The sequence below is a fragment of the Shewanella litoralis genome (assembly GCF_009828585.1).
Lineage (GTDB): Bacteria > Pseudomonadota > Gammaproteobacteria > Enterobacterales > Shewanellaceae > Shewanella > Shewanella litoralis.
Map to the genome: position 1 here is coordinate 1 of NZ_WSRZ01000012.1, position 57,671 is coordinate 57,671.

The 57,671-nt window shown below is 41.8% G+C and carries 47 protein-coding genes and 1 riboswitch; of the genes, 27 read left to right on the forward strand and 20 right to left on the reverse strand.

The window, feature by feature from the left end; genetic code table 11:
* Positions 1-164 precede the first annotated feature (164 nt).
* From GQA99_RS10860 to GQA99_RS10875, 4 genes are all read right to left on the reverse strand, one after another.
* A complete protein-coding gene (locus GQA99_RS10860; protein ID WP_059744363.1) occupies positions 165-743 on the reverse strand; it encodes a thymidine kinase in 579 nt (192 codons plus the stop codon).
* A gap of 154 nt (positions 744-897) precedes the next feature.
* Positions 898-2,454, reverse strand: a complete 1,557-nt coding sequence (locus GQA99_RS10865; RefSeq protein WP_373291439.1) for a Na+/H+ antiporter NhaC family protein — start codon at positions 2,452-2,454, stop codon at positions 898-900.
* An 81-nt stretch (positions 2,455-2,535) separates the two neighbouring features.
* Positions 2,536-2,749, reverse strand: a riboswitch (Lysine riboswitch).
* A gap of 304 nt (positions 2,750-3,053) precedes the next feature.
* A complete protein-coding gene (locus tag GQA99_RS10870) occupies positions 3,054-3,977 on the reverse strand; it encodes an electron transfer flavoprotein subunit alpha/FixB family protein (RefSeq protein ID WP_160053910.1) in 924 nt (307 codons plus the stop codon).
* A 1-nt stretch (position 3,978) separates the two neighbouring features.
* Positions 3,979-4,728, reverse strand: a complete 750-nt coding sequence (locus GQA99_RS10875) for an electron transfer flavoprotein subunit beta/FixA family protein (protein WP_160053911.1) — start codon at positions 4,726-4,728, stop codon at positions 3,979-3,981.
* 435 nt (positions 4,729-5,163) lie between these two features.
* On the opposite strand from GQA99_RS10875, the gene GQA99_RS10880 reads away from it, so the two are divergent.
* The 12 genes from GQA99_RS10880 (at position 5,164) to GQA99_RS10935 (ending at position 15,127) form a co-directional block, all read left to right on the forward strand.
* On the forward strand, positions 5,164-5,574 hold the full coding sequence (locus GQA99_RS10880; protein ID WP_160053912.1) for an H-NS histone family protein: 411 nt from the start codon (positions 5,164-5,166) through the stop codon (positions 5,572-5,574).
* Positions 5,575-5,714: 140 nt separating this feature from the next.
* A complete protein-coding gene (gene rcsF / locus GQA99_RS10885) occupies positions 5,715-6,110 on the forward strand; it encodes an Rcs stress response system protein RcsF (protein ID WP_160053913.1) in 396 nt (131 codons plus the stop codon).
* A 110-nt stretch (positions 6,111-6,220) separates the two neighbouring features.
* Positions 6,221-7,000, forward strand: a complete 780-nt coding sequence (gene tsaA / locus GQA99_RS10890; RefSeq protein ID WP_160053914.1) for a tRNA (N6-threonylcarbamoyladenosine(37)-N6)-methyltransferase TrmO — start codon at positions 6,221-6,223, stop codon at positions 6,998-7,000.
* 4 nt (positions 7,001-7,004) lie between these two features.
* Complete coding sequence (locus GQA99_RS10895) at positions 7,005-7,616, forward strand: acyltransferase (RefSeq protein ID WP_160053915.1); 612 nt, start codon at positions 7,005-7,007, stop codon at positions 7,614-7,616.
* A 118-nt stretch (positions 7,617-7,734) separates the two neighbouring features.
* Positions 7,735-9,450, forward strand: a complete 1,716-nt coding sequence (locus tag GQA99_RS10900) for a proline--tRNA ligase (RefSeq protein ID WP_160053916.1) — start codon at positions 7,735-7,737, stop codon at positions 9,448-9,450.
* A gap of 170 nt (positions 9,451-9,620) precedes the next feature.
* Positions 9,621-10,754, forward strand: coding sequence for a patatin-like phospholipase family protein (locus tag GQA99_RS10905; protein WP_160053917.1), 1,134 nt, complete (start codon positions 9,621-9,623; stop codon positions 10,752-10,754).
* Positions 10,755-10,937: 183 nt separating this feature from the next.
* Positions 10,938-11,357 (forward strand): copper resistance protein NlpE, encoded by a 420-nt coding sequence (locus GQA99_RS10910; protein ID WP_160053918.1) that lies wholly within the window; start codon positions 10,938-10,940, stop codon positions 11,355-11,357.
* 81 nt (positions 11,358-11,438) lie between these two features.
* A complete protein-coding gene (rfbA, locus tag GQA99_RS10915) occupies positions 11,439-12,326 on the forward strand; it encodes a glucose-1-phosphate thymidylyltransferase RfbA (protein ID WP_160053919.1) in 888 nt (295 codons plus the stop codon).
* A complete protein-coding gene (gene rfbC / locus GQA99_RS10920) occupies positions 12,313-12,876 on the forward strand; it encodes a dTDP-4-dehydrorhamnose 3,5-epimerase (protein WP_160053920.1) in 564 nt (187 codons plus the stop codon). The genes rfbA and rfbC overlap by 14 nt, the downstream gene beginning before the upstream one ends.
* A gap of 4 nt (positions 12,877-12,880) precedes the next feature.
* Positions 12,881-13,909 carry a dTDP-glucose 4,6-dehydratase gene (rfbB, locus tag GQA99_RS10925; RefSeq protein WP_160053921.1) on the forward strand — a complete coding sequence of 343 codons (1,029 nt, stop codon included), beginning with the start codon at positions 12,881-12,883 and terminating at the stop codon, positions 13,907-13,909.
* Positions 13,909-14,811 carry a dTDP-4-dehydrorhamnose reductase gene (gene rfbD / locus GQA99_RS10930; RefSeq protein ID WP_160053922.1) on the forward strand — a complete coding sequence of 301 codons (903 nt, stop codon included), beginning with the start codon at positions 13,909-13,911 and terminating at the stop codon, positions 14,809-14,811. The genes rfbB and rfbD overlap by 1 nt, the downstream gene beginning before the upstream one ends.
* A 154-nt stretch (positions 14,812-14,965) precedes the next feature.
* Positions 14,966-15,127, forward strand: a complete 162-nt coding sequence (locus GQA99_RS10935; RefSeq protein ID WP_041413129.1) for a hypothetical protein — start codon at positions 14,966-14,968, stop codon at positions 15,125-15,127.
* Between the two features lie 136 nt (positions 15,128-15,263).
* Here GQA99_RS10935 and GQA99_RS10940 read toward each other — a convergent pair whose 3' ends face one another.
* Entirely contained in the window at positions 15,264-16,661 is a 1,398-nt protein-coding gene (locus tag GQA99_RS10940) for a magnesium transporter (protein ID WP_160053923.1), read from the reverse strand.
* A 151-nt stretch (positions 16,662-16,812) separates the two neighbouring features.
* Between GQA99_RS10940 and GQA99_RS10945 the strand changes: the two genes are divergently transcribed.
* Positions 16,813-17,298: a glutathione peroxidase gene (locus GQA99_RS10945; RefSeq protein ID WP_160054024.1), complete on the forward strand. Its 486-nt coding sequence runs from the start codon at positions 16,813-16,815 to the stop codon at positions 17,296-17,298.
* Positions 17,299-18,859: 1,561 nt separating this feature from the next.
* Here the strand turns inward: GQA99_RS10945 and GQA99_RS10950 are convergent.
* The 5 genes from GQA99_RS10950 to GQA99_RS10970 all read right to left on the reverse strand — a co-directional run bounded on the left by GQA99_RS10950 (position 18,860) and on the right by GQA99_RS10970 (position 26,037).
* Positions 18,860-20,674, reverse strand: a complete 1,815-nt coding sequence (locus GQA99_RS10950; RefSeq protein ID WP_160053924.1) for a M1 family metallopeptidase — start codon at positions 20,672-20,674, stop codon at positions 18,860-18,862.
* Positions 20,675-21,248: 574 nt separating this feature from the next.
* The gene (locus tag GQA99_RS10955) at positions 21,249-22,220 is read right to left on the reverse strand and encodes a PstS family phosphate ABC transporter substrate-binding protein (RefSeq protein WP_160053925.1); all 972 of its coding nucleotides are present in this window, start codon (positions 22,218-22,220) and stop codon (positions 21,249-21,251) included.
* Positions 22,221-22,757: 537 nt separating this feature from the next.
* A complete protein-coding gene (gene phoR / locus GQA99_RS10960) occupies positions 22,758-24,053 on the reverse strand; it encodes a phosphate regulon sensor histidine kinase PhoR (protein WP_160053926.1) in 1,296 nt (431 codons plus the stop codon).
* 172 nt (positions 24,054-24,225) lie between these two features.
* Complete coding sequence (gene phoB / locus GQA99_RS10965) at positions 24,226-24,915, reverse strand: phosphate regulon transcriptional regulator PhoB (protein ID WP_160053927.1); 690 nt, start codon at positions 24,913-24,915, stop codon at positions 24,226-24,228.
* A gap of 177 nt (positions 24,916-25,092) precedes the next feature.
* On the reverse strand, positions 25,093-26,037 hold the full coding sequence (locus GQA99_RS10970; RefSeq protein ID WP_160053928.1) for a porin: 945 nt from the start codon (positions 26,035-26,037) through the stop codon (positions 25,093-25,095).
* A 326-nt stretch (positions 26,038-26,363) separates the two neighbouring features.
* Here GQA99_RS10970 and rdgC point away from each other — a divergent pair, with 326 nt between their 5' ends.
* Both rdgC and GQA99_RS10980 read left to right on the forward strand, forming a co-directional pair.
* Complete coding sequence (rdgC, locus tag GQA99_RS10975) at positions 26,364-27,275, forward strand: recombination-associated protein RdgC (RefSeq protein ID WP_160053929.1); 912 nt, start codon at positions 26,364-26,366, stop codon at positions 27,273-27,275.
* A 12-nt stretch (positions 27,276-27,287) separates the two neighbouring features.
* Entirely contained in the window at positions 27,288-27,845 is a 558-nt protein-coding gene (locus tag GQA99_RS10980; protein ID WP_160053930.1) for a glutathione S-transferase family protein, read from the forward strand.
* Positions 27,846-27,911: 66 nt separating this feature from the next.
* Here GQA99_RS10980 and GQA99_RS10985 read toward each other — a convergent pair whose 3' ends face one another.
* Positions 27,912-29,741: a M61 family metallopeptidase gene (locus GQA99_RS10985; protein WP_373291438.1), complete on the reverse strand. Its 1,830-nt coding sequence runs from the start codon at positions 29,739-29,741 to the stop codon at positions 27,912-27,914.
* A 199-nt stretch (positions 29,742-29,940) separates the two neighbouring features.
* On the opposite strand from GQA99_RS10985, the gene GQA99_RS10990 reads away from it, so the two are divergent.
* From GQA99_RS10990 to xni, 4 genes are all read left to right on the forward strand, one after another.
* Positions 29,941-32,097: a tetratricopeptide repeat protein gene (locus GQA99_RS10990; protein WP_160053931.1), complete on the forward strand. Its 2,157-nt coding sequence runs from the start codon at positions 29,941-29,943 to the stop codon at positions 32,095-32,097.
* 192 nt (positions 32,098-32,289) lie between these two features.
* On the forward strand, positions 32,290-33,846 hold the full coding sequence (locus GQA99_RS10995) for a sensor domain-containing diguanylate cyclase (RefSeq protein WP_160053932.1): 1,557 nt from the start codon (positions 32,290-32,292) through the stop codon (positions 33,844-33,846).
* Positions 33,847-33,906: 60 nt separating this feature from the next.
* A complete protein-coding gene (gene ppnN / locus GQA99_RS11000; RefSeq protein ID WP_160053933.1) occupies positions 33,907-35,265 on the forward strand; it encodes a nucleotide 5'-monophosphate nucleosidase PpnN in 1,359 nt (452 codons plus the stop codon).
* Complete coding sequence (gene xni / locus GQA99_RS11005; protein ID WP_160053934.1) at positions 35,265-36,029, forward strand: flap endonuclease Xni; 765 nt, start codon at positions 35,265-35,267, stop codon at positions 36,027-36,029. The genes ppnN and xni overlap by 1 nt, the downstream gene beginning before the upstream one ends.
* 107 nt (positions 36,030-36,136) lie before the next feature.
* Here the strand turns inward: xni and GQA99_RS11010 are convergent, their stop codons facing one another.
* Positions 36,137-38,941 (reverse strand): S9 family peptidase, encoded by a 2,805-nt coding sequence (locus GQA99_RS11010; RefSeq protein WP_160053935.1) that lies wholly within the window; start codon positions 38,939-38,941, stop codon positions 36,137-36,139.
* Between the two features lie 380 nt (positions 38,942-39,321).
* Between GQA99_RS11010 and GQA99_RS11015 the strand changes: the two genes are divergently transcribed.
* Positions 39,322-40,332, forward strand: a complete 1,011-nt coding sequence (locus GQA99_RS11015; RefSeq protein WP_160053936.1) for an isocitrate dehydrogenase — start codon at positions 39,322-39,324, stop codon at positions 40,330-40,332.
* Between the two features lie 100 nt (positions 40,333-40,432).
* On the opposite strand, the gene rlmM is transcribed toward GQA99_RS11015, so the two are convergent.
* From rlmM to GQA99_RS11035, 4 genes are all read right to left on the reverse strand, one after another.
* Positions 40,433-41,521 (reverse strand): 23S rRNA (cytidine(2498)-2'-O)-methyltransferase RlmM, encoded by a 1,089-nt coding sequence (gene rlmM, locus GQA99_RS11020; RefSeq protein ID WP_160053937.1) that lies wholly within the window; start codon positions 41,519-41,521, stop codon positions 40,433-40,435.
* Positions 41,522-41,619: 98 nt separating this feature from the next.
* Complete coding sequence (locus GQA99_RS11025) at positions 41,620-42,000, reverse strand: DUF423 domain-containing protein (protein WP_160053938.1); 381 nt, start codon at positions 41,998-42,000, stop codon at positions 41,620-41,622.
* A 31-nt stretch (positions 42,001-42,031) separates the two neighbouring features.
* Positions 42,032-42,742: an alpha/beta family hydrolase gene (locus GQA99_RS11030; protein ID WP_160053939.1), complete on the reverse strand. Its 711-nt coding sequence runs from the start codon at positions 42,740-42,742 to the stop codon at positions 42,032-42,034.
* Positions 42,723-43,634, reverse strand: a complete 912-nt coding sequence (locus GQA99_RS11035) for a transcriptional regulator GcvA (RefSeq protein WP_160053940.1) — start codon at positions 43,632-43,634, stop codon at positions 42,723-42,725. Before GQA99_RS11035 ends, GQA99_RS11030 begins: the two co-directional genes overlap by 20 nt.
* A gap of 179 nt (positions 43,635-43,813) precedes the next feature.
* On the opposite strand from GQA99_RS11035, the gene GQA99_RS11040 reads away from it, so the two are divergent.
* The gene (locus tag GQA99_RS11040; RefSeq protein ID WP_160053941.1) at positions 43,814-44,038 is read left to right on the forward strand and encodes a hypothetical protein; all 225 of its coding nucleotides are present in this window, start codon (positions 43,814-43,816) and stop codon (positions 44,036-44,038) included.
* A gap of 127 nt (positions 44,039-44,165) precedes the next feature.
* Here GQA99_RS11040 and thiI read toward each other — a convergent pair whose 3' ends face one another.
* From thiI to pomA, 3 genes are all read right to left on the reverse strand, one after another.
* Positions 44,166-45,620 (reverse strand): tRNA uracil 4-sulfurtransferase ThiI, encoded by a 1,455-nt coding sequence (gene thiI, locus GQA99_RS11045; RefSeq protein WP_160053942.1) that lies wholly within the window; start codon positions 45,618-45,620, stop codon positions 44,166-44,168.
* A gap of 298 nt (positions 45,621-45,918) precedes the next feature.
* Positions 45,919-46,845, reverse strand: coding sequence for a flagellar motor protein MotB (locus GQA99_RS11050; RefSeq protein WP_160053943.1), 927 nt, complete (start codon positions 46,843-46,845; stop codon positions 45,919-45,921).
* A gap of 3 nt (positions 46,846-46,848) precedes the next feature.
* A complete protein-coding gene (gene pomA / locus GQA99_RS11055; protein ID WP_160053944.1) occupies positions 46,849-47,616 on the reverse strand; it encodes a flagellar motor protein PomA in 768 nt (255 codons plus the stop codon).
* A 367-nt stretch (positions 47,617-47,983) separates the two neighbouring features.
* Here pomA and xseB point away from each other — a divergent pair, with 367 nt between their 5' ends.
* Genes xseB through dxs form a run of 3 tightly spaced genes read left to right on the forward strand, consistent with a single transcriptional unit; the run spans position 47,984 to position 51,026 of the window.
* The gene (gene xseB, locus GQA99_RS11060; protein ID WP_160053945.1) at positions 47,984-48,220 is read left to right on the forward strand and encodes an exodeoxyribonuclease VII small subunit; all 237 of its coding nucleotides are present in this window, start codon (positions 47,984-47,986) and stop codon (positions 48,218-48,220) included.
* A 37-nt stretch (positions 48,221-48,257) separates the two neighbouring features.
* On the forward strand, positions 48,258-49,139 hold the full coding sequence (ispA, locus tag GQA99_RS11065) for a (2E,6E)-farnesyl diphosphate synthase (RefSeq protein ID WP_160053946.1): 882 nt from the start codon (positions 48,258-48,260) through the stop codon (positions 49,137-49,139).
* 21 nt (positions 49,140-49,160) lie between these two features.
* On the forward strand, positions 49,161-51,026 hold the full coding sequence (dxs, locus tag GQA99_RS11070; RefSeq protein ID WP_160053947.1) for a 1-deoxy-D-xylulose-5-phosphate synthase: 1,866 nt from the start codon (positions 49,161-49,163) through the stop codon (positions 51,024-51,026).
* A 74-nt stretch (positions 51,027-51,100) separates the two neighbouring features.
* On the opposite strand, the gene grpE is transcribed toward dxs, so the two are convergent.
* Positions 51,101-51,706 (reverse strand): nucleotide exchange factor GrpE, encoded by a 606-nt coding sequence (grpE, locus tag GQA99_RS11075; RefSeq protein ID WP_160053948.1) that lies wholly within the window; start codon positions 51,704-51,706, stop codon positions 51,101-51,103.
* A 154-nt stretch (positions 51,707-51,860) separates the two neighbouring features.
* Here grpE and nadK point away from each other — a divergent pair, with 154 nt between their 5' ends.
* The 3 genes from nadK to GQA99_RS11090 all read left to right on the forward strand — a co-directional run bounded on the left by nadK (position 51,861) and on the right by GQA99_RS11090 (position 57,665).
* Positions 51,861-52,739 (forward strand): NAD(+) kinase, encoded by an 879-nt coding sequence (nadK, locus tag GQA99_RS11080; RefSeq protein ID WP_160053949.1) that lies wholly within the window; start codon positions 51,861-51,863, stop codon positions 52,737-52,739.
* A 331-nt stretch (positions 52,740-53,070) separates the two neighbouring features.
* Entirely contained in the window at positions 53,071-54,723 is a 1,653-nt protein-coding gene (locus GQA99_RS11085) for an L-lactate permease (RefSeq protein ID WP_160053950.1), read from the forward strand.
* A 137-nt stretch (positions 54,724-54,860) separates the two neighbouring features.
* On the forward strand, positions 54,861-57,665 hold the full coding sequence (locus tag GQA99_RS11090) for an FAD-binding and (Fe-S)-binding domain-containing protein (protein ID WP_160053951.1): 2,805 nt from the start codon (positions 54,861-54,863) through the stop codon (positions 57,663-57,665).
* The last annotated feature ends 6 nt before the right edge of the window (positions 57,666-57,671 follow it).

Genomic DNA, 57,671 nt, shown 5'->3' on the forward strand with positions numbered 1-57,671 from the left:
TGAAAAGAAGATTTGCCTAAATCGATCCCAATTACTTTAATAGTAGTCATGATGGTTCGCCTCTTTGATTAGCCTACCCTAAGTTTAGCTTAGCTTAGGGGTGAGGCGGACCATCTAATTAAGCCGCATCAATTAACTTGAAGCGGCTTTTTTTTAGGGTTAATTTAATCCCACAAAAACTCACGAAAATGCTTACGGCAAACTGACTCGTAGCTTTCATTACCGCCAATGGCAACCTGTTCGCCTTCACGCATTGGTTTACCGTCATGATCAAGACGCACGACCATGTTAGCTTTACGGCCACAATGACAAATCGTTTTAAGCTCAACTAATTTGTCGGCCCAGGCTAATAAATATTGGCTACCAGGAAATAATTCTCCTTGGAAGTCATTACGAAGACCGTAGCACAATACAGGAATATCCATATTATCGACCACATGGGTAATCTGCCTTACCTGTTCTTTACTCAAAAACTGGCTTTCATCAATCAATACACAATGAATTTTTTGTTCATTATGAGACGTCGAAATTAACTCTATTAAATTATCAGTACTACCAAATACCTGCGCATCTGTTTCGATACCAATACGTGACGATACTTTGCCAACACCATAACGATTGTCTATCGATGCCGTCATCACTAAAGTATGCATCCCGCGCTCGCGGTAATTATAAGAAGACTGCAGCAATGAAGTCGATTTACCGGCATTCATCGCCGAATAATAAAAATAGAGTTGCGCCAAAATTAAGCGTCCTAATCGTTGGTCAGTTTATGCGGCTTATAGTAACTGTTTTAACATGCTAACAACAAACAAAAATGCCGTATTCGTTATGAATACGGCATTTTTTAATCGCTACACTGCTACCGCGAATGAAAGCGTTATATAACACTAACGATTATTTTTTTGCCCAAAAGTGCAGTATCACGATGCTAATCACAAACAACACACTACAACACACTAAGCCCGCCACCAATGAACCTGTAAACCCTAAAACGGTATACCCGACCAAGCTAATAAATGCCGTAATGAGTGCGTAAGGTAATTGTGTCACCACATGGTCAATATGATGACAACTGGCACCGGTTGATGACAAAATAGTGGTATCCGATATCGGTGAGCAATGATCGCCAAATACCGCGCCAGACAACACTGCAGCCAACATTGGCAACATCATGGTACTGTCGCTGCCCATCGCCATGTCAGCCGCAATAGGCAACATAATCCCAAATGTGCCCCAGCTAGTCCCCGTTGAAAATGCGGTCACCCCGGCCAATAAAAATAATACTGCAGGCAGTAAAGCAAACGGAATATTATCAGTCGCTAAGCTTGCCATGTATTTACCGGTTTCAAGCTGACCAATCACGCTCGCAATCGTCCAAGCAAACAATAAAATATAAATAGCCGGCAACATTGAGCGTGCACCCACTATCATTCCTTTGACTAACATCGACCATTCGACTTTCTGCTGAATGGCAAGCGCTACAGTCGCAATGAAGCCTACAAGCGAGCCAAAGAAAAGTGATGAGCTGACATCGGTATTCTCAAATGCGCCTAATACGCTAAAGGGTAATTCACTTGCCGCGAGAGCATCTGCGCCACTTGATACCATAAAATACACAGTAGCAAAGACTAAGATGGCAATCGGTAAAAACAAACCAATTACCTTACCCGTATCGGCTTCAGGTAAATCCGTTGCCGCTCCAGGGGGTTGACCTTTAGTTTCGTCAAATAAGTGACCACGAAGCGCATTAAGTTCATGCTGGCGCATAGGGCCAACATCTAAAGTAAAAGCGGCAACGCAGAGTAATAATAGCAACGAAAACACTGCATAAAAGTTCATTGGGATCATTTGCACAAACACACTTAAATGACCCGCATCGGCAAAACCATGCGCAGTTAAAATACCGCCGATTAATGCAATAATGTATGCGCCCCAGCTCGATACAGGAGAAATAACACATATTGGCGCTGCGGTAGAATCAAGAATATAAGCAAGTTTTGCACGAGAAATATGATAACGGTCGGTAATAGGACGAGAAATAGAACCGACAACCAAACTGTTAAAGTAGTCATCAATAAATACCACGCAGCCCAAAAACATGGTCATTAATTTAGCGTCACGCTTATTGCGAATACGCAATTTAGCCCAATCAGCAAACGCACGTGCTGAACCACTCACAGTAATTAATGCGGTGATCATACCTAGTACAATTAAAAAGCCGAGAATATACACATTCCAACTATTCAATGCCGCGTCTTTCCACACTAACTGACTCACAGTGTTGGCTAAATACTCACCACTACCTATCATGGAAAAATCAGTTAGTAACAGCGCGCCTAAAAGAATACCTACCCCTAATGAAAGCAACACTTTACGGGTAAGAATAGCCAAGGTAATCGCCACAAGTGGTGGCAAAACTGACAGTGCCGAATCGGCATAACTTATTATCATAATTTAATTATTTCTTCGTTGGATACGAATCGGGAAAACTAGAAATAAAGCTAAACATACGCAGAAAGTGTATGCGTTAACGTTACTAGTAGCACTCCACAGTCATACCCATTTAATATGAATATCATTTTTATCATGTCGATAAAAACACTATGACAGTGCAGTCCCTTTCGAGAACTGCCCCAACAAATGAGTGTGATCAACTCATTTATTTCGGCATTGCATCCTTTTATGTTGAATTATTGGCATCACCCAATTCAACATGACTCATATGCAATGCACCTCTACTTTTGCTTGTTGTAAAAATACATTACAAACAGCGCCGACATACAATCATAAACTGCACATTATGCGCTAGCAATAAGGGCTAAACGGCAGCATAAATAACAATAATATTAACTTAGCATACAATCTAACAGCATTAGTTTAACGTTTTTAAATCAAATGCACACTAGCGTGCTGAATACAAAAACAGCAACTAAGCGATTAACGTACAAAACAGCCAATAAAAAAGGTTCCTACTATAAAAGTAGAAACCTTTAATCTCTCAAAGCAGCGATAAAGCGATGAGTGACGTTAAAAAAAGCAAACAGCCCTGACTAAACTAAATTGTTTAATGCAGGAACGGCCTCAAATAAGTCAGCCACAAGACCATAGTCAGCCACCTGGAATATCGGTGCTTCAGGATCTTTGTTAATCGCCACAATCACTTTTGAATCTTTCATACCGGCAAGATGTTGAATCGCGCCAGAAATACCAACAGCAATGTACAAGTCAGGTGCCACAATTTTACCCGTTTGACCTACCTGTAAATCATTAGGCACAAAACCAGCATCGACCGCGGCACGTGATGCACCTACTGCAGCGCCTAATTTATCGGCAAGCTGCTCGAGAATAGCAAAGTTCTCACCACTGCCCATACCACGACCGCCTGATACGATAATACCGGCATTACCCAGTTCTGGACGAGCCGATTCAGTTAACGCTTGTGATACAAATTCTGTGCGCGCAGCAATAGCCTGAGTTAAGTTAACAACTTCAGCACTGCCTGTAGCAGCAACGGCATCAAACGCACTCGAACGCACTGTCATGACTTTTTTAGCATCTAAACTTTGTACCGTCGCCAATGCATTACCCGCATAAATTGGACGAACAAAAGTATCGCTACTGACCACTTCAATCACTTCAGAAATTTGTGCCACATCTAACAGCGCCGCAACACGAGGTAAAGTATCTTTACCGATACTGGTTGCTGCAGCTAAAACATATTCGTAGTCAGCGGCAAGTTCAACGACGAGTTTCGATAAGTTTTCAGCCAATTGCGCGCCATATTCAGCACTGTCAGCAACTAAAACTTTACTCACACCCGCAAGGCTTTGTGCTGCAGTAACCGCTGCGCCACAATCAGCACCAGCTACAAGCACATGAATATCACCACCAATGGCCGCAGCAGCGCTAACCACTTTTGCCGTATCCGATTTTAAGCTACCGTTATCGTGTTCTGCTAATACTAAAATGGCCATGTTAGATCACCTTCGCTTCGTTTTTTAACTTTTCGACTAACTCTTCAACTGAAGACACCATAATCCCGGCTTTACGATCCACTGGCGGAGTCACTTTAATCACAGTTTGATGTGCTTTTAAGGTCACGCCCAGATCAGCTACCGCAAGGGTTTCTAATGGCTTACGTTTCGCTTTCATGATGTTAGGCAATGAAGCATAACGAGGTTCATTTAAGCGAAGGTCAACGGTGACAATAGCAGGTAAAGGCATTTTTAAGGTTTGTAAGCCGCCATCAATCTCGCGTGTAACGGTAACCATGTCGCCATCAAGCTTCACTTCTGAGGCAAATGTTGCCTGAGGCATATCCGTCAATGCAGCAAGCATTTGACCGGTTTGGTTGTTGTCGCCATCGATAGACTGTTTACCAAAAATAATCAATTGTGCTTGTTCTTTTTCTTGTACCGCTTTTAACAGCTTAGCAATTGATAATGGCACCAGTTCTTCATCAGTTTCAATATGAATCGCTCTGTCTGCGCCCAGTGCCATTGCCGTTCTTAACTGCTCCTGAACCACTTTAGCTCCCACACTGACCACGATAACTTCAGTGGCAATGCCAGCTTCTTTTAAACGAACGGCTTCTTCTACTGCAATTTCACAAAATGGGTTTAACGCCATTTTAAGGTTAGTCGTATCAACATTTGTGTTGTCAGCTTTTACCCTGACTTTCACATTGGCATCGACTACGCGTTTAACAGGCACCAATATTTTCATAGGTTTTCCTTACTACACCTTCAATGTATGTGGACAACACATTGGCGTTTGCCAATGCAAGATGGGATCACTTTACGTCCTGTTAACGTTAACGTCAACAAAAGTCAAACGCTTGTTTAGATTTTTTTATCATTAGATTGGCAATCAAACTAAACAACATGGAAACAATAGGATCTTAACAATTACGATTAAATAAAAAAATATTCAACATTAAAGCTAATTTAATTTGATCCTATTACAAATAGTTTCTATTATTACGCTTATATTCAGTATTATTAAATTTGTATCGGTAACATTGTGAGATTTAATCTCATCAATATTAATAAAAACAACCTAAATAAACCATATGCAATACTGAAATTTACCTTGTAAGTTGAACAATTTATCTTTTAAACATTTTTATTTTTAAAATAAATCATTAGGAAACTAAACAACATGAGTGACTTTTTAGATATTTTAACCCACGGTCGTCGTTTTAAAGCAGCAGTTAAAGAATTGTCTCTTGATGATTTACGCGACACCGCCGCTAAGTTAGAAAAAATTATTGCTGAACGCGAAGAAGAAGAGAAATTAGAACTTGAAGCAAATGCCGAACGTAATGCTCGCATTGCTGACATTTTAGCGCAAATTGAAAACAGTGGTTTATCAATTGAAGACTTCGGTGATGTGACTTCAGCACCAAAAGCGGCAAAAGCAAAACGCGCTCCACGTCCACCAAAGTACCAAATCACTGTTGACGGTGAATTAGTCCAATGGACAGGTCAAGGTCGTATGCCTACCGTATTCAAAACTCAAGTTGAAAGCGGGAAAGATATCAAAGAATTCTTAATTCCTGGTATGGAATAATTTTTCAATATACGATTTATTGATTAATGATAAAAAGGGCTTACTCAAGTAAGCCCTTTTTATTTGACTGCTTTATCATCACTAGAAGACAAGGTAAACTTAAGCAGTTGGTTCATACTCTTTCATTAAAGGCTACGGCTATGATTTTTTCTGTTAAAAACGCATTGGTTTTTTCGGGTATCGCACTGCTATTGAGTGCCTGTGCAAGTGATTTTGTGTTCAAAAGTAATTTAGACGGTAAGGCCATTAACGAATATTTTAAAGTCGGTGATGTAGTTTTATATGACGGCGAAGTTCAACCTAAAGGTAATTTTGAAGTATTAGGTTTAGTTGAAGGCGAAGATTGCCAAGAAACCGCCAAAGATACTCCACCGCAAATGGCAGAAGCAAGAACCAATGCCAGAAGAGCTGCGGCAGAATTAGGTGCTAATGGTTTTGTGGTAAAAAGCTGCTTTATGATAACCGAAGCCGATAACAGCTGTTTTAGCCGTGCACTTTGTGTTGGCCAGGCAATCAAAACCGCTGACGTTAAATAACCTTTAATTAGGCTATACCGCGATACACCCTCACATGATGGGGCATAATAATATGACTCGTCATGTGATTTATTTTCGTTTTCCCACTCTCAGCTTATTTCAGGTATTGCATGACTCAAGATGCCGAACACACTCAAAAAGGTAAACCTCAAGCCAAGGTTTCTTTTAGCAGCCAAATCAATGCCGTTGCCATCTGCCGCACGCCATACAAACAAAAATTTGGTATTCCGCGCCAACCTGGCTTGGTCAATGCCACCGGATACATTGAGTTTGAACCCGCATTTAATCATGTCGATGCAGTACGAGGCATTGAGCAATATTCTCATTTGTGGTTATTGTTTTGCTTTCATGAGAATTTAGCTCAAGGCTGGAAAACCACCGTTCGCCCTCCTCGTCTTGGTGGTAATGAAAAACTAGGCGTATTTGCTACTCGTTCAACATTTAGACCTAATGGCATAGGGCAATCTGTGGTTAAGCTTCACGGCATCGTTACTCGCAAAGGTAAAGTCTGTTTGGCTATCTCTGGCATGGACTTATTAGACGGCACCCCCATTATTGATATTAAGCCCTACATCCCTTTTTCTGATGCGATTTTAGATGCCAAAGGTGGCATTGCCCAAGACGCGCCATTACTGATACCTGTCTACTATACCAATATTGCAACAACACAAATTGCGCACTATGCAGTGCAAGAGCAATACCAGGGCTTACATGAGCTCATTGAAGGTGTGTTGTCTCAAGATCCTCGCCCTGCCTACAAAAAAGCCAAAGACGACCCTAAGTTATATCAAGTGGCTTTATATGATTTAGATATTTTTTGGCATATCACACCTCATGGAATTGAAGTGTTAGAACTAAAATCGACTCAAGTTAAACTGCTTAAGGATTAACCTCATGGCAGAGATTGACTATCAAACTCAGCACAAAAAGCGTTTATCTTGGATGCCTTGGCTGTATTTTTCATTAAAACCTAAACACTTGTTGTGGGCTAAACCCTGGCAAGATGAAATTCAACAGCAACTGAGTCAACTCGAAACCGTTCATATCGGCGAACATTGTTTTATCGCACCACAGGCACACCTTTTTGCCGAGCCTGGTCGTGATATCTCCATGGGTAATCGATGCATGATTGCCGCAGAGGTATTCATGCACGGGCCTATCACCTTGGGTAATGAGGTAGCGATTAATCATGGATGCAGCTTAGATGGCGGCCGCCATGGCATTACCATTGGCCATCAAACGCGTATCGCCAATAATGTCACTATCTACGCGTTTAATCATGGCATGTCTCCTGATGCACCAATATATCAACAGGCTGCAAACTCTAAAGGTGTGGTTATCGGAGAAGATGTTTGGATTGGTGCTCAGGCTGGCATTGTCGATGGCGTCACGATTGGTCACCATGCCGTCATTGGCATGGGCAGTATTGTCACAAAAGATGTCGCAGACTATGCCATCGTGGCCGGCAATCCTGCTCGAGTGATCGGTGATAGGCGAGATAAATAATCAGCTAACTGACCATAAAGCATCATAAAGCCTTATTTTGAACCGAATTAGCAGGTGACATCATTGATGCAGGTGCTAAAATGACGCTCATTCATAGCTACTATTTTGGACATCGGTAATGCGAGTTAGTAAGTACCTGCTTTCAACACAAAAAGAAACCCCTGCTAATGCAGAGGTGATTAGTCATCAGTTAATGCTTCGCGCCGGTATGATCCGTCGTAACGCATCAGGTCTTTACAGCTGGTTACCCTCTGGTTTACGTGTTTTGCGTAAAGTAGAAGCCATTGTTCGTGAAGAAATGAACAAAACAGGCGCCATTGAAATCTTAATGCCGCTAGTTCAGCCAGCTGACTTATGGGTTGAAACCGGCCGTTGGGACAAATTTGGCCCAGAATTACTGCGCTTTCAAGACCGCCATAATCGTGATTTTGTATTGGGGCCAACCCACGAAGAAGTGATCACTGACCTAGTGCGTAAAGAACTCAGTTCATATAAGCAATTACCACTGACGCTTTATCAAGTACAAACCAAATTCCGTGATGAAGTTCGTCCACGTTTTGGTGTGATGCGTGCCCGTGAGTTCTTAATGAAAGATGCTTATTCTTTCCATTTAGATCAAGAAACCATGGACAGCACGTACCATGCAATGCATACCGCATATTGCAATATCCTTACCCGTATGGGCTTAGAGTTCCGTCCTGTATTAGCTGACACAGGCTCTATCGGTGGCAGCATGTCTCATGAATTCCATGTGCTTGCAAACAGCGGCGAAGACTTAATTGCTTACTCAACGGGTAGCGATTACGCGGCTAACATTGAAAAAGCTGAATCGCCACTCCCAACAGAAGCTCGCCCTGAGCCAACTCAAGCAATGACATTAGTGGATACGCCTAATGCTAAAACTATTGCTGAGCTTGTTGAACAATTCAGTTTAGCGATTACCAAGACAGTCAAAACATTAATCGTTAAAGGTGCAACAGAAGAAGCACCGTTAGTCGCATTGGTTATTCGTGGCGATCACGAACTGAACGAAATCAAAGCGGACAAACTTGACTTAGTTGCTTCGCCATTTGAGTTCGCATCAGAAGCTGAAATTCGTGATGCTGTTGGCGCAGGCCCTGGTTCTATCGGACCTGTTGGGTTAACTATGCCAATTATTATTGACCATAGTGTCACCATCATGAGCGACTTTGCTGCTGGCGCTAATGCAGAAGATAAGCATTATTTTGGTATTAACTGGGAGCGTGATTTACCGCTTGCAACGGTTGCCGATATCCGCAATGTTGTTGAAGGTGAACCAACACCAGATGGCCTTGGCACTTATGCGATGGCTCGTGGTATTGAAGTGGGCCACATTTTCCAGCTTGGTACTAATTACTCTAAAGCCATGAATGCCACAGTGTTAGACGAAAATGGTAAGGCACAGGTTTTATTGATGGGGTGTTACGGCGTCGGCGTAAGCCGTATAGTCGCTGCTGCCATTGAGCAAAATTACGATGACCGCGGCATCATTTGGCCAGAAGCCATTGCCCCGTTCACCGTGGGTATTTTACCGATGAACATGCATAAGTCTCATCGCGTAGCTGACATTGCCGAAAAACTTTACCAAGACCTGGCTGATGCAGGTGTTGAAGTATTGATAGATGATCGTAAAGAGCGTCCTGGGGTGATGTTTGCCGACATGGAGCTCATTGGCTTGCCGCATGTTGTGGTGATTGGCGATCGTAATATCGATGCGGGTGTATTTGAATACAAAAACCGTCGCACCGGTGAAAAGCAAGATATTCCATTCGACCAAATTGTTGAGTTTTTGACAAATGCAGCTAAAGGTTAACCACTGCTAGCATCATTATTAAACTCAAAAAACGCACTTTTTAGTGCGTTTTTTTATTGGTCTTGATATGAACTCTCTCTGGAATATCGTATTGTACTTGGCTCACTGGTAAGTAATAACAAAAGAATTCATACTAGTATCATCTCTGATTACTTTATTAAGGATATCGATTGGCAGTCTCTACAGCGATAGTTTTAGGTGGCGGTGGCGCTAGAGCGGCATATCAAATCGGCGTGCTTAAAGCGTTAGTGCAATTTTATCCGCGTAATCATCATGTGCCATTCGATATTATTTGCGGTACCTCTGCAGGGGCAATTAATGCAACATCTTTAGCCACTCATGCATCTTGTTTTCATCTTGCGGTCAAAAAACTTGATTGGGTTTGGCGCCATTTTGAAACAAACCAAGTGTATCGAACCAGTATTACACAAGTGCTTCGGCATTTAGGGCGAATGGCCATTAAAGGACTACAAGACGATAAAGTTAACACCGACGCTGGTAGCTTATTAGATAACCAACCGCTGCGAGAACTGCTCAACAATCTCATCGACTTTAAACGAATCGATCGAAATATTAGTAATAAAGCGCTAACAGCGATTAGTGTCGATGCCTCTTGCTACAACAACTCGCGCTCGTACAGTTTTTATCAAGGTAACGACAACATCGAAGATTGGCAAAGAGCAAGGAGAATTGGATTACGCAGTTTATTGAATACGGAACATTTATTAGCAAGCTCTGCCATCCCAATGGTGTTCCCGTCAATTAAACTTAATCAGGCATATTATGGCGATGGTTCCGTTCATCAACTATCGCCTCTTTCAAGCCCAATCCATCTAGGGGCCAACAAAATATTTGTGATTAATTTGGACAGCCCACATAAACATTTTCCAATAGAATTTGAATACCACCCCAAAACAGCCACCATTGCCGGCCATTTATTAGATACTATTTTCTCCGATACACTTAACAGTGATTTAGAACGCTTACAGCGAGTTAATAACACATTATCGATGATATCGGCACAAGATAAAGCGGTACTAAATCTTCGGCATATTGAGACTTTAGTCATAAAACCCAGCCAGGACCTAAGCCGCATCGCTGCGCGTTTTTATGATGATATGCCATTCGCCATTAGGACATTGTTAAAGTTTTTTGGGATTAATCGGCAATCTGATTCGAGTATTGTGTCTTATTTGTTATTTGAGAAAAGCTACACAAGCACGTTAATCGATTTGGGCTATCAAGATGCAATGAACCAAATTGAGGAGATAAAACAGTTTTTTGAAATCACAACTAAAGTATAACGCCGCCATATAGAAAACTATGATATAAAAAGTGTAGTTCATTCACATTGTTCTGAATTTAAGGGGTGTTAAAGCCCACAACGATTAACAATACAGATGGATACGCGATTGGCTCAACACCATTAATAATCGATTCCGATAGCAATAAAAATCGCGTCAATGCGAAGTCTAAAAGGATTTTAGATGAAAAATGCATGGTTAATACTTAGCTTGGTATTGTTTGGATGTGGTCAACAAGCCCCCACCGTTAACGATATTGCAAACAGCAGTATGAATACAATCCAATGGCAAGGCGTTTACCATGGTGTTTTTCCATGTCCTAGTTGTGATGGCATGGATACCACCATCGAACTGCTTCCCCCCAATAAATACATCATACATACCGTAAGATTAGGTAGCGATCCAAACCCTTACCGGGGCCACGGCACTTTTCAATGGGACAAAACAGGGAACATTATCGTGTTAGACCGTGGTCATATTTACCAAGTCATGCCTGACCATCTCTATCTGCTGGACATAGAACATAAAAGAATTACTGGTCCAGATGCTGAGCGTTATCGCGTTGATAAAGTTAAAGGCCTAAGTCAACCCGTAGGCAGTTAAAGATTTATTGCACGAATGTGCCATGCTTTATTGACTTTAGCTGTGTTAAAATTATCTGATTAGACACTTAAAGACAGTGACATGAGAAAAGGTATTTTATTAGCGGGTGGTTCAGGCACACGACTCTATCCCATCACACAAGTTGTCTGTAAACAATTATTACCCATATACGATAAGCCGATGATTTATTATCCTCTATGTACCTTAATGCAAGCAGGTATCACTGAGATTTTAGTTATTTGTACTGAGACAGATTTACCGCTTTTTAAATCACTGTTAAAAGATGGCCGTCAATGGGGCATTAATATTGATTATACCATTCAGGCAAAACCAGAAGGCTTAGCTCAAGCACTGATTCTTGCAGAACCTTTTCTTGATGGTAGTCCTAGCGCGCTGATTTTAGGGGATAACCTATTTTATGGCCACCAGCTGCAGGCCACCTTACACGCGGCTAACAACATGACTGACGCTTGCATATTTGCTTATCATGTTGCTAATCCGCAAGCTTATGGGGTTATTGAATTTGACCAACATAAGCAAGTCATATCCATTACAGAAAAACCTGCAATACCAAAATCAAATTTTGCCATGCCTGGATTATACTTTTTTGATCATAAAGCATGTCAATATGCTAAAAATGTTTTGCCTTCACACAGAGGTGAACTTGAGATTGTCGATGTTATTCAACAATATTTAGACAGTGGCAAACTTAATGTCGATATTTTAGGTCGCGGCACAGCATGGTTAGATACAGGTACACCAGATGCGATGGCTGAAGCAACCCAATATATCGCGGCAATAGAAAAGCGTCAGGGATTAAAAATATCTTGCCCTGAGGAAGTGGCTTTTGTAATGGGGTTAATCGATCAACAACAGTTAACTTTACTTGCGAACCAACTCATTAAAAGTGGCTATGGTCAGTATTTGCTGTCATTACTTAATAAGAATTTTCCCAATGAAATGCATTGATACAAAGCTAAATGACGTTTTATTGTTTAGCCCACAAAAGTTTGTCGATGAACGTGGATTCTTTATGGAGACATTACGTCAAAATGTGTTTGATGATGCATTCACACAACGAAATCTGAATATTCCTCAATTAGTACAAGAAAATCAGTCTCGCTCAAAGAACAATGTATTAAGAGGGCTTCATTTTCAACAACGTTTCCCTCAAGGTAAGTTAATCCGAGTATCGAGTGGTTGCATATTCGATGTTGCGGTAGATTTAAGGTTTGGATCGTCCACCTATGGTAAGTGGATAGGTCAACAACTCTCAGATGAAAACGGTTATCAGATGTGGATCCCTGAAGGTTTTGCACATGGTTTTTACGTGTTATCTGATGTCGCTGATATTATTTATAAATGTTCAGAATATTATCGACCGGATGACGAGCGCACCATGGCATGGAATGACCCAACACTGAATATTCAATGGCCAATAAAGACTCATATTGCTCCCATTGTGTCCAATAAAGATAACCCTGAAATAAACCCTCACATTATTGCATTTGGTGCTTAACGTAATGACAGAACAAAACGGACATGCACTAAAAATACTCATTTCAGGAGGAAGTGGTTTTATTGGTTCGGCCTTAATACGCCATATTATGGCCCAAACACCGCACAGTGTTATCAATCTCGATAAACTCACCTATGCAGCAAACCCTCTGAGTTTATCCTCAATCACAGATAGCCAACGATATCATTTTATTAAAGGTGACATCTGCGATGATAAGTTAGTTAAATCAGTATTTGAACACTATCAACCCGATGCCGTAATGCATTTAGCGGCTGAAAGTCATGTTGATAGATCAATAGCCGGTCCTGCAGCCTTTATCCAAACCAATATTGTTGGCACGTTCAACTTGCTCGAAGCGAGTCGAATCTTCTTTAATGATTTACCATCACATAAAGCAAAACGTTTTCGGTTTCATCATATTTCCACAGACGAAGTCTTTGGCGACTTGCCTCAAACAGGTTACTTTAATGAACAAAATGCTTACGCACCAAGCTCGCCTTATTCTGCGAGTAAAGCGTCGAGCGATCATCTCGTAAAAGCTTGGCATAGAACATATGGACTCCCTACGTTAATCAGTTATTGTTCAAATAATTATGGGCCGTATCAACACCCAGAAAAATTAATCCCGCTCACCATCACTCGTGCAATATCAGGTGAACCGATACCCATTTATGGTAATGGTCAACAAATCCGTGATTGGTTGCATGTTGAAGACCACGTTGAAGCATTATTGGCAGTATTAACCCGAGGGCATGTCGGTGAGTCATACACTATTGGCGGTAATAATGAACACACTAACCTTCAAGTTGTTCAGTTAATTTGCAAACATTTGAGTACCTTAATGCCTGAGCATCATCTCGCTACCAATAACGGATTCGAGCTATTAATCCGTCATGTAGAGGATAGATTAGGACATGATCAACGTTATGCTATCGATGCGAGTAAAATAACAACTGAACTCAACTGGACACCGAAACGATCTTTTGAGGATGGTTTACGTAACACCGTGCAATGGTATTTGGCTAATAGTTAATGAGAATACTTACATTTGGCCAAACAGGTCAGTTGGCTAAAGCGTTAAAACGCACCCAACCGGGATATTTTGAGCTGATTCAATTAACTCATCAGCAAGTTAACATTACTCAACCTCAACTCATTGATGAGGCGTTAGCTCATTATCGTCCTAATATTATTATCAATTGCGCAGCCTATACTGACGTAGAACGTGCTGAATCAAACGCCACGCAAGTCATGCAAACTAATGTTGATGCCGTTAGGTTTATGGCTAAAGCGGCTCGTCAATATGGTATTAGGTTCATCCAATTATCTACAGATTATGTATTTGATGGACTGTCATCACTTCCTTATACCGTGGATCAAAAGCCCTGTGCCATTAATGTATATGGTCAATCAAAATTACTTGCCGAAAACATTATTTTACAACAGCAATCGAATCAATTTTGCATCGTTCGCACGTCCTGGCTCTATCATAATAGCGGCAAAAACTTTGTCACCACCATGTTGAAACTCATGTCACAAGACCACAATAACGCAATGTTAATGCAAGGCCTTATTCCCAACATTAATGTGGTGAACGACCAAACAGGTAGCCCGACGATGGTTGACGGCCTTGCTCATTTTTTATGGAAACTGTGTTTACAAAAGCAATGGTCTGCGATTTACCATTGGAGCGATGCAGGCATGTGTACCTGGTATGAGTTTGCACAAGAGATACAGTCACAAGCTGTCGCATTAGGATTAATCCCCACTAAAGTGACATTGACGCCGGTAACATCTGAACAATATAACTCGCCAGTTAAGCGCCCTACTTTCAGTGTGTTAGACACCTCTCATTCGCACTTAATCTTAAAACCTAAACCGTGGCAGCAGCAATTAGCGCAATGCCTATATGTGCGCGCTATCAATAAAGACTGAGCCACTAAACAAAAAATTAAACCGTCATCTTGTTGTCATTTTTACGTGCAATAATTTTTACCGTCAAGAATGAAATATTTCGCTTTAGCTTATTATTAACTTTAGGTAAAAAGAGGCTGTACCAACAGCGGTACAGTTATCTGGAATGTTGAAAATGTCACACTCATTTGAATTTGATGAAGATGATGCGCCATGGGGCGATAACATCAAGGGAAAACCAAAATCGAAAAAGGTTAAACAGCGTCGTCGAGATACTAAGCGCCGCTACTTTGACGATAATGCTGAAATGGAGTTCGCACCTGCTAAGTGGAAATAGTTTAACAGGATTTTCTCATCAAGTTTAAAAAGCAAGTAGCTCACTACTTGCTTTTTTGTTGCAAAAAAATGGCCTTGAATAATTCAAGACCATTTTTATGATACGGTTAACGACAACAATATTGTTAATTAACCTTTTACAGGTACAGTATTGAAGCTAAACCTAAAAAGGTAAAAAATCCTACAACGTCGGTCACAGTCGTTAAAATAACCGACCCCGATAATGCCGCATCTTGGTTAAAGCGTTGCAAAATCATTGGCACCATGACACCAGCAATCGCCGCAACCGCCATATTGATCAAAATCGCACAGGCAATAACAATACCCATGACATTATCATCAAACCACCAGCCAGCAATGATGCCGATGACAATAGCCCATAACGTACCATTTAACGCGCCAATACCAAGTTCGTTTTTCATTAACGACATGACGTTACCGGCTGTTATCTGTCCCATTGCCATACCACGGATCATCAGTGTTAATGACTGACTCCCGGCAATACCGCCCATAGAGGCGACAATTGGCATTAATACCGCTAACGCAACCACCTGGGATAATACATTTTCAAACATACCTATTGTGGCCGATGCTAAAAATGCAGTCAGTAAGTTAATTCCTAGCCACACAGCACGACGTTTAGCACCAACAAAAATCGGTGCGAACAAATCGTCATGCTCATCCATACCTGCCGTTGCCATTAACTGCGCTTCATAATGCTCACGCACTAAAGCTGTTGCGGTACGCAAGGTCATACGACCAATCAATATACCGTCTTCATCGACCACTGGCAGTTCAAGTTCACGACTGTGTTCAATCGCTTCAGCAGCCTCAATTAACGATGAATCAGCAGAAATAACACGACTATCATCCCACTTCAACGATTGCAGATTAGTACTCGTATCAGCGGTTTTGAATACATCGTAGCGACGAACTGTACCAAGATATTTATCGTTCACATCAACTAAAAATAAATGGTCATTACAGTCTAAGTCGATACGTCTAAAAAAACGCTGACCTTGGGCAACCGTTGAAGATGGACTTAATGCCAACATTTGGTGATCGGCATAACGACCAATTTCATTTTCAGTATATTGGTTATAAAGCTCATAATGCTTACGCTGACGCTCACCCATCTGTGCCAATGCACGATCAGTGATGTTGTCGGGAAGCGAGTCACTCCATTCAATGAGATCTTCAGGACTTAATTGCGAAAAGAGTAAATCAAGCTCCTCATCTGGCATTTTCTTTAAAATGCCTAAACGAGGATCTGCACGCATTAAGTTAAGGACATCAACACGTTCTTCTACGTCAACTTGCTGCCAACGTTCATAACGTTCATCAAGCGGTAACGATTCGAGTAATAATGCAATGGTACCGGGTTCAGCATCAATCAAGATTTCACTAAACACTTCGGCTTGCTCGTCCCCTTCTGCTTCAGTTAATTGAAGCACTACCTGGCTAACATCTGCCTGTGGGGATGAGTTGGTTTCGATTTCATCTTCAGAGTTAAGTTCGTTCTTTAAATCGTTCATAAGCACGCCCCTAATTCTACTTGTTAAATAAGCGCAAACTATATTGAAATTGTTATTGATAAGCAAATAGATATATTAAATTGTGCGCAATTTAATTGCTAACGAATAGGCTATATATTATAGTTAATTTTTGACATATTGGAGTTTCATGATGAGCAGCACAATTTACCCGATCACCGTAAAAGACATTAAAGGCAACGATATCGTCATGGAGACCTTTAAAGACAAAGTTATATTAATCGTTAATACCGCCAGTAAATGTGGATTTACCCCACAATACCAATCACTTGAAGCATTAAATCAAGAGTATAAAGATAAAGGCTTAGTGATTTTAGGTTTTCCATGCAACCAGTTTGGTAAGCAAGAACAAGGTAACGAACAAGAAATAAGCCAGTTCTGCGAACTCAATTTTGGGGTGACATTTCCGTTGTTTAGCAAAGTTGAAGTCAATGGTCCTAATGCACACCCACTGTATCAACAGCTTAAAAAATCGGCGAAAGGTTTACTTGGTAGTGAGTCGATTAAGTGGAACTTTACTAAGTTTTTAGTCGATAAACATGGCAACGTTGTTGATCGATACGCACCAACGACTAAACCTGAAGAGTTAAAAGAAATCATTGAAAAGCTCTTAGCTTAAGGCTGAATTTGCGGCGATAGCCGCAGAGCTTAATCATAAAAACCTGGCAAGATCGGCGAGTTAACAATACTGCTATCAACATTATCTAATGTGAATGATTTTTATAAGCACATGATTAATATCAAATATAAAAAACATTTTTTATTTACAGAAAAATATGGATTTATTTTTGAACTTTTTATCTCTTTGCCACTCAAAATAAGTAACAGTTAGATTTACTTTTTTTGTTCATCTATTGTTCATCATCTCCCTGGGACCTCTAGCGCGGTCCCCTTGATCGAAAAATCGATCGATAGGCAATCATTTGATTGCCTTTTTTTATGTTTGTCCTTCAACCACTTTACTAAACACGATAGCAGCAACCTCACCAGATAAGATGAGCAGCAACAGTTGCCAAACCTTATCTCAAAAAATATTAAACCAATCAGGTAAAATGTGCCTGCACTGGCAGCTTTCACATTTGCAAACGATAGAAATCACCAAGATTTACGTTGCTACTTAAGACTAAGCAATTGATCTAAAATGTTTAATAAACAATTTTATTTTTTAAAAAAATATTTCACAAAAAATATCAAACTTAATGAACTTTATCGTATTCGCTCAGTCTTATGTATGTAGCAAGTAAAAATGCAAACGAGAAAATGTCTACCTCCAACTTTTCTGGTTTGCACCAAAGTGAATATCAACGCTTTGAACTGACTTGCCTAAACAGATTTATGTTCATTGTTCATCACATCATCCCTATTTGGGTACCATTTACACGCTAGCGCACTGTTAATAGCACCCGTAAAGAACGACTTAGGCAACCTTATTGGTTGCCATTTTTTTTGCCTAAAGTTTGTTTCCAGATATTGATTAAAGCGGCGTTAAATGATGCCCATAAAATAAATTTAAACAATTTGATTATTTCTGTGAACTTTTATCATAAAGCCCAGTCTGATTATATGTAACGAATAAGATGTGGTTGATGTGAGTTGCAGTGTCATGATTTAACCTTCTCCCCCGGAGTTACTTCAACACAGCAAAATGGTTTATCCAGGTCACTTCAGCTTCGGTTAGGATTGAGTTACTACTGTTTTAATGTTTATTGTTCATCACATCATCCCTATTTGGGTACCATTTACACGATAGCGCACTGTTAATGGCACCCGTAAAGAACGACTTAGGCAACCTTATTGGTTGCCATTTTTTTTGCCTGCTATTTCTTTCCAGATATTGATTAAAGCGGCGTTAAATGATGCCTATAAAATAAATTTAAACAATTTGATTATTTCTGTGAACTTTTATCATAAAGCCCGGTCTGATTATATGTAACGAATAAGATGTGATTGATGTGAGTTGCAGTGTCATGATTTAGCCTTCTCCCCCGGAGTTACTTCAACACAGCAAAGTGGTTTATCCTACTCACCTCAGCCTCTGTTAGGATTGAGTTATTGCTACAGGTTTTAATGTTTATTGTTCATCATCCCCATTGGGCAGTATTAACACGCTAGCGCACTGTTAATGACAACCCGCAAAGATTTATTTTGGCAGCCAATAGGCTGCCATTTTTTTATGTGTTTTAGTGAGAAGGTTCTAACTGCAATAGGGTATCTAATTGCACTTGTAATGAAGGATGGTAGCCTGGCCGAGCTTGAGCATAGATTGCCTTGAGTTCTTGGTGATACCCCGCAATTTGTAGTTCGATAAATAATGGTCTTACAAATTTACCTCGACCAATTTTGCACAAATACTCTGTTAATGCGGGCAATACAGGATCAAATAAATTACGAACCGCAACACGATACCAATCACAGGCAATTTCTGCATTGTGATGTCCGGTAAAGTTAAATGCCTCATCTAAATCCAACAACATAGCCTGGCTAACAATTAACGGTAATTTGCTTAAAAAATATTGCCAATGATGGGCACGCCATTGTGTGATAGACAATTGATTAGCAGCAGTACCGCTAATAAACTGTGCCAGTGCGAAGTCAACCTTGTCAAAGCTCGTAGACCTCGGCCCCTCATACCAAGCAGGTAATCCCTGCCCATAAACCCACTCGTTTAACTCATCTACAGATAACTTATCACCATGCTCAACGAGTATGGTTTGCTTCGCATAGTCAATAAACGTTTCTGTCGTAATGGCAGTAAAAGCAAAATGATTAACATACTGAAGCAGAAACACATCAAATGCGGCACGTCCAAGCCTACTTTCAAGTTCGTGCACAAACATCGATGCTTTATCGTAAGTAAAACGATTAAATGCCAAATTAGGGTCGCGATGTTGTACATTTGCCGGTAATGTTTGCTCAACTAACGGCATGGATTGGATTTCTTCTTGTAAGCGACCAAACTCAATCACCCACTCTAATTCGGCTTGCTCGGTACCATACACAGCTTCAACAATTCGATTGGTAAAATAAGTGGTAAAACCTTCGTTGAGCCATAAATCACGCCATGTCGCATTACTGACTAAATTGCCAGTCCATGAGTGGGCCAATTCATGCGCAACCGTTGAAACTAAACTTTTATCGCCAGCAATCAATGTAGGGGTCATAAATGCCAGCATCGGGTTTTCCATCCCGCCAAAAGGAAAACTTGGCGGCAGCACTATCATGTCATAACGCCCCCATGCATATGGTCCAAGCAACGACTCTGCCACCTGGATCATGGACTCAGTATCTTCAAATTCATTCACCGCCGCCTCAAGCATGCCAGGTTCGGTATAAATACCACTTCGAGGCCCTGTAGCTTTAAACGCCAGATCGCCTACGGCGATGGCTAACAAATGAGTGGGTATGGGTTTATCCATACTAAAGGTAAATATGCCATCTTCTGGCATGACGGGGTTATTATTAGCACTCATTACCACACGTAGTCCTAAAGGGGCTTTGACTGTGGCATTAAACGTGACTCGCGCTTTAGGGCTATCTTGTAAAGGCAGCCAGCTGCGTGCATTGATGGGTTGTGACTGACTAAACAAATAAGGTAATTGCTTGCCTAGGGTTTGCTCTGCACTGAGCCATTGCAGCCCTTGCGCCTTAGGAGAGGTATGATAATGCACAACCACTTGTGTGATCAGTAAACCGACATTAATCAACCATCGCTGTCCTAAAATAGGATTAACGTCTTCACATTCATAGGCTAATGGCTGGCCATGTAAATCTGTGATGTTGTCAATAAACAAGTCACGGCCATCAATAATCAATACCGATTGTGTCTGTTTACGATTAAAAAATAGCGTTACCGTACCACTCAATTGCTGGGCAATAAAATCCACGTTGATATTAATATCAACGTGATGCACACATAATGCATCGGTATTGGCACTTGAATGGTAATCTCTGTGTACATCAAAGTCCGCTATAGGAGTGTTCAAGTTGCTTGTCACAGAAACCTCTTCGTTTATTTTGGGTTTTGGCTCAGGGCATTATCATAACATTTTCAAGTCAATAACCTGAGCGTGATCATACACACTTGTCCCTGCAAGCAAATTTGTACTGACAGACAATAAACTCGTAATCATCACGTAAATCCCACTTTCAGCACAATAAACGCCAAACTTAAATGAATGGTTAACATGATGTTTTACAGCACAAGTTAAGTCACCTTATTGATTTTATGATTAAAAGTTATCCTGACCGGCTAAAAAGCTTACTTTTTCGTCACTCATCTCAAAAATAAATACTCTTTTTTTAAAAAAGTTGGGAACTAAATTGAAATCTCCCAGTCTGAATATATGAACCGAATTTGCATTACTTATTTTTTGTACCTAGTAGCGTTTTTTTGTTCATCATCATTCTCCTAATTGGATAGTCGTTTTACACTATCAACAGTATTGCCCTTAGCAATAGCAGCAACCTCTTAGTCAGGTTGCTTTTTTTTATCCTTTTTTTGAGTTTTTCAGATTCATAAAAGCAAAAAAGGCCTCAAATGAGGCCTTTTAGTATTGGAGAATTAAGCGATTAAAGCTTGATACCCACTTTTTCTAAATCTTTAATCACAACTGCTGTTGGCACTGGAACATAGCCATCTTTTTCAACAACTTGCTGACCTTGCTTAGACAATACAAAGCGTAAGAATTCACGATCCATTGGCGAAAGGTCTTTATTTGGGTGCTTGTTCACATAAACATATAAGTAACGTGATAATGGGTAAGTTCCGTTAGCCGCATTTTCTGCTGTAGCATCAACAAACTTATCACCCTTTTTAGATACTGCAACCGCTTTAACACCAGCTGTTTTGTAACCAATACCTGAGTAACCAATTGCATTGAGTGATTGTGATACAGACTGCACTACTGAAGCAGAACCGGGTTGCTCGTTTACGTTTGGACGGAAGTCACCTTTACATAATGCTTTTTCTTTGAAGTAACCATAAGTACCAGACACTGAGTTACGACCATAAAGCTGAACGTCTTTCGCGCTCCAATTGCCGTCTAAACCAGCATCAGCCCAACGGTTAATTTCTTTACCGCCACACTTATGTGTTGATGAAAAAATACTGTCGATTTGCTCAATGCTTAACCCAGTGATTGGGTTATCTTTATGTACGAATACCGCTAAGGCGTCAATGGCTACACGTACCGCTGTTGGTTGATAACCATAGTGTTTTTCAAAAGCTTCAACTTCATTAGGCTTCATCTTACGGCTCATTGGGCCAAACTGTGAAGTCCCTTCAGTCAGTGCTGGAGGAGCTGTAGAAGAACCTGCAGCTTGAATTTGGATATTTACGTTAGGATAAATATGTTTGAACTCTTCAGCCCATAACGTCATCATGTTCGCTAAAGTATCAGAACCGACAGAAGACAAGTTACCAGATACGCCACTTGTTTTTTCATAGACAGGTAAAGTAGGGTCAATAGCAGCCATAGATGCTGCTGAGAATACACCAGCGGCTGTAAGGGTAATTGCGCCGACAAGTTTGTTCAGTTTCATTGTATTGCTCCAGAATTAAGCGTACTAAGTTTTTAAAACGTAGTCAGTATCGACCTCATTGATGACAAGTCTATGACTTTGATATGACAGTTGTATGACACAAGCATTAAAACAGCTTTATTTGTCTTAGCTTATAGCCAATCTATTTATATCAATGACTTATAATGTATCTTGTTACGCCTTTTTAGCTATAGATGGTTAAATCTATGGTATTAATTCCAACTTTTGAGGTGATTTATTTACCTGAACAGCAGTTATATGACAATAATATGCATTTTTTACGGCAATAAAAAAGCAACATAAATGCTGCTTTTTAGATTTGAGGTAACGCCATTACTTAACCTGAAATCGGGATATGGGATGAACTTATACCTTTTAAAATGAACATGTTACCCCGCATCACTTTCAAGCTTGACATTTGTTCTGCTAACAAGGCGAATTGACGCGTCAATAGCTAGCCTATTGTAAGTTGATTCAACACAGTTAGTAGTGCAAAGGACTGTTTAAAAGGCGTTTATTATCCCAAGCTCTGGTTATTTAAAGTCTTTCTAATAAATGTGTCGGAATAATAAAACTAAATGTACTGCCTTTGCCGTATTCACTGGTGACATTAAGCTCACTGTGGTGATGGCTCAATGCATGCTTAGCAATAGCAAGCCCTAAACCTGTTCCACCGGTTTTACTTGAACGAGCATTATCAACACGATAAAAGCGCTCCGTTAACCGATTGATATGCTGTGGTGCAATCCCTACACCTGTGTCTTTAACAGAAAACAATCCCCCCGTAGCAACACTTCTCCAGGTGACAGAGATAATACCGCCAGGTGCGGTATAACGAATGGCATTAGAAATGAGATTTGAACATGCACTGCGAAGTTGAATTTCATTACCGTGGGTGTTTAATCCTGGCTCGCAATTAAACTCTAACGTATATTCGTCGCCAGCAAGGGCTTTAGCTTCTTCTCGAAGCACGTCCATCATCACTTGCATGTTAACCGTTTTTGATAAATCGATGTCGGCTGCATCTTCAATCCGTGATAATGCCAATAACTGTTCGACCATCGATTGCATACGTGAGGTCTGTTGTTGCATCAGGGATAACGGTTTTTGGTTGGGAGAATTATCCTCTTCCATTCCTTGCATTATCTCTAAATAACCTTGCAACACCGTAAGCGGCGTTTTTAGTTCATGGGACACGTTAGCAACAAAGTCTTTGCGCATGCCTTCTAATTGATGGATCCGTGTAATATCGCGAGCCATTAACAGCAACTGCCTATCACCGTAACTCATTAAGCGGATCTCAAGTAAACGTTTATCGGATACGGGGGAGGGAATTTCAAGCGGTTCTTTGTATTCTGCTTTTTTAAGATAGGCTGAAAAATCAGGATGACGTATGAGGTTATCGATTCGTTGACCACTGTCTTGTGGCCAAACAAATCCCAACACTAATTGGGCCAGCTTGTTGCACCACAAAATATTATGCTCAGCATCGAGCACAACGGCGGCATCGGGCAATGCTTCTGCACCTTGGCGAAAACGAGCGAGTAATGTCGCTAATTGTCCAACACGACGACGATTTTTACCTTGTAATCGGTATATACCGTTAAACACCCCTTCCCAACTACCTTGTCCTTGAGGGGGGGTTAATTTTTTGTCTTTCCATAACCAGAAATTAAGTCGAGTAATTTGTCGGTAATGCCATACAAGCAATCCCACAGTCCCTAATAAGGTCACTAAAGCTATCTGGTCAAATAAAGCACCGACACAGATAAATAGTATCAGTAACAGTCCTAAACGAAAAAATAACCGGAATCCAGAATACGAGTTAAGCATAGGCAACCTAATGGCTAAAAGTAACGCAGCCAACACTTTCAACTTTTAGTGTCGTTACTGATTATTAGGATTAACGAGGAACCACAAGATAGCCTAAATTGGCCATTGTGGCTAGGTAGCAAACAATGAAGCTCTAGTGGTTAACACAGAGCTTCATTTGCTATCAGTACAATTACATTCTGGTTGAAAAACGATAACCAGCACCACGAACAGTTTGAATCAACTTGTCATGCCCAGCTTGTTCGACCGCTTTACGCAATCGGCGAATGTGCACATCAACAGTACGGTCCTCTACATAGACGTTGGTTCCCCATACGTTATCTAGCAACTGTTCACGGCTGTAAACTCGCTCTGGATGAGTCATAAAGAAATGCAATAATCTAAATTCTGTTGGCCCCATATCAAGCACATCATCACCGACAGTCACTCGATGACTCACAGGGTCAAGCTGTAGCCCTTGTACGTCTATGGTTTCTTCTAAACGCGTAGGTGCGCTTCGGCGCAACACAGCTTTTATTCTGGCAACCAACTCTTTTGGCGAAAAAGGTTTGGTAATATAGTCATCGGCACCCACTTCCAGGCCTTTGACTTTATCTTCCTCTTCACCGCGAGCGGTCAGCATAATAATGGGGATTTGACGCGTAAACTCATCTTGCTTTAAGCGTTTTGCTAATTGAATACCGCTGCCACCAGGGAACATCCAATCCAACAAAATCAAGTCGGGATAAGGCTCTTGAAGCAACTCAATAGCTGAATCGAAATCTTCAGCTGCAGCTGTCGTAAAACCATGTTGATCCATCACAAATGTCAGCATCTCACGAATTGCTGATTCATCTTCTACTATTAAAATCCTAGCTGTCATATTGGGTTTCTACATTAATTTGCCACAAGGGTATTATTGGACACTTTTGTTACACTTTCATGACCCTGAGGCCGATATTGCCATTTAAAACCGTTTTTTGTCATAAAAACTTAATTGCGGTTATTGCACTGTAACGAAAAAAGGGCCGAAGCCCTTTTCTAGCGCATGTCATTTGGCTTAGAACTTATGTTCAATACCTACACCCACATAGCTGTCATCTTGATCGTTTGAGTCAAACGAATTGTCGGTATAAAAAGCAAACAATTTAGTTGGTTTACCAAGCGCATAGTCAGCACCAACAGACCATGAGTCGCCTTTATTTTCCATGTCAGCAAACTGCGCTTTAAGTGTCACATCATTAATATCATATGCAGCGCTCAGTAAGAAACCATTATCACTCACATCACTGTCAACGGCTTCTTGTTGCTGGTACATACCGCCAATCACCAAACCAGCCACTTTACCTTGTACAGTAGCACGTGCAGTGTCATAGCCTTTTACTTTTGAATCATAGGCAATGGCGGCATAAATAGCTGAGGTTTTTAAACCTGAGTCACCATACATTAATGCCATGCTCACACCATCTTCGCCGGTAGTATTATCACCAACGACCTGATCTGAGTCACCAGAAGCAACATAAGTCACACCCGCTTGGAAATCACCAAACATCGGTGTGTAGTAAGTGGCTGTTTGAGCCATGCGGTTTTCACCTTTGAATAAGGTTTTAACATCGCCAGAAAGGTCGTTGAACTGGTCAACTTTACCTTGAGAAACTTTTAGGATCGTGTCGTTACGGCCTACAGAAACAGCACCAAAATTGCCTTTTAAGCCAACAAACTGATTGCGAGCTAAAAAGTTTTCTTTGTCTTCATCACCCGTGTTGACTTCATATTCGATAGTGTAGAAAGCTTCTAATGAATTGCTCAACTCAAAATCACCGGTTACACCAAAACGTGATGCATTACTTTGAATAGTCGTTTCAGTTTCGTCAGCAACATCATTTGACTGCGCTGTAACATTTAATTTGCCATACACTTTTAGAGGTTCTGCCGCATATGCACTAGAAACTACAGAAGCTGCCATTGCAGAGGCTAATAGAGTTTTACAAAAAACGTTCATCATTTCATCCTTTTGACGCATAGTTCGTCATGGTTATTCTGGGGTAGTTGTATCGGAACGAGCGGAATTCTGCCTTGTGAATGTTTCAAAAATATTTCACTGATTCATTAATTGCTGATATTCGCGGAATTAAACCCACCCATAAAACCTCAAACAGAGCTACAACAGTGGTTTCAAGGAAGATAAGAGAAATGTGACAATTTGATGAATTATCATCCCAACGACTTTAGCTATCGTACAAAGGGCATTTTTTTGTAGGTTTACCGCTTTGCATCTATCCCGTAAACTGCGGTATCTGAATTTTTCCTGTTAATTAATGAGAGCATTCTATGTGGTTTAAAAATCTCACCCTATATCGTTTCAATAAACCGTTTACAACTGATACCGAAGCATTAGAAACGGCCCTGGCCGATTTCACCTTTTCACCTTGTTCAAGCCAAGACATCAGTAAATTTGGATTTTCAAATGCATTAGGCAAAAAAGGCAACGCCCTGGTTCATAGCGCTGAGAACCGTCATTTAATTTGTGTCACCAAAGAAGAAAAGATTCTACCCGGTCAGGTGATTAAAGAAGCGTTAGATGAAAAAGTGGCTGAAATTGAAGATCAAGAAAACCGTAAAGTCACTAAAAAAGAAAAAGACACCATAAAAGACGAGATCACTACCACCTTATTACCACGGGCATTTTCACGCCGCAGCCAAACTCACGCATTGATTATGCCTGAGCTAGAAATGATTTTAGTAGACAGCTCAAGTGCCACAAAAGCTGAAGAGCTACTGGCATTGTTACGTAAAGCGCTCGGCAGTTTACCGGTGATCCCATTGAGTTTTGCTACGCCGATAGAAGCAACGCTAACGCAATGGCTGCAAGCTGGCGAAGCACCTGCCCCTTTTGAGATGCAAGATGAGGCGGAATTAAAGTCTGATTCTGATGAAGGTGGTATCGTTCGCTTTAAGCAACAAGTACTGCAAGAAGATGAAGTGCTTGCGCATATCGCTACGGGTAAGCAAGTTCATAAATTGGCGCTGCATTTTGGTCAGTCAATTGCCTTTTTAATGCAATCTGATGCAAGCGTAAAACGGATTAAGTTTTCCGAAGAATTTAGAGCAGGAAATGATGAAGTAGGCACCGAAGATCCTATTGCACGTCTTGATGCTGACTTCGCCTTAATGGGCAGCGAATTAGTCGCTTTTATCAATGCAATTAATCAAGCATTCGGCCCGCTTGAGCAAAACGTATAATAAGGACAAAATATGAAACTATACGGCAGTTTTACCTCGCCTTTTGTTCGTCATTGTCGCATTGCCCTATTAGAATCGACACTTGATTTTGAATTTATTGAAACAGATCAAACTGCGAGTGCGACGTTATCGCCCACAAAACGCGTTCCACTGTTACAAGATGGCGAGTTAACACTTACAGACTCGAGTGCCATATTACGTTACATCCGCAATAAATCAGCGGTTCCATTTATTGAGAATGCTAGCCAATTTGATCAATATTGCATGATCAACACCGCACTCGACAGCACTATTAATTTGTTTTTCTTGGCAAGAGACGGTGTCGATATTGAACGTTTTGATTATACACTCAGACAAGCACAGCGAGTTGACTCTATTTTAGCCGAGTTAGAACAACAAAAATGGCCACTTCATGGCCCTTTTGATGATGTTCAGATCAGACTAGCGTGCTTTTTAAGTTGGGCGGTATTCCGTCAACGGATCAATATCGACCGCTACCCTAGAATGAAACTGTTTTTAGCAGCAATTGAGCGAGAACCGTTTTTTAGTGAAACCGCGCCACCCACTTAATCGCGTTAAATCTTAATGAATAAAAAAGCCCTGATATTTCAGGGCTTTTTGTTGTTAACAATAAGGCTATGCTTCGTCGTCAGTCTTATATTCACCGTCTGCATCAAATGGCCAATCAATGCCTAGCCATGCTTTAAAAAATGCTTTTTGCTCTGTAGTAACAGACTCTAGCGCTTGTATGCTTAATTCGCCTTTAGGTTGCTCCCCTAAAACCATACTGACCTCTTTTAAGCGATCGTTACTAAATACCGTTAGTTTAACTTTATCTCCCGGTTTGAAATCATCAAAACGTTTAGCAAACGCGTCGGCAGTCACTTTTAAGTCATTAACGGCAAGTAACTCATCGCCCGCCGTCAGACCCGCTTTCCACGCTGGGCTGTTTTTGGCCACGGTGGCTAATACCAAATCGCCGTGAAGACCAGATAAGCCAATGCCGGTATCAACTTGAGTTTTGGGCTTATCGCCATAGGTTGTCACTAAACCGGCTTGAGCTAATAACGTATCAAACTCTAAGCTAAACGGTTGGTTAACAAACTTCTGCCACCATGGTTGATAATCTTTACCCGTCAAGGTGGTGAGAATATTTTGCACGTCTGCCACGTTATAACCCATAGGGATTTTAAAGTCCTGGTATAACGCTTTGTGCACATCTCGATATGAATGGGCTAACTCACTGTCCTGGATGACACTGAAATCCAACGCCATGGAGGCAAGATAGCCCTCAGAATAGATATTCACGCTGTGATTAATCGCATAATCTCCCCAGGTGCTACTCCACTGACCTAAACTCGCCTCAGCAACAGATTGAGTGTCACGACCTGGGTTATGCTCATTAAGCACAATTCGCAAACTTAAATCGTCAAAAAATTCTTTAGCTGTTATCACCCCAGCACGCAGTAATAATTGATTTTGAAAATAACTGGTTGAACCTTCGGCAACCCAGAGTAAATCACTCATGTTTTCGGACTGATAATCATAAGGCACTAAACCTTGTGGCCGATATGACTTCACATTCCAGGTATGAATAAACTCGTGAGATGCCGTACTAATAAAACGCAAATAATCTTCACGCTCACGAAAATTAAAACGCGGTAGCTGAATCACAGTTGAATTGAGATGCTCAGTAGCACCACGGGCACCGCTCGTGGCATGCACCATATACACATAACGCTCAAACGGATAATCATCCCAAATCATTGACGCCTGACCACTGATTTTACGTAAATCAGTTAAGATTTGTTCTGTGTCGTAATTGCCCTCGCCCCAAAAAACCACTTCATATTCACGACCATCCGCTTCAAAACTAAAATCCTGGTTAATACCCGTTTCAATAGGTGAGTCGGCGAGCACATCATAATTAGCCGCTTTGAATGAATGTGAGCCACGTCCCTTCTCCATGCCAGAGAAGCTTTTCCAGCCTTTAGGTACTTTCATATCAACGGTGACGGGTTCCTGACGAAATTCCGGGCTGTACATCAATACGCCACTGGCATCTAAATAAGCATGGCTTTCATCGATATGACGCAGGCGATCAGCCAATTCATTAGCGTGTAACTGATAAGTCACCTTGACGGCTGTCGGCTGAGTTAAGCTAATGGTCCACTCACCACTTGCCGTGCGCTGCCAAGGTAATACCTTGCCCTTACTGTCGGTGGCTTCAAATAATCTTACCCCGTCTGCCACTGGCAATACCTGATAGCGGCCTGTGCGCCACACAGGTAAATTAACCGTTAATTGTGTCGATTCGGTTTTAGGGAAAGAAACGCTAACCTGCGCTAAATGGTGTGCGGGCTGGTTAATATCAATATAGTAATCAACATCTGCCAAGGCTGACGTTGTAAAGCACATCGACAAAAGCACGCTTGTGGTTAAAAAAGCAAGATTAGTAGGTTTCACTCTAGGTTCCTTCTGGTATGATTCTATTTGTTTTTATTTTAAATTCCGAACAATTATAACAATCTACGCTAATTTACAAAGTGGCCATTTACGACTCATTACAAAAAGTATTATTAAGTCGGTCAATATGAATGAGTGTGACACGCTCATCACCTGCCTAGCGTTATAGTTAAGAAACACATAAAAGGGTTAAATTGCTATGCTGCGACTCGCTCATCTTGTCTTATTATTGTCACTATTTATCTGCTCAGCCGTAGCCGCAAAAGATCTTGAACAGCAGGAAATTGAATTCAAAGAAAACCCCAATAAACTGTTAATTAAACTCTCAAAATCAACTGAGTTTCCATTACAGTTCACCAGTAAAGACCAGTTTACACAAATTGCCCGCGAATTAGGCTATGAGCCTATTGAGTTACAACGCGATTTAGAAGTCCTTGCCAGAGTCAATCTTGAAACAAATTTAAGTTCGCCAACGAAATACGACGATGCCAAATTATTAATTGAACAACTTGATTTAATCTCATCGACCGCATTCGATGAAGCCATGGTTATTATGTTAAAGGCAAGGTTAAGGGCACGCGAAAATAAAGAATATCAGCCGATTGTTGTTCAATACATGGATGCATTAAACAAAGTTAACACCGACATGAGCTTACAAGCCACGTTATTTAAATACATTCTCCACGAGCACTTAGGTGGCTTGAATATGATGTTGCTTCAATCAGCTCCGTCATTGTCGCACTACAATCGCTATCGTGAAATTGCTTATCAGCTACACAATGACTATTTTATTGCAGAAGCAGAAACCGCACTGGGTAAATATTACAATCGAAATGGCGACAAAGCTAAATCATTACAGCATTTTAGCGAAGCATTTAGATTAGCCAGTGGGGTTAATTACCCCATGTTAAAATCACAAGCATTGATCAACCTAGCGCGTACTTATCGAGATTTAGAACAATGGGAAGATGCCTTAAAATATGCCCATGAAGCCGCTGAAATTCAGCAACAACTTGGCTTTGAAACCTACCTTGCCGAAACGCTCAATGTCATTGCAATGGTGTACGAAGGACAAGAGAAATGGAGTAAAGCGGTTGACTACTATTTAAATGCACAACAAGTTAACGAACGTGTCGGCAATGTTATCGCCGTAGGTATTAACTTTCATAACATGGGCGGCATCTACTCGAAACTCAATAATATTCCTGCTGCACTTAATGCATTACAGCGTGCCAATGATATTTTTAGAACGCTAAAAACTAACCATTATTTGGTTCATAACGAATTATTATTCACTCAAATCAATGCTCAACAAGGTGATTGGACAGAAACAATCGACCACGCAAAAAAGACACTTGAACTGGCTAAAAAACTCAAGCAAACCGACATTCAAATTGAGACGCTAGGATATTTATCTACAGCATACCGTAAAACAAATGATCTCAATGCGGCAATTGACGCGGTTGAAACTATCATCACATTAACTAATAGCCATGAAGAAAACCCAGAAGACAATAAGGGCTACTCAGAACTCACAGAACAAAAGTTAAAATTTGAATTAACACTTGTCAGCAACAAACTTGAGCAACAAGCCGCAAAAAGCAAACATCATCAATTAATGATTATTTTATTGGCTTTTAGTTTAAGTATTGCAGTCGCGGTAGTGATTTTTGTTTGGCGTAAATTAAGGCTTAAAAATAGCTTATACCTCAATGCAAAAACGCTTAACAATATCGAACCGATGGCACAACTCCCGGGATATCGTGCATTTATTGAAAAGTTAGACACACTCGATCCAACTAAACCACAAACCTTAGCCATGATTAATGTCGGTGAGCTAAATAACCTTGATATCCAACTCGGGTTAACAGAGTCTCGCGCACTCATGCAAAAACTGATGATACAAATGAGCCAACACCTCAACACTGAAGTCTTTATGATCCGCTCAGGGCTGCTGGCTTGTTATTTTAATCAACAACGCGATGCTGATTATATTTACGATGCATTAGTATTATGCCTTGAAAAATTAAAGACTATACAACCTACTATCCCGCATTTTGCTCATTTGCACGATGCCCACCAGGCGAGTATTGGCCATATTAACTTACCCTTATTAGCCAATCCAGATGTTAATATTAGTGCTCAACTGCACTTTGAAACACTACAGTACGCATTAGCAGCCGCCATCGACATTAAAGAAAAACCTGTTTATGTTTCATTAAGGCCACTTAATTTCGCTCCAGCCGCTATTTTTATGCCGCCACTATATTTAAATCTGACTCAAGCATTGAACAGAGGCATTATTCGCGCTGAAAGTAATCGAAATACTTTAGAAATCAATTGGCCAAAAAGCTAATTGCCTAATAAACTAGCAGTTACCATCTAATTGCTAATGTTTATCCGCAATTAGATTTGTTGCACAACATTAATGAGATAACATCACTATAATATACGGACTAAGAGATGATCCTCAGCACTTGGATTGAAGCACTAGGATTGTGGCACTAGATAGTTTATTGCTATCTAATTAATAGTAGGCAATGAAATAATGAAAGAGTCTGATACAGCGATTTCGCAAATCACCTTAATGAAGCAAAAACTTCATGCTGCGAAGCTTGCGCTGGATGATATTAATACCGATCGCAATGACAAACTAAAAACGCTTATCCAGTTTATCAGTCACCTAAGCCTTGCCTGCAAAGGTCAAAACTTAGAACTCGACAACAAACTGGCTAAGTTGCGTCATCATATGCAAAGTTTTGAGCAAATTGATGAAGCCCTTCCCGAATTGGTTGATATAGAACGTTTACTTAAATCGCAATATAGCCATACCATGTCGCGCCTAGAAGACAGCCGCCTTGGCCTGACACGTGTCATTCGTCAAATTCAACGCATCAACTCAGCACCAGACAAACTCAAAAAAGAAATTAACTACTTCAAACAAGATCTCAGCAAGCCTTTTCATACCGTATGGGAATACATTCCTAAAGTTGAAAAGCTCATCTTTTTTTACGAAGAGATTTTAAAGCAGGAAATTTCCGGTTCTGACAACTACGACATATTGCCGCAACATATACAATTAGCCAGAGAACTGGCTGCCAAAATAGCAGAAGTCGAATTTAGAAAAGATCAACGTGATCAAATACTAGTAATCAAAGAAGTGTTACTCGGTGATATTCATGTTAATGGTTTGCTCGATGCATACCAAACTATCTTAAGCCTGTTGCTTGACAATATCGCTCGTGAAAAAACCGCTTCACAAGATTTTTTGTTCGCCTTAAATGATGCGCTCAGTATTGTCCGTGACGTGGTAAACAGCACTTATAATAACAGCCAACGTAGCGAACAACTTAAAGGCCAATTAAACAAAGAAATTAACTTGCGCGTCAGCAATGCTGACTCAATAGTCGTTGATATTGACAATATTACTGAGCTAAAAACCCAGCTCACCGTACAATTATCATCACTGCGTGATGCATTGTCTCGTAAAGAAGCACTCGAACAACGTGAGCAAACCATTTTACGTAAATCGATAGACTCTATGCGTAAAGAGCTTAACGCAATGAGTAACGAAGCAAATACTTATAAAGAAAAGCTGTTTGAACACCAAAAACTGAATTTATTAGATCCGCTCACTCAATTGTCAAACCGCACAGCGCTAGAAGACCGGATGGAGCAGGAGTACCGCAACCACGTGCGCTTTAAAACGCCATTATGGATTGCGGTAACTGATATCGATCACTTTAAAACTATTAACGATAATTTTGGTCACAGCACGGGTGATAAAACCTTACAAGTGATTGCGATGGCACTCAAGAACTCATTACGTGACAGTGAGTTTGTAGCACGTTATGGTGGCGAAGAGTTTGTCTTATTACTGCCAGGTATCACAGATGAACACATCTCATTGATGCTTAACCGAGTAAGAGAGAAAATTAAAAATATTCCGTTTAAGTTTAAAAATCAGAGAATTACAGTTACATTATCTATAGGTGCTGCACAAGTAATGGAAAATGAGACGCTCGAAGAAGCATTCGAAAGAGCCGACGCAGCCTTATACCAAGCAAAAAACAACGGCAGAGACCGAGTCGTTATTGATATCTAGTCCATTGCAAAGCAATGTTCTTTGGACTCGATAACACATTCGAGTCCAAAGGAGTTGCTTATGATCGTAAAAATTAGTCCACGTGGTAGCCTAGACCAACTGTCTCAATTAGAAGTCGAACGTTTAAGACAAGGGGCAAAAAGTGACCTCTACCAGTTATACCGCAACTGTTCCCTCGCAGTACTCGCTTCAGGCTTAATTAGCGACAGTTCTGAAGAGCTATTTAGCCGCTATGAATCATTTAACATCAACATATTACAGCGCGAACGCGGTATTCAAATTGAATTAATCAATCCCCCCATGCAAGCCTTTGTTGATGGTGAGATTATTGTCGGTATTCAAGAGCACTTATTTGCCGTACTGCGCGACATTATCTACATCAGTAATAAATACGATAACCTAAAACACATTGATTTGACCAATGCCAGCCACATTACCAATGTGGTGTTTGACATTTTACGCAATGCGCAAGCCATATCACCGATGAAAGATCCCAATGTTGTCGTGTGTTGGGGAGGCCATAGTATCAATCCCGTCGAGTATCAATACACTCGCGATGTAGGTTATCAATTAGGATTACGTGGCCTCGATATCTGCACAGGTTGCGGCCCAGGTGCAATGGAAGGGCCAATGAAAGGAGCGACCATTGGGCATGCAAAGCAGCGTGTATTAAATGCACGTTATATCGGTTTAACTGAACCCAGTATTATTGCAGCTGAGCCACCTAATCAAATTGTCAATGAACTGGTGATTTTACCGGATATTGAAAAACGACTCGAGGCGTTTGTACGCCTTGGTCACGGTATTGTTATCTTTCCTGGTGGTGCTGGTACGGCAGAAGAACTGCTGTATTTTCTGGGTATTTTATTACACAAAGATAACTGCCACACCCCATTCCCATTGGTATTAACGGGCCCTGCAGAAAGTGCTGAGTATTTTACCGAAATAGATGCCTTTATCGGTGCAACACTCGGAGAAGAAGCCCAGAATAAATACCAAATCATTATTAATGATCCTGTTAAAGTAGGTCAAATAATGAAACAAGGGATGAGCGAGGTCAAAAACTATCGAAAAAATAAAGGTGACGCTTATCAATACCAATGGTCACTCAAAATTGAGCCAGAATTTCAATTACCCTTTGATCCAACCCATGAAGTTATGGCAAATTTAAACTTATACTTTCAAGATAACAAAGCAGAACTTGCTGCTAATCTGCGCAAAGCCTTCTCGGGCATCGTTGCGGGTAATGTAAAAGGCGACACAATTAAACTTATCCAGCAACATGGACGATTTAACATCCAGGGTGATGTACAACTCATGCACATGATGGATAACCTGTTAACAGCGTTTGTTAAACAACAACGAATGAAACTACCCGGTAGCGCTTATGAGCCCTGCTACAACATAATAAAAAAATAATGAATAAACTGCTGATTATCGATGGATTAAACCTTGTACGCCGCATCCATGCGGCGCTGCCTGATGAAAATGACATAGCTAGCGTGCAACAACGCTCACTGGCTGCGTCGCAAAAAATGTTACTACAACATCAACCTACCCACATTATTGTAGTGTGGGATGGTAATGAAACATCCTGGCGCAAAGTGCTGTACGACGATTATAAAAAGGGCCGCAAACCCATGCCCACAGCACTCAGCGAAGGCTTATCACAAATTAAAGCCACACTCGCAGACAATGATATTCACTCATTTGATGCCCAATCTGAAGCCGATGATGTCATTGCGACGATTGCCACCAAAGTAATAAGTAACAATGGTGAAGTGGTTATCGTGTCAACCGACAAAGGTTTTAGCCAACTACCAAGTAAAAATCTCACCTTATGGGATCACTTTAATCAGCAGACGTTTGATATCCAGCAATATGAAAAGAAATTGGGGATTGAACAATACCAACTACTCGATTTTATGGCGTTAGCAGGTGACAGTGGCAATAAAATACCAGGAATAGCCGGGATAGGACCAAAATCTGCTGCCGACTTACTCAATAAATTTAGAACTCTTGCCAATTTATATCGCTCACTCGATAACCTGGGTGCAAAGCAAGCGCAAAAGCTGGCTGAGGGCAAAGACATGGCGCGAATAAGCTACAAGCTTGCTCAACTGCAAACTGATATCCCACTCAATGTGAACTTAAAGCAATTTAGAGTTAAGAGCGCGGAGTAACTCGATTACCCCTAATCTTAAAAAAAACGCTAATGATTGAATAATAAAAACGCCTCAGTATCTATAATATTGAGGCGTTTTTTTGTAGCAGCGATAAGCACTAATGGTTAATCGGCTTTTTTGTACTCCTGGTACGCTTCACCCTGCTTGAGCCATTGTGGTGCAGGTTCACCTTTTAAATAATGATCAAAATATTGTTTCATTTTAATGCTGTAATCGAGCTTATTAGGGTACTTTTTCAAGTGATGAGGCTCATCTTGATATTGTAAAAACACCACATCTTTGCCCGCTCGACGCATCGCTAAATACAACTCAACTCCTTGCTCCCAAGGCACTGCATCGTCTTTATCACCAAACATAATCATCATTGGCGTTTGAATACGATCGGCATAAAAGATAGGTGAGTTTTCAATGTACTTTTGCGGAGCGTCAAATAAACTGCCACCAATTCGGCTTTGACCGGTTTCGTATTGGAATTGACGAGCCAAACCAGAACCATGGCGAATACCACTATAAGCGCTAGTCATATTTGATACTGGCGCTCCTGTTACAATCGCTTTAAAGATGTTGGTTTGAGTGACAGCATAAGCACTTTGATAACCGCCCCACGAGTGGCCTTGAATACCCACTGCATCAGGATCGGCCACGCCCATCTCAATCAGTTTTTGCACACCGGCGGTTAATGCTTTAACAGACGAAATACCTGGATAACCAATTTCAAAACGGATATCGGGTAAAAAGATGGCATAGCCATTGTCTGCATACCAGGCAAAATTAGGGCGATGGTTGAGCTGCATGTCAGGAAAAGCATGTAATCTGTCACTCATAAAGCGATAAAAGTACACCATGGTTGGATACGCTTTACCTTCCTGATAATTACTCGGCTTAATGAGCACGCCATCCATTTTTACACCATCGCCATCACGCCAATGCACAAGCTCAGCTTTACCCCAGGCAAAGTCGTTACGTTGAGCATCAAGTGAGGTGAGTTGTTTAGCATTCTGTACATTATTAACATCTGCACTGTACAAGTCTGGATACAAATCATAGCGTTGTTTTGAAAACACCACAGTATCCGCTTCGTTAGCACGGGCTAATAAGGTTAATTTACTGTCACTATCGGTTACACGCTTAACAGCAGATTGCCCCACTGTCGCAGCATAAAATGCGTCTGCTTTAGTGGTATGGCTATAACCTTGTAATATGACTTTTTGACCTTGACTAATAATTGCAGGTAAACGTTTTTGTTTAGCCAGCCCGACCACTCTAAATTGGATTTTTTGCTTACGCCCCTCACCATTAGTGAGCATAAAGCCTTTATGTGACGTGGTATCAAATTGCCACATGTCGTATTTATCGTAAAACGTAATGCCAGAGTCATCGTCAAGCCAAGGGCCAAAACCGTAACCCGGTGCAGCGCTAGGATAATCATGATCTTCATCGGCAAAAGGCGTAGAGATATTCTGTGTTAGGTTCACCGTACGTCCTGATGAAATATCACGTAAATACACACTACCCTGCTGATAATAAGCGAGGAATTTTGCGTTTGGCGACAAGGTAGGCATGGCATCACTCGGCTGCTGTACCAATATTTGCTGCTTGTTGCCTGTGTTCAAATTAACCAGATACACATCGCGGTAAAACCCTGCCCAGGTGATCATTTTTTGGTACGGTACATCTGAGCTTGCCACCAAATAATCAGCTTGCTCACCATAAGTCACATCAGGCACTGCCTGGTCGGCCAATTGCAGCATTTTATTTGAATCAAGATGCAACACCGCAAGGTAAGTACGTTTTAACTCTTTGGCGTACTCTTTCACTTCTTGTGGTTTAATCTTAGGGTCTTCACCATGCCAGACTCGCAATTGCTTACTAGCCGTTATGATCTCAGGGTTAAACACATCTTCAGCTTGTTTGTACTGAGCTAACTCAGCTTGCTGCGCCACGCTAGGGACTCTGCCAACAAATAAACGTTGGTTGTCTTTAGAGAACTGTAAACTCGAGTGTTGGTTGTATCGCCAGGCGTTATTGCCAGTAAACAATTGCTGCTTAGCGGTGTTAATATCAAGCACTAAAAGGCTATGTTCGCGGCCGTAACGTGCTACTGATGCATCACCTTTAGTCAAAGCTACAAAGTGGCCATTATCGCTGATGGCAAGCGCTTCAAGTTGCTCGGTTTCACTGGTAAATAATGTCTCAGGACTTAATGAGTCGAGCTTTACTAGGGTTAATTGATGTAATGCCTCTTGCGAATCATTTTGTAACACCGCTAAAGAAACGCCAGCTTTATCAAAAGCAAATTGACTCACATTGTCTAATATTAACTGCTGATTAGTGTCAAGCTTAACCAGGGTGACTTGAGTGCCAAGGTCGGCTTTATCAACCTCTTGGTCATCATCTTGTTTTTTGTCTTTACTCTCTTTTACAGGCTTAGCTTTTGCAGACTCATCCGACTCAGCTTTTTTATCTTCAGGCTTATGCTTGACCAGTAAATAGCCGCCATCGTCACTAAATACGGCAGTGTCGACATTATCGAACTGTTGCTGATTACCTGTGTCAGTGGCTAATAACACCACAGAGTGAGGTAAGTCATCGCTTTTTTCTGTTTCACGCTCAAACAAAGGAGCTTGCAAGGTGGCTAATACAAAGCGCCCATCAGCACTGACCTTAACATTGCTGCCTCGGTCAATTTGGTAGTGTTTACTGTTATCACTAAAACGCACTAATGCACGACTATCACCACGGTCAGGCTTGGCCTCTACGGCTATCACCTTGCCATTATCTGAAATAACCGGCTGTTGCAGGGTTTCGAAATGCATAATATCGTCAATGGTCAATGGATTGGGCGCCGCAACACCGTACGCACTCACGCTCAGGCACAATGCCAGTGGAATTAAATTAAATACCTTCACAGTTTCCTCTAATTATTATCATGATGGATTGTCTGTTTGATCAATGGCGAGGCGATATCGCATTGAGTTGCATACGACCAAAGTCGTCTATATAAAAGCATCACACCGAATAAGCTATTCGAAATCAATTTTCACCTTACCACTTGAGTAAGCGTAAACTAAATCTATGTCGAACTGACTGACAGTCATAGTAAAACAATCGGATTAGAATTGACTTAAAAATACCGTATATAATGTGATAACACTCACTATTTTCTGTAAATAAACGTTAAAAGTCGGTAAAATACGCCGCAGAAAAACGACGGGGTTTATCGTCGTCTGACCGTAACCTTGCTTGCGGTTCAACACTTGCAGTAACCACAACCGTGGAAGGACTATTCATGCCAAAACGTACAATTACCGTAATCCCAGGTGATGGGATTGGACCTAGCATCATCGATTCAGCTTTAAAAATCCTCGACAAAGCAGGATGTGACTTTGAATACGAATTTGCCGATGCTGGGTTAACGGCGTTAGAAAAGCACGGCGAGTTATTACCACAACGTACGTTAGACCTCATCGAAAAAAACCGTATTGCCTTAAAGGGCCCTTTAACAACACCAGTCGGCGAAGGTTTTACTTCAATTAACGTCAGTCTTCGTAAAACATTCAGCTTATACGCTAACGTGCGTCCGGTTAATTCTTTTAAAGGTACTCAGGCTCGTTACGAAAACATCGACATCATTACGGTTCGTGAAAACACCGAAGGTATGTATTCAGGTTTAGGCCAAAAAGTGTCAGACGACGGCCAAACCGCTGAAGCGACCAGTATTATTACTCGCCAGGGCGCTGAACAAATTACCACGTTTGCTTATGAATTAGCCCGTAAAGAAAACCGTAAAAAAATCACGATTGTTCATAAAGCCAACATCATGAAATCGACTTCAGGCTTATTTTTAAAAGTGGCACGTGAAGTGAGCCAGCGTTATCCAGACATCACCACAGAAGAAATGATTGTTGATGCGACTTGCATGAAATTAGTCATGAACCCAGAAAACTTCGATGTGATTGTAACTACTAACTTATTTGGTGATATTTTGTCTGATCTTTGCGCTGGTTTAGTCGGCGGATTAGGCATGGCACCGGGTGCTAACATTGGCCGCGACGCCGCTATTTTTGAAGCCGTACATGGCAGTGCCCCAGACATTGCAGGCAAAAACCTGGCAAATCCAACGTCGGTGATTTTAGCGTCGATTCAAATGCTTGAGTATTTAGGCATGTCAGACAAAGCTGAGATGATCCGCAATGCCGTTGCTGCAGTCATTGAAGAAGGCGACCGTACGACGCGCGATTTAGGCGGCACTCACGGTACTACCGACTTTACCCAAGCGGTTCTAGATCGTTTAGGTTAAACACTTTTCTACAAGCTTTTAAGCTTAACAAAAAGCCCGCTGATAATGATTATCAGCGGGCTTTTTATTGATTGAGTAAAATCATTAAACCTAACTAAGGTTAAGCGTAACTCACGCCCTTTTCAGGGAACAACCACAAATGCACAGTCACTTCATCACGGTCGTGATACAGATGCTTACACTGCATTTTAAAGTCAATTTCGTTCTCAGTTAAAATGGTGCTCATGGTTTCTAAAATGGTGCTCACTTCTTTGTAACGGCTCTTCATCGGTAATTTAAGGTTAAAGATAGCTTCTTTAAACCAACCATTTATAGCCCAGGCTTCCATTAGCTCAGCCACACGCGCTGGCTTTTCAACCATGTCACACACTAACCAGTAAATATTTTTACGCGGTGGCTCAAAACGAAAGCCGTCGGCGCGATAATGTTTAACCTGACCTGTTTCCATTAATTTAGGATCCATTGGGCCGTTATCAATTGCAGCCACCATCATACCGCGGCGCACTAATTGGTACGTCCAACCGCCTGGGCAGGCACCTAAATCAACCGCATTCAAACCACTGCGACAACGCGTTTCTTGCTCTTCCTTAGTTAAAAACACCCCAAAAGCTTCATCGAGCTTCAGACTTGAGCGACTCGGTGCATCTGTTGCCATTTTTAAACGAGGTATGCCCATAAAGTGTGGAGAGCTGTTGCTACTCAACGAATATCCCGCATAGGCTTTACCTGGGGCAATAAAACACACATGAATAATAGGACGACGGTCATTATCTGCATTGAGTAATGCGCCACTTTTCTTTAAGCCTTGACGCAGCGGTACCGTAAATTTACGGCAAAAAGCTGACAGCTCTTTAGCTTCATTGGTGTCTGGGGTTTCAACGCGTAAGTCGCCACATTTAGATAACTCAGATAATGCAGCAACCACCGGGCTCACCCTGTCTTGCTCTGGTAAATCCGATAACAGCTCGCCCGCAGCAAACATTTGTCTAGCGAAGACTAACGAACTTAGCGCCAAATCTTTAGCTAAAGTATCCGCCCCATCCTCTTCAAAACACTGATAAATAACATAAGCATCATTCACGTTGGTTTTAACAAAGCCACCAACGTTGAGTTCTGCTGCGCGTTGTTGAATTTCTGCGGCGCAGTCTTTTTCATAGCCTGAGCGACAAAATAGGAATAGGTTTTTCATTTGGAGCCTTAACGTAAGGATGGTCGCATAGGATCGCGAGACAATAATCTCGCTATTATACCCAAAAAAACGTTAGGAGGGAGAATTAAGGCAAACCGTTATTTATCTGTTTTTGATTGCCACACAGCGGTAGCAAATAACACCCACCCTGCCAGCAAGCACAAACCGCCCATGGGGGTTATCGGCCCAATCCATTTCGCGCCCGTAAAAGCATATAAATATAACGATCCTGAAAATAGCACCATACCGGCAATGAAGCTGTAAGCTGCCCAATGGAGTAATTTAGAGGTAATCCAATAACCCGAAAAGGCTAACGCGATCAATGCAAAAGTATGATAAAACTGATACTCAACACCGAGTTTAAAAATGCTAACCAACTCTGGTGGTGCGATTGCTTTTAGTCCATGAGCACCAAATGCTCCCAAAGCCACCGCTAAAAATCCACTCAGGGTTGCGACAAGCAACAAGCTTTTATTCATGTCATTATTCCTATGGAATACTCAGATAAATTTAACCATTAGAAGCAATAAATTGACTGATATTACTTACCGCCAATTGCATATTACCCGCTAAGGTATAGCCGGACGACTTTCGCGGTTGCAGACTGTGATCGCCATCGCTCATCCAACACAACACAGTCTTATCTGTTAGCGTCCAGGCGGGGACCTGTTCCCGACCACCAAACTTATCTCGTTCACCTTGAACGATAAGTATAGGTAATGGATTCGTTTGAATAGGTGCTAGTCGAGGTTCGCCACCTTTTAATGGAATAAACGGATAGCCAAGGCACACTACAGCACAAATGTTAGCCGCAACCTCTTTAGCTTGAGCCGATAAAAATACGTGTTCAGCGCTGGTCAATATCGCCGCCATACGACCGCCCATTGATTTACCCATGAGCACAATACGTTTTGGTGCGATCAATCCTTGCTCAATCTTATGCCCAACGTCTATCAACACCTGTTCAAAATGAAGCAACAATTTGGGCGCGCGATCGGGTGGGCGACGTTTGCCATCTTGCATATTAGCTTGCATATACAAAAAATTAAATCGATACACTTGAAAGCCTGCACTGACTAATTGGTCACTCATATTAACCATAAACTCATGATGCATATTGGCACCGGCGCCATGCGCAAAAATAATCAAGGTATCACTTTTAGGCCCTTGTAAAACATAATCTTGCGCCAGTGTTGTCTGACTATCCGGTAAGCAACTCACTGCGTGACTCCTCTGCAAACATGTCGACCATCCATTCTCTGAATGCTGATATTTTGCCAATTTCAGAATGATTTTGTTGGCATACCAAGTAATAGGCATCTTTACTGACTAACACTTCAGAAAACGGGCAAATTAAGCGCCCCGCTTTAATATCTGGCCTTGCCAATACACTGTAGCCTAGCGCCACGCCTTGCCCGTGAGCCGCAGCCTGAAGCACCAGTGACGAGTGGCTGAATATCGGCCCCTGGTTAACGTTAATGTCAGTTACGCCGCATTGCCTAAACCAGGCTTGCCAGTCTTGGCGGCTAGAGTCATGTAACAAGGTATGGAATTTTAAATCACTTGGCTGAGATAACGGCTTAGGGCCATTGAGTAATAAAGGGGAGCACACAGGAATGAGCACTTCATTACGTAACTTGTCTGCTCGTAAGCCAGGCCAGTTACCTTGGCCATAATAAATCGCCACATCAACATCATCGGTTAACGAACTCGCGTCGCTGTCTACTGCCTTAATACGCACGTCAATGTCAGGGTTTTTCTCACTAAATTTAGCCAATCTCGGCACTAACCATTGAATCGCAAAACTCGGAGACATACTCACGGTTAATGAGCCTACGGCACTGCGCGCAAGCAAGCGATTTGTGGCCTCACCCAGCTCAATAAAAATATCTTTAATATCGAGAAAGTAGCTTTGGCCTTCTTCTGTTAACAATAATGATCGATTCTTACGCCTAAACAGCTTTAGCCCTAAAAAATCTTCTAATGCTTTAATCTGATGGCTTACGGCGGCTTGAGTGACGAACAACTCTTCTGCGGCGCGGGTAAAGCTCAGATGCCTTGCTGCTGCCTCAAATGCTTTCACCGCATTTAAGGGGGGCAATCGTCTAGACATAGTGATCAATCTCTCATTTTATGATTAGTTTTTCTAATGATTATCGTTATTTTTTGTCGTTTGTAAAGAACACTGTGTTTGGTTAAATTAGCATCATTGAAAATACAGTTGGACAATCTCTACGACGTAATCGGGATAGTCCGGCAAATGTGAAAAATTAGCCTGGAGGCTCACCCCATATGTTCAACTTAAAAACGATTGTTGCGTTCACTCTAACATCCATCATCGGATTAACCACTGCACACGCCACAGAGTTAGAACCGATTAACATGATCGACTTGCATGCAGAATTATCTCAAAGCATTGAAGCGATGAAAGTGGACATCAACGACGATGTTAACAGCATTTTAGTTGCAGACAATGAAGAAGCACAAAAAACTTCAGAAGCAACGCAAGCAAACTAATTCTCGCTCCGCGCGCAGACAATAAAAAACCGCATTTAATGCGGTTTTTTATTGTCTGTAAGTTTTTATTGTCTGTAAATCATCAACCAATCAATAATGCCATCAGCATTATTGATTGGCGTTATGTTTATGGACGGTAAACTTTAACGTTCGTATAACCTTGCTCAATTAAATACAGCGCTTGCAGCTTACTCATGACGCCACGGTCACAATATAGCAAATAAGTTTTACTCTTATCTAAATCAGCAAATTGCGTTGCCAGTTTAAAAAATGGAATGGTTTTAACCATCACGTTATCTAGCACTAATGGTTTACGCTCTTCTTCTTCAGGTGCGCGCACATCAATGACAATCTCTTCTGAGGCGACATCTTTAACCGTTTCAGTTTCGGTGACCTGTTGATTCATTTCAGCCTCAATGTCGCGAATATCCATCACAACTGCAGCATCAACAACACGATCAATTAAATCTTCAGAGAATTTAAGCTCTTCTTTTTCAACTTTAGATAAAATCGCTTTCACGGTTGGCTTTTGTGAAATAACACCACAATATTCTGGAATTGATTTAGCAAAATCTTCAGTGCCAATCACTCGGCTCTGATTAATAATATCTTGCTTGTCCATTGCAATCAGCGGTCGTAAGATCAATAAATCCGTACTGCGATCAATCACATTTAAATTGGTTAAGGTTTGGCTAGATACTTGACCTAAACTCTCACCCGTAACCAACGCCTGGATACCATATTTGTCAGCAATACGAGTCGCTGCACGCATCATCATACGCTTTAATACTACACCCATTTGGCCATTATCAATCCGCTCAAGGATCTCCTGAACCACAGGCTCAAACGGCACGGACACAAAACGAACCTTGTGAGATTCACCATAGGTTTTCCACAAATGGTAAGCCACTTGTTTTACGCCGATCTCATGTTGCGCGCCACCAAGATTGAAGAAACAATAATGGGTACGAGCACCTTTCTTAATGAATTGAAAACTCGATACACCAGAGTCAAAACCACCAGAAATAAGCGATAACACGTCTTCTTGAGTCGCCATTGGAAAACCACCAAGGCCAGGAATACGACGCTCAACCATGTAAAGCTTGTCTTGATCAATTTCAAGATTCACCGTGACATCTGGATTTTTAAGTTTTACACCCAAAGCGTCAGTATGTTGGTTTAATCCGCCGCCAACATAACGTTCAACCTCAATAGAGTTAAAATCATGGTTCCCTGAACGCTTAACTCGCACACAAAAGGTTTTACCTGCAATTTCATCGCGGTACTTAGGCAACACCTGTTGATAAATATGATCAATTGAATCAAACGCGTATTCACTTACTTGCACCACATGTGCAATACCCGGAATACAGCCTAAACGTTCTGCAAACGCGTCGCCTAGTTCAGGTTTATTGTCTGGTACTTTAACTAAAATACGATCGTATAAACGTTGTACTTTGGCTTCTTCATCAACCTTTTTCAGTACGTTACGAATATTGGTTTCGAGCATTTTGGTAAAACGCATTCTTACCGACTTGCTCTTCATCATTATTTCAGGGTACAGCTTTACAATAAACTTCATGGGGTGTCCGCAGGCATTGCTCATCCCGTAGCATAGACAAAACATGGCTAGCTAAAGGAGTTGTAATACGTTGATTATAAAATTAAAAAACAGCTTACAGATTTGATACATCTGCTTTATTGATAAGCCAAAGCCAAAATGTAAGCAATAATTCGCGGATTATACCAAAAGCTGACTATTAACCAAACTTATTCACGGCTTGGACGTTCATTTTGTGCAGACAACACCATTAATACACATTCATATAACAAAAAAGCGCAACCGGTTTAGGCTGCGCTTTTTTTATAAGCAAACCATCTTATTGCTCTACGGTTATCTCATTAGACTCTTTAGCTTTTCCTTGCTCAATGGAAATCTCAACTCGACGGTTGCGAGTCCGATTTTCATTGGTGTCATTGGGCACAAGCGGTCTATTTGACGCTTCTCCCACCACTTTCATGCGGGTTTCATCAAACCCTGGCACTCGGCGTAACTCATCAGCAACCGCAACCGCACGCTGGCTCGACAACTCCCAGTTAGAGCTATAAAGCTCATTACTAATATGGGCACCATCAGTGTGGCCAGACACAGTCACAATACCAGGGACATCTTTCAATAATGCACCAATAGAGCGAACAATCGGTTTAAATTTAGGCTGTAAAAAACCCGAACCTGAAGCAAACGATCCTTTTTCTCGAATACGAATAATGATCTGCTGGCCTAGCGATTCTATTTCAATGGCGCCGTCAACGATTTCTTCGTTGAGCTTTTCAGCCATTTTCTTCACTTGTTCATTAATGTTTTCTTGTGCAGAGGCGGCATCTTTTTTTACTGACTCAGCTTCTTGCTGCGCCGTTGCTGCCGCATTACCACCACGCTGATCGCCACTTTGCTTTTGTGTGCCACCTGCGCTGTCTTCTTCACCGGCTTGATATTCAATTGTTGGCTGAGTCATTTCATTGGTTTGCTGGTTGATTATCTCAATCGGCGTGGGATCGGGTCTACCGGGGCGAAACTCAAGCGCAATCACCGATGTCCCCTTCGGGATATCTTTCACTTCGACTTTGTTCTGCACCCCAAATGCGTACTTCATTGAGCCAGCTATTTGCTTAAACTTCATGACATCCATTTCTGAGAATGCTAACAGCAATACGAAGAAGCACATCAGCAATGACATTAAGTCAGCAAAGGTTGCTAGCCACATTGGGGCGCCAGCAGGTGGACAATCACACTTGGCCTTAGCCATTTGTTACTCTCCGTCCGTTGTATCAACTTTTCGTTGTTTTTCTGCAAGATAGTTCTTTAAGAAGCCTTCAATCACACGAGGGTTTTGCCCGTCTTGAATCGCCAATACGGCGTCCATAATTAAATTACGGTTTAGCAGTTCTTCGCCCATGCGCAATGACAACTTATCGGCCATCGGTATCGCAATCATATTGGCAATAACAGCACCGTAAAGCGTGGTTAACAACGCAACCGCCATTGAAGGCCCAATGGATTTTGGGTCATCCATGTTAGACAACATGGCGACTAAGCCAACCAAAGTACCAATCATGCCCATGGCTGGGGCCACATCACCCATGGCTTTAAAAATACTTATCCCTGTTTTATGGCGCTCTTCAGTTAAGGCAATGTCTTTTTCTAAAGCATTTCTCACCACATCACCGTCGTGACCATCTACTAACATATCAACGGCTTTTTGCATAAAGGTATTGGTAATGACCGCTTCTTCTAATGCTAAAAATCCACCTTTACGGGCAGCATCTGCCATGGTGACAGATTGTTCGATTAAGTCTTCTGGTTTATCAATTTTAAACATGAAGGCTTTCATGCCGATTTTTATCGAGCCTAAAAATTGTTTTAGGTTAAATTTCATCATCACAACAAACAAAGAGCCAGCAACAACAATTAAAATTGATGGGACATCGATAAATAAACCAATACCGCCACTGGTCACCATTGCGCCAATAATGAACGCAAACGCGCCGATAATACCTATTAGGGTAGCTAAATCCACAACCTCTCCTCAATCGCAGTGATGACTCTGCTTTTTGTGCGCTTTAAAAGTGCAATTTATAATGACGTTTTAGCACAGCTAACATCGATATTAAGCAAACTTAATCTCAATCGTTATGCATTACTGCAAAAGTTGCAATACTCTCTTTAGATAACATGATGGTATCAATCTAACATCAGTTTACGCTATTGATTTAAAATCTTAACTCTTTATCGGACAATCTCGGCTCAAGTTTAGCCCGTTTTTGTGGTTTCTAAAAAAAATTCAATAACAAAGCGTGCTGTTGAGCAAATAACCAGCGACTGTATTTGACCGATACGCTGGGCTGATATACCTTGTCACTCGCGCCAAGAGAGGATTATTAACCGTGGCTAAAAAATCAGAAAATCTCAGTTTTGAACAATCATTAACTGAACTCGAAACCATTGTAGCTCACTTAGAGCAAGGTGAAGTCTCACTAGATGACGCGCTCAAACAATTTGAACGTGGCATTACCCTAGTGCGTCAAAGCCAAACTAAGCTTGAACAAGCACAACAAAAAGTGTCAATTTTATTAAGTGAAAATGATGTTGAATTAACGCCATTTTCAGTCGAAAGTGAATAATCGTCAATCATTTAGGTTGAATCATAGGTCTTGATACGTGTTAGCTGAAGCGATAAAAACTTACCAAAAACGAGTTGATGCTGTACTCAATGAGCATTTAAACCAACTTGATGATGCTGCACCTCATCTTAAAGCGGCCATGTTACATGGCGCGTTATTAGGCGGTAAGCGCATACGACCTTTTTTGGTTTACAGTGTCGGCGACATGTTAGGGGCTAATATTAGTGCCCTGGATAAAGCGGCTGCAGCCATTGAATGTGTCCATGCTTATTCATTAATACACGATGACTTACCGGCAATGGATAACGACGCGCTTCGTCGTGGTCAGCCTACGGTTCATATTGCCTTTGATGAAGCTACCGCCATTTTAGCCGGTGATGCCCTGCAAACTTTGGCGTTTGAAATTATTACCGCGCCTTGTGAGACGCTCACACCAAGCCAACAATTAGCGATGGTAAGTGCATTAGCAAAAGCTTCAGGTTACCAAGGCATGTGTGGGGGCCAGGCGATTGATCTTAGCGCCACAAATCACAGTATAGATTTACAACGCTTAACTGAATTACATAATAAAAAAACAGGTGCGTTAATTAGTTGCGCCGTTGAACTGGCATTAATTGCTGCCAACGCCCCAAAAGCGCAGCATCAATTAATGATGCAATACGCCCAATCATTAGGATTAGCGTTTCAAGTTCAAGACGATATTTTAGATATTACCGCAAGTACGGAAGAGCTAGGGAAACCTCAAGGCAGTGACGAGCAATCCAATAAAAGTACCTTCCCTAAACTGCTTGGCCTTGAAGGTGCAAAGGCCACTGCGGAACAACTAATACAAGATGCACTATCAGCGCTGACTAAATTGCCATACAATAGCCAGTTAATTGCAGACTTCGCCCGCTACATTATTGAGCGAAGATTATAAAAAGAGTCAGAAAATCTCGCTATGAGTTTCGATATTTCTAAATTCCCAGTACTAGCTCAGGCTAATACTCCAGAAGAATTAAGGAAGTTACCGCAAGGTTTACTTCCACAAGTGTCTGATGAACTTAGACAATTCTTACTTCAGTCTGTTGGTATTTCCAGCGGACATTTTGCGTCTGGCTTAGGCACAGTAGAACTCACTGTGGCACTCCACTACGTCTATAACACCCCATTTGATCGTTTAATTTGGGATGTCGGCCATCAAGCCTACCCGCATAAAATTTTAACCGATCGCCGTGAGCAAATGCATACCATTAGGCAAAAAAATGGTCTGCACCCTTTTCCATGGCGTGAAGAAAGCCCATACGACACCTTTAGCGTTGGCCACTCAGGAACCTCGGTGAGTGCGGCGTTAGCCATGGCAGTTGCAGCAGACAAAGAAGCCGCTGGGCGCAAAGTGGTTGCAGTAATTGGTGACGGCGCGATGACCGGTGGTATGGTGTTTGAAGCCATGAACCACGCCGGAGATCTGCATAAAGACATGCTGGTTGTATTAAACGACAATGAAATGTCTATTTCAGAAAACGTTGGCGCGTTAAACAATCATCTGGCCCAATTGATGTCAGGACGTTTTTACACCACCATTCGCGAAAACAGTAAAAAAGTGCTCAAAGGCATGCCGGTCATTAAAGAAATGGCTAAGCGCACCGAAGAACACTTAAAAGGCATGGTTGTTCCAGCGACGTTATTTGAAGAATTAGGCTTTAATTACATCGGCCCAATTGATGGTCACGATGTGGACTCGCTGGTAGAAACCATGCGTAACATGCGTAACCTCAAAGGCCCTCAAATGCTGCACATCATGACCAAAAAAGGTCGTGGTTATGAACCCGCAGAAAAAGATCCTATCGGTTGGCATGCGGTACCTAAATTTGACCCAAGCCAATTTAAAAAACCGGCGACAAAACCCGGATTACCAACGTTTTCGCAAGTGTTTGGTAAATGGTTGTGCGATGTTGCCGCACAAGACGATAAGTTAATGGCGATAACGCCTGCAATGCGTGAAGGCTCGGGTATGGTTGAGTTTTCGCAGCGCTTTCCAACGCAGTATTTTGATGCCGCTATTGCTGAGCAACATGCGGTAACGTTGGGCGCCGGATTTGCTTGTGAAGGCCTTAAGCCTGTTGTGGCAATCTATTCAACCTTTTTACAGCGTGGCTATGATCAATTAATCCACGATGTTGCCTTACAACGTTTACCGGTACTCTTTGCCATAGACCGCGGTGGCATAGTGGGTGCAGATGGACCAACTCACCAAGGTGCATTTGACTTAAGTTTTATGCGCTGTATTCCTAATATGGTTATTATGGCGCCGTCAGATGAAAACGAATGTCGCCAAATGCTTTATACCGGCTATTGCTATCAAGACGGCCCAACAGCCGTTCGTTATCCTCGTGGCAGTGCCACAGGGGCTGAGCAGGTCGAACAAATGACAACCTTACCGATTGGTAAAGGGTTGTTAAAGCGCCAAGGTAAAAAAATTGCCATTGTTAACTTTGGCACCACCTTAGCCGCCGCACTAGAAGCAGCAGAGCAACTTGACGCCACTGTGGCAGATATGCGCTTTGTGAAGCCACTCGATATTGACTTGCTAGCCGAGCTTGCTCACAGCCACGATGTGATTATCAGCGTTGAAGAAAACGCCGTTATGGGTGGTGCTGGTTCTGGCGTGCTAGAGGCACTTCAAAAATTACGTATTGTCAAACCTGTGTTGCTCATAGGGTTGCCTGATGAATTTATTAAACACGGTGCACCTGACGAAATCACTGCTGAATTACAACTTGATGCAGCCGGGATTTTAGCGCAAATACAAGCATTTATTGCCTAAAGATTTACGACAGTAACATGCATAAAAAAAGGACTGAAAATTCAGTCCTTTTTTAATCTGTTAATCCGTTGAAGTTATGCTTCAACGTCTACGCTATTGCCGCCTTGAGAAACCATGACCATGGCTGGGCGTAATAAACGGTCGTTAAGCAAATACCCTTTCTGCATCACCATCATTACCGTATTGGCAGGGAACTCAGCACTTGGCTGCATACCAATGGCTTGATGGTGCTCAGGGTTAAAGACATCACCTTGCGGATCCACTTGCGTTACACCAAACTTCTCAACAGAAGTCAGGAAGCCTTTCATGGTTAACTCAACACCTTCGTAGATGGCTTTAGTGGTTTCATTTTCAGGGTCTGTTCCCTGCAAAGCACGCTCCATATTGTCAATGACTGGCAATAACTCATTAGCGAACTTCTCTAAAGCAAATTTACGCGCTTGTTCAACATCTTTCGCAGCACGAGTGCGAATGTTTTGCGTTTCAGCAGCGGCGCGCATTTCAACATCTTTACGCTCAGCGAGTGCTGCTTGGATTTCAGCTAATTGCTGTTCTAATTCTTCAATGCGAAAATTTGCTTGGGTCAATTCATCCATCAAACTTGCTTCATCAGCCACGACTTCAGGTGTTACCACTTCTTCCACTTGATCTTGCGGTGCGTTGTTCGATTCGTTGCTCATTTTCACTCCAGCTAAAAAATGCAAAATTGGATATGCTAATAATGTGACTATTTACTGATAAATTAACAGCGATTATCACACTTTTAATAAGTTTGAGTATATTATGGGGATCAATTCTTATGTTTCAAGTCCTAAAGGCACAACAAACTCGAATATGACTAAATTGTTCAAAACAATCGGACTCATCGGCAAACCGCATCACGAAGGAACCAATCAGACCTTACGGCGATTGCATCATTGGCTCAGTGTTCAGGGCTTTAATGTGATTGTTGAAGAGCGCGTCTCTGCAGAGTTAGGCCCTGATGTGTGTTCAATGGACTTACTTGAAATGGGTGAGCATTGCGACCTAGCCATTGTGGTCGGTGGTGATGGCAATATGCTTGGCGCGGCAAGAGTATTAGCAAGATTTGATGTCGCGGTTATTGGTGTTAACCGTGGTAATTTGGGGTTTTTAACCGACTTACCACCGGACAATTTCGAAGATGCCTTGTCTAAAGTGTTAGATGGCGAATTTGAAACCGAGCACCGCTTTTTACTCGAAGCAGAAGTCCATCGCCATGGCAAAATAACCTCAAGCAATACCGCCGTAAATGAAACGGTATTACACCCGGGAAAAATTGCTCATATGATCCAATTTGAGGTCTACATCGACGAGCAGTTTATGTATAGTCAACGGGCTGACGGCATGATTGTGTCGACACCAACAGGTTCAACAGCCTATTCCTTGTCTGCAGGTGGCTCGATTTTAACACCAAACTTACAAGCACTTATTCTAGTCCCTATGTTCCCTCATACACTTTCGTGTCGACCAATTGTGGTCGATGCTTGCAGTACAATTAAACTGGTGGTATCTCCAAACAATGACGAAAATCTCGAGGTCAGTTGTGACGGACATGTGCATTTAGCCGTGCTACCTGGTGATGAAATTTTTATTCGTCGCTCCAATGAACGTCTCAGGCTTATTCACCCTAAAGGCCACAATTACTTCCATGTATTGCGAAATAAATTAGGTTGGGGAAGTAAACTTTTTTAACTTTTGATCTTGCTCACACCTTGGTAAACGTTGACGTGAAGCCCTTCACATTAACAACTGCTAATTAACGTTATCTTAAAGCCAATCGTCCTTACGCTTGGCTTTATTTTTATGATTTTATTCACCTCCCCAAAACGTGATCTAAAACCTACATTCAAAATACTGCTATTGGACATGGATCCCACTTCGATAAGCAAAGTCTGTTTCTCGTATGTTAAATGATCTCGATCAACACTTTTAACACATAAATAACGTCTATTACGCACTAGTTAGTGAAAAACTAACAAATAATAACAATTTAATACCCACTATAAGTGAGACAGAGGTATACATGACATTTCTACAGTTACTAGCAAGCTTAACGCCCATTATCAGCGTAATGGTATTTTTAGTACTCATGCGCTTACCGGCATCCAAAGCGATGCCAATATCAATGATTGCGACAGGTCTGGCAGCAATCTTTATTTGGCAAATGGACACGACGCTTCTCGCCGCTTCCGTTGTCGAAGGGCTCCTCTCTGCATTAACACCGCTTACCATTATTTTTGGCGCGGTGTTTTTGTTAAATACCTTAAAATACTCTGGCGCGATGGACACCATTCGCTCTGGATTTACCAACATTAGTGCTGATGCACGTGTGCAAGTTGTGATTATTTGTTGGTTATTTGGCTCGTTCATTGAAGGCTCTGCAGGTTTTGGTACCCCAGCGGCTATTGGTGCGCCATTACTTGTATTACTCGGTGTGCCTCCAATTGCCGCAGCAGTGGTAGCCTTAATAGGTGACTCGACTGCAGTATCATTTGGTGCAATTGGTTTACCGGTTTTATTCGGTATGGAACAGGGTCTAACTGAAGGTGGCGTTAACATGGCTGCAGCGCAATTTGCAGAACATGGCGGCACGTTTGTCGGTTACGCGCAGTTTATTGCTAAGCACATGATCACTATCGACTTGATTACCGGTTCACTGATTCCATTAGTGATGGTGTGTGTATTAACGGGTTTCTTTGGTCGTAACAAGTCAATTAAAGAAGGCTTACAGATTTGGAAATTCGCCTTATTTGCCGGCTTTGCATTCACTATCCCTGCATGGTTAATTAACTACTTTGCTGGCCCTGAGTTCCCTTCTGTTATTGGTTCTCTTGTCGGTATGGCCTTAGTTATTCCAGTGGCAAGAAAAGGCTGGTTACTCCCTGCACAACCTTGGTGTGATTTTAGCGAAAATGATAACAAGTCAGAAGAAGAGTTAGCCATTGACGAAACACCAATTAAGTTCTCGCAAATTGCAGCCTGGTCTCCTTATATCATTATGGCTGCATTGTTGGTGCTATCTCGGGTTGTAGGTCCATTTAAAACTTGGTTAACGAGCTTTAATATCAGCTGGACAGGCTTATTAGGCACCGAACTCAAAGCAGGTTTTGCGACCTTCTATGCGCCTGGTATTTTCTTTGTTGCCGTGTGTTTGTTTGGTTTTGTGTTATTTAAAATGAAACCTAAAGCGATGAAGCAATCATTGACTGTGTCATGTAAATCAATGTTACCTACCATCATTTCATTAGGCGCATCTGTGCCAATGGTAAAAATCTTCCTAAACTCTGGCGAAAACGGTGCTGGCCTGGCATCAATGCCGGTTGCACTTGCAGATTTACTCGCCAATAGCATGGGTTCTGTATGGGCTTGGGTATCACCAGTAGTGGGGATTTTCGGTGCGTTCCTTTCAGGTTCTGCCACTTTCTCAAACATGATGTTCTCGGGCTTACAATATTCTGTCGCCGATAACATTGGCATGAACCACGCGTTAGCATTGGCACTACAAGGTATTGGCGCAAACGCCGGTAACATGATGTGTGTGATGAACGTTGTAGCCGCCGCGACAGTGGTTGGCATGGCGGGTCGTGAGTCTGAAATTATTCGTAAAACTATGCCTATCGCCCTTGGTTATGCACTTGTTGCAGGCACCATTGCGGTTATCTGGGGCGGTTTTTAATTACATAAACTGATATCGATAACGAAATACCCAACCAGACTAGAGTGGTAGCCATTGATGTTACCACTCCAACATTAAGGGTATAAAACAGTAGGCATAACAGCCTACACAACATTACAGTGTTAAGAGAGCATGTTATGACTATAAACTATCAAGTGGTAATGGATATTTTAACGTCTCAATTAGGCAGCAAATGTGTTACCAATGATCCGGTTCGTCGCTTTGCCTGGTCTACCGACGCCAGTTATTTCCGTATTGTCCCTGAAATTGTCGTTCACGCAGATACCATAGACCAAGTTAAAATCACATTAAACGTGGCAAGAGCGCACAATGTACCTGTGACATTTCGCGCCGCGGGTACCAGTTTATCAGGCCAGGCTATTGGCGAAGGTATTTTACTTATTCTCGGCCACGATGGTTTTAGAACCATTGAAATCAGTGCAGACAAATCCTCTATCTCACTGGGCGCTGCGGTTATTGGGTCAGATGCCAACGCGGCATTAAAACCGTTTAACAAGAAAATCGGCCCCGATCCAGCGACACTCGCCTCAGCACAAGTCGGTGGTATGGTTGCTAACAATGCCTCTGGAATGTGCTGTGGTACGGCGCAAAACAGCTATCAAACGATCAAGTCGGCCAAGCTAATGCTTGCAGATGGCACCGAACTCGATACCGGGTGTCCGGATTCTAAAGCCGCATTTAATCAGTCACATTCAGTGCTTTTGGCTGCCTTAACTGATTTATCGCAGTTAACCCAAAATAATCCCACATTATCAGCCCGTATCCGTAAGAAATTCTCGATTAAAAACACCACGGGCTACAGCATCAACTCATTAGTCGACTTTAGTGATCCTTTTGACATCATTAATCACCTGATTGTGGGCTCTGAGGGTACACTGGCATTTGTTAATGAAATCACTTATCACACCGTCGAAGAGGCGCAATTTAAAGCGTCTGCCATGGCAGTATTTTTCAATATGGAAGATGCAGCAAGTTCAATCCCGTTGATTAAAGGTGACAGTGTTGCTGCGGCTGAATTACTCGACTGGGCTTCAATTAAATCTGTAACGGGTAAAACAGGTATGCCTGAGTGGCTAAGCCAGTTACCCGAAGGCGCTGCTATTTTATTGATTGAGTCACGCGCGAATGATGCTCAAACACTCGATAGCTATACCAATGATGTTATCCAAAAAATTGCCCACATTAAAACCGAACGTCCGATTGAGTTCAGTAAAGATCCTGCGGTATTTGGCCAGTATTGGGCAATGCGTTCAGGCTTGTTCCCTATTATTGGTGGTGCACGCCCTAAAGGAACATCAGTTATTATTGAAGATGTGGCGTTTGAGCTTGAACATTTAGCGAGCGCAGCGGCAGATCTCACCGCGTTATTCCATAAACATGGTTACCCTGAAGGGGTCATTTATGGTCATGCGCTGGCGGGTAACTTCCACTTTATCATTACGCCTACATTTGCTTCGCAAGGTGATATCGATCGTTTCCATGCCTTTATGCAAGATGTCGCTGATATGGTCATCAATAAATACGATGGGTCGATGAAAGCGGAGCATGGTACTGGGCGTGCTGTTGCCCCCTTTGTAGAAATGGAGTGGGGTAGCGATGCTTACACCCTCATGAAGCAAATTAAGCAAATTTTTGACCCGAGCGGCTTGCTCAACCCAGGCGTTATTTTAAATAACGACGCACAGGTCCATGTTAAAAATATTAAACCATGCCCGGTTGTGGATGATTTTGTCGATAAATGTATTGAATGTGGTTTCTGTGAAAAAACCTGTCCAACATCAGCACTTAATTTCTCTCCACGTCAGCGTATTGCGGTATTACGTGAGATTGAACGCCTGGAACAATCTGGCGATAAAAAAGCGGCTGCTGAAATGCGTGCCAGTTCAAAATACGATGTTATCGACACCTGTGCGGCTTGTCAGTTATGTACGATTGCCTGCCCTGTTGATAACAGCATGGGCCAGTTAGTGCGTAAATTACGTACTCCGTATATCACTACCACAGAACAAAAAGTACTCGACTTCCAGGCGAAGCACTTTGGTGCGGTTAACCAAGTCATCAGTACTGGGTTTGATATTTTAGGCATTCTTCATAAAGTGACCGGTGACACCATCACCAACTCACTGATGAATGCTGGCCGAATGATCACCAAAGAAGTGCCTTATTGGAATCCTGACTTCCCTAAAGGCGGTAAAGTCGCCAAGCCATCGGCGCATAAGCCTAATCAACAGACTGTGTTGTACTTCCCAGCTTGTGGTGGCAGAACCTTTGGTCCTACACCAAAAGATCCTGACAACCGCACACTACCGGAAGTGGTGATTACGTTACTTGAACGTGCCGGTTACAATGTGATTATTCCAGACAATACTCGTCATTTATGTTGTGGCCAAATGTGGGAATCAAAAGGTGACTTTAAAAATGCCGACGCCAAGCGTGATGAACTTATTGATGCGCTAAGCAAGTTGTCTGACAACGGTAAAGTGCCGGTTGTTGTTGATGCATTATCTTGTACTTATCGCACGCTAACCGGTAACCCTAAAGTGGCCATTACCGACCTCGTCGAGTTTATGCACGATAATTTACTGCCTAACATGACCATCACCAAAAAATCTAACGTGACCTTACATCAAGGCTGTAGTGCCCGTAAGATGAAGCTAGAACCAAAACAACAAGCCATTGCTGATGCGTGTGCGAAGCATGTTGTATTACCAGCTGGGATCACTTGTTGTGGTTATGCGGGTGAGAAAGGGTTGTACAAACCTGAAATCAACGCCAGTGCCTTACGTAATATCAAAAAACTCATTCCAGCGGAAACCAAAGAAGGGTATTACGCTAACAGAATGTGTGAAGTGGGATTAACCCAACATAGCGGTATTTCGTATCGTCACTTAGCATACTTGTTAGAGGAATGTACTCGCTAACCTGCT

Excerpts from the sequence above, each read along its gene's own strand:
- grpE (WP_160053948.1), bottom strand. The coding sequence starts at position 51,706 with ATGAGCAACGAATCGAACAACGCACCGCAAGATCAAGTGGAAGAAGTG.
- rfbD (WP_160053922.1), top strand. The coding sequence starts at position 13,909 with ATGAGAATACTTACATTTGGCCAAACAGGTCAGTTGGCTAAAGCGTTA.
- GQA99_RS10875 (WP_160053911.1), bottom strand. The coding sequence starts at position 4,728 with ATGAAAATATTGGTGCCTGTTAAACGCGTAGTCGATGCCAATGTGAAA.
- rdgC (WP_160053929.1), top strand. The coding sequence starts at position 26,364 with ATGTGGTTTAAAAATCTCACCCTATATCGTTTCAATAAACCGTTTACA.
- GQA99_RS10935 (WP_041413129.1), top strand. The coding sequence starts at position 14,966 with ATGTCACACTCATTTGAATTTGATGAAGATGATGCGCCATGGGGCGAT.
- tsaA (WP_160053914.1), top strand. The coding sequence starts at position 6,221 with ATGACTCAAGATGCCGAACACACTCAAAAAGGTAAACCTCAAGCCAAG.
- GQA99_RS10995 (WP_160053932.1), top strand. The coding sequence starts at position 32,290 with ATGAAAGAGTCTGATACAGCGATTTCGCAAATCACCTTAATGAAGCAA.
- rlmM (WP_160053937.1), bottom strand. The coding sequence starts at position 41,521 with ATGAAAAACCTATTCCTATTTTGTCGCTCAGGCTATGAAAAAGACTGC.
- GQA99_RS11025 (WP_160053938.1), bottom strand. The coding sequence starts at position 42,000 with ATGAATAAAAGCTTGTTGCTTGTCGCAACCCTGAGTGGATTTTTAGCG.
- nadK (WP_160053949.1), top strand. The coding sequence starts at position 51,861 with ATGACTAAATTGTTCAAAACAATCGGACTCATCGGCAAACCGCATCAC.
- rfbB (WP_160053921.1), top strand. The coding sequence starts at position 12,881 with ATGACAGAACAAAACGGACATGCACTAAAAATACTCATTTCAGGAGGA.
- GQA99_RS10945 (WP_160054024.1), top strand. The coding sequence starts at position 16,813 with ATGAGCAGCACAATTTACCCGATCACCGTAAAAGACATTAAAGGCAAC.
- GQA99_RS11035 (WP_160053940.1), bottom strand. The coding sequence starts at position 43,634 with ATGTCTAGACGATTGCCCCCCTTAAATGCGGTGAAAGCATTTGAGGCA.
- phoR (WP_160053926.1), bottom strand. The coding sequence starts at position 24,053 with ATGCTTAACTCGTATTCTGGATTCCGGTTATTTTTTCGTTTAGGACTG.
- GQA99_RS10900 (WP_160053916.1), top strand. The coding sequence starts at position 7,735 with ATGCGAGTTAGTAAGTACCTGCTTTCAACACAAAAAGAAACCCCTGCT.
- rcsF (WP_160053913.1), top strand. The coding sequence starts at position 5,715 with ATGATTTTTTCTGTTAAAAACGCATTGGTTTTTTCGGGTATCGCACTG.
- GQA99_RS10865 (WP_373291439.1), bottom strand. The coding sequence starts at position 2,454 with ATGATAATAAGTTATGCCGATTCGGCACTGTCAGTTTTGCCACCACTT.
- rfbC (WP_160053920.1), top strand. The coding sequence starts at position 12,313 with ATGAAATGCATTGATACAAAGCTAAATGACGTTTTATTGTTTAGCCCA.
- GQA99_RS11015 (WP_160053936.1), top strand. The coding sequence starts at position 39,322 with ATGCCAAAACGTACAATTACCGTAATCCCAGGTGATGGGATTGGACCT.
- GQA99_RS10990 (WP_160053931.1), top strand. The coding sequence starts at position 29,941 with ATGCTGCGACTCGCTCATCTTGTCTTATTATTGTCACTATTTATCTGC.
- phoB (WP_160053927.1), bottom strand. The coding sequence starts at position 24,915 with ATGACAGCTAGGATTTTAATAGTAGAAGATGAATCAGCAATTCGTGAG.
- thiI (WP_160053942.1), bottom strand. The coding sequence starts at position 45,620 with ATGAAGTTTATTGTAAAGCTGTACCCTGAAATAATGATGAAGAGCAAG.
- GQA99_RS10980 (WP_160053930.1), top strand. The coding sequence starts at position 27,288 with ATGAAACTATACGGCAGTTTTACCTCGCCTTTTGTTCGTCATTGTCGC.
- GQA99_RS10955 (WP_160053925.1), bottom strand. The coding sequence starts at position 22,220 with ATGAAACTGAACAAACTTGTCGGCGCAATTACCCTTACAGCCGCTGGT.
- dxs (WP_160053947.1), top strand. The coding sequence starts at position 49,161 with ATGAGTTTCGATATTTCTAAATTCCCAGTACTAGCTCAGGCTAATACT.
- GQA99_RS10910 (WP_160053918.1), top strand. The coding sequence starts at position 10,938 with ATGAAAAATGCATGGTTAATACTTAGCTTGGTATTGTTTGGATGTGGT.
- GQA99_RS11085 (WP_160053950.1), top strand. The coding sequence starts at position 53,071 with ATGACATTTCTACAGTTACTAGCAAGCTTAACGCCCATTATCAGCGTA.
- ppnN (WP_160053933.1), top strand. The coding sequence starts at position 33,907 with ATGATCGTAAAAATTAGTCCACGTGGTAGCCTAGACCAACTGTCTCAA.
- GQA99_RS10870 (WP_160053910.1), bottom strand. The coding sequence starts at position 3,977 with ATGGCCATTTTAGTATTAGCAGAACACGATAACGGTAGCTTAAAATCG.
- GQA99_RS11050 (WP_160053943.1), bottom strand. The coding sequence starts at position 46,845 with ATGGCTAAGGCCAAGTGTGATTGTCCACCTGCTGGCGCCCCAATGTGG.
- GQA99_RS10970 (WP_160053928.1), bottom strand. The coding sequence starts at position 26,037 with ATGATGAACGTTTTTTGTAAAACTCTATTAGCCTCTGCAATGGCAGCT.
- rfbA (WP_160053919.1), top strand. The coding sequence starts at position 11,439 with ATGAGAAAAGGTATTTTATTAGCGGGTGGTTCAGGCACACGACTCTAT.
- GQA99_RS10940 (WP_160053923.1), bottom strand. The coding sequence starts at position 16,661 with ATGAACGATTTAAAGAACGAACTTAACTCTGAAGATGAAATCGAAACC.
- GQA99_RS11040 (WP_160053941.1), top strand. The coding sequence starts at position 43,814 with ATGTTCAACTTAAAAACGATTGTTGCGTTCACTCTAACATCCATCATC.
- GQA99_RS10895 (WP_160053915.1), top strand. The coding sequence starts at position 7,005 with ATGGCAGAGATTGACTATCAAACTCAGCACAAAAAGCGTTTATCTTGG.
- GQA99_RS10880 (WP_160053912.1), top strand. The coding sequence starts at position 5,164 with ATGAGTGACTTTTTAGATATTTTAACCCACGGTCGTCGTTTTAAAGCA.
- GQA99_RS11090 (WP_160053951.1), top strand. The coding sequence starts at position 54,861 with ATGACTATAAACTATCAAGTGGTAATGGATATTTTAACGTCTCAATTA.
- xni (WP_160053934.1), top strand. The coding sequence starts at position 35,265 with ATGAATAAACTGCTGATTATCGATGGATTAAACCTTGTACGCCGCATC.